Source organism: Tritonibacter multivorans, from assembly GCF_001458415.1.
GTDB lineage: Bacteria > Pseudomonadota > Alphaproteobacteria > Rhodobacterales > Rhodobacteraceae > Epibacterium > Epibacterium multivorans.
Genome location: NZ_CYSD01000020.1, coordinates 1 through 52,501, shown reverse-complemented (window position 1 = coordinate 52,501; position 52,501 = coordinate 1). Strand labels below are relative to the sequence as shown.

Annotated in this window: 68 protein-coding genes and 1 riboswitch (1 of these 69 cut by a window edge); of the genes, 13 read left to right on the top strand and 55 right to left on the bottom strand. The window is 58.9% G+C overall.

The window, feature by feature from the left end:
• On the top strand, window positions 1-1,260 hold the 3' portion of the coding sequence (locus tag TRM7557_RS07030; RefSeq protein WP_058289570.1) for a PepSY-associated TM helix domain-containing protein. Its footprint begins 189 nt before the window's first position; 1,260 of the gene's 1,449 nt are visible here — the last part of the coding sequence; its start codon lies beyond the left edge, outside the window; the stop codon is at window positions 1,258-1,260.
• Between the two features lie 96 nt (window positions 1,261-1,356).
• On the opposite strand, the gene TRM7557_RS07025 is transcribed toward TRM7557_RS07030, so the two are convergent.
• Complete coding sequence (locus tag TRM7557_RS07025) at window positions 1,357-2,190, bottom strand: SDR family NAD(P)-dependent oxidoreductase (RefSeq protein ID WP_235811420.1); 834 nt, start codon at window positions 2,188-2,190, stop codon at window positions 1,357-1,359.
• Between the two features lie 250 nt (window positions 2,191-2,440).
• Here TRM7557_RS07025 and argB point away from each other — a divergent pair, with 250 nt between their 5' ends.
• The 3 genes from argB (at window position 2,441) to TRM7557_RS07010 (ending at window position 4,733) form a co-directional block, all read left to right on the top strand.
• The gene (gene argB, locus TRM7557_RS07020) at window positions 2,441-3,301 is read left to right on the top strand and encodes an acetylglutamate kinase (protein ID WP_058289514.1); all 861 of its coding nucleotides are present in this window, start codon (window positions 2,441-2,443) and stop codon (window positions 3,299-3,301) included.
• A gap of 154 nt (window positions 3,302-3,455) precedes the next feature.
• Window positions 3,456-4,190: a hypothetical protein gene (locus TRM7557_RS07015; RefSeq protein ID WP_058289513.1), complete on the top strand. Its 735-nt coding sequence runs from the start codon at window positions 3,456-3,458 to the stop codon at window positions 4,188-4,190.
• Between the two features lie 33 nt (window positions 4,191-4,223).
• Window positions 4,224-4,733, top strand: a complete 510-nt coding sequence (locus TRM7557_RS07010) for a SixA phosphatase family protein (RefSeq protein WP_058289512.1) — start codon at window positions 4,224-4,226, stop codon at window positions 4,731-4,733.
• A gap of 16 nt (window positions 4,734-4,749) precedes the next feature.
• Here TRM7557_RS07010 and TRM7557_RS07005 read toward each other — a convergent pair whose 3' ends face one another.
• From TRM7557_RS07005 to crcB, 10 genes are all read right to left on the bottom strand, one after another.
• Window positions 4,750-5,241 carry a cupin domain-containing protein gene (locus tag TRM7557_RS07005; protein WP_058289511.1) on the bottom strand — a complete coding sequence of 164 codons (492 nt, stop codon included), beginning with the start codon at window positions 5,239-5,241 and terminating at the stop codon, window positions 4,750-4,752.
• 76 nt (window positions 5,242-5,317) lie between these two features.
• Entirely contained in the window at window positions 5,318-5,752 is a 435-nt protein-coding gene (locus tag TRM7557_RS07000) for a 6,7-dimethyl-8-ribityllumazine synthase (RefSeq protein WP_058289510.1), read from the bottom strand.
• Window positions 5,753-5,843: 91 nt separating this feature from the next.
• Window positions 5,844-5,987: riboswitch (FMN riboswitch) on the bottom strand.
• 116 nt (window positions 5,988-6,103) lie between these two features.
• On the bottom strand, window positions 6,104-6,895 hold the full coding sequence (locus tag TRM7557_RS06995; RefSeq protein ID WP_058289509.1) for an amino acid ABC transporter ATP-binding protein: 792 nt from the start codon (window positions 6,893-6,895) through the stop codon (window positions 6,104-6,106).
• A gap of 12 nt (window positions 6,896-6,907) precedes the next feature.
• On the bottom strand, window positions 6,908-8,203 hold the full coding sequence (locus tag TRM7557_RS06990) for an amino acid ABC transporter permease (protein ID WP_058289508.1): 1,296 nt from the start codon (window positions 8,201-8,203) through the stop codon (window positions 6,908-6,910).
• Between the two features lies 1 nt (window position 8,204).
• Complete coding sequence (locus tag TRM7557_RS06985) at window positions 8,205-9,437, bottom strand: amino acid ABC transporter permease (protein ID WP_058289507.1); 1,233 nt, start codon at window positions 9,435-9,437, stop codon at window positions 8,205-8,207.
• Window positions 9,438-9,560: 123 nt separating this feature from the next.
• On the bottom strand, window positions 9,561-10,577 hold the full coding sequence (locus TRM7557_RS06980; protein WP_058289506.1) for an amino acid ABC transporter substrate-binding protein: 1,017 nt from the start codon (window positions 10,575-10,577) through the stop codon (window positions 9,561-9,563).
• 316 nt (window positions 10,578-10,893) lie between these two features.
• A complete protein-coding gene (locus TRM7557_RS06975; protein WP_058289505.1) occupies window positions 10,894-11,604 on the bottom strand; it encodes an ATP12 family chaperone protein in 711 nt (236 codons plus the stop codon).
• 4 nt (window positions 11,605-11,608) lie between these two features.
• The gene (locus tag TRM7557_RS06970) at window positions 11,609-12,280 is read right to left on the bottom strand and encodes an HAD-IA family hydrolase (RefSeq protein ID WP_058289504.1); all 672 of its coding nucleotides are present in this window, start codon (window positions 12,278-12,280) and stop codon (window positions 11,609-11,611) included.
• A gap of 18 nt (window positions 12,281-12,298) precedes the next feature.
• Window positions 12,299-13,345, bottom strand: coding sequence for an RluA family pseudouridine synthase (locus TRM7557_RS06965; protein WP_058289503.1), 1,047 nt, complete (start codon window positions 13,343-13,345; stop codon window positions 12,299-12,301).
• Window positions 13,342-13,722: a fluoride efflux transporter CrcB gene (gene crcB, locus TRM7557_RS06960; protein WP_058289502.1), complete on the bottom strand. Its 381-nt coding sequence runs from the start codon at window positions 13,720-13,722 to the stop codon at window positions 13,342-13,344. The genes TRM7557_RS06965 and crcB overlap by 4 nt, the downstream gene beginning before the upstream one ends.
• A gap of 162 nt (window positions 13,723-13,884) precedes the next feature.
• On the opposite strand from crcB, the gene TRM7557_RS06955 reads away from it, so the two are divergent.
• A complete protein-coding gene (locus TRM7557_RS06955; protein WP_058289501.1) occupies window positions 13,885-15,267 on the top strand; it encodes a multicopper oxidase family protein in 1,383 nt (460 codons plus the stop codon).
• Between the two features lie 3 nt (window positions 15,268-15,270).
• On the opposite strand, the gene TRM7557_RS06950 is transcribed toward TRM7557_RS06955, so the two are convergent.
• The 3 genes from TRM7557_RS06950 to TRM7557_RS06940 all read right to left on the bottom strand — a co-directional run bounded on the left by TRM7557_RS06950 (window position 15,271) and on the right by TRM7557_RS06940 (window position 19,272).
• Window positions 15,271-16,599, bottom strand: coding sequence for a replication-associated recombination protein A (locus TRM7557_RS06950; protein ID WP_058289500.1), 1,329 nt, complete (start codon window positions 16,597-16,599; stop codon window positions 15,271-15,273).
• Window positions 16,599-17,984, bottom strand: coding sequence for a trypsin-like peptidase domain-containing protein (locus TRM7557_RS06945; protein ID WP_058289499.1), 1,386 nt, complete (start codon window positions 17,982-17,984; stop codon window positions 16,599-16,601). The genes TRM7557_RS06950 and TRM7557_RS06945 overlap by 1 nt, the downstream gene beginning before the upstream one ends.
• A gap of 205 nt (window positions 17,985-18,189) precedes the next feature.
• The gene (locus tag TRM7557_RS06940; RefSeq protein WP_058289498.1) at window positions 18,190-19,272 is read right to left on the bottom strand and encodes a 3-deoxy-7-phosphoheptulonate synthase; all 1,083 of its coding nucleotides are present in this window, start codon (window positions 19,270-19,272) and stop codon (window positions 18,190-18,192) included.
• A 338-nt stretch (window positions 19,273-19,610) separates the two neighbouring features.
• Between TRM7557_RS06940 and TRM7557_RS06935 the strand changes: the two genes are divergently transcribed.
• Entirely contained in the window at window positions 19,611-21,008 is a 1,398-nt protein-coding gene (locus tag TRM7557_RS06935; RefSeq protein WP_058289497.1) for an MATE family efflux transporter, read from the top strand.
• Here TRM7557_RS06935 and TRM7557_RS06930 read toward each other — a convergent pair.
• A complete protein-coding gene (locus TRM7557_RS06930; RefSeq protein ID WP_058289496.1) occupies window positions 21,005-21,646 on the bottom strand; it encodes a YitT family protein in 642 nt (213 codons plus the stop codon). The genes TRM7557_RS06935 and TRM7557_RS06930 overlap by 4 nt on opposite strands.
• A 454-nt stretch (window positions 21,647-22,100) precedes the next feature.
• On the bottom strand, window positions 22,101-22,889 hold the full coding sequence (locus tag TRM7557_RS06925) for a YitT family protein (RefSeq protein WP_074942058.1): 789 nt from the start codon (window positions 22,887-22,889) through the stop codon (window positions 22,101-22,103).
• A 196-nt stretch (window positions 22,890-23,085) separates the two neighbouring features.
• Between TRM7557_RS06925 and TRM7557_RS06920 the strand changes: the two genes are divergently transcribed.
• Window positions 23,086-23,421, top strand: coding sequence for a zinc ribbon domain-containing protein YjdM (locus TRM7557_RS06920; RefSeq protein ID WP_058289495.1), 336 nt, complete (start codon window positions 23,086-23,088; stop codon window positions 23,419-23,421).
• A 516-nt stretch (window positions 23,422-23,937) separates the two neighbouring features.
• Here the strand turns inward: TRM7557_RS06920 and rplQ are convergent.
• From rplQ to rpsM, 4 genes are all read right to left on the bottom strand, one after another.
• Window positions 23,938-24,363 carry a 50S ribosomal protein L17 gene (rplQ, locus tag TRM7557_RS06915; RefSeq protein ID WP_058289494.1) on the bottom strand — a complete coding sequence of 142 codons (426 nt, stop codon included), beginning with the start codon at window positions 24,361-24,363 and terminating at the stop codon, window positions 23,938-23,940.
• A gap of 147 nt (window positions 24,364-24,510) precedes the next feature.
• Entirely contained in the window at window positions 24,511-25,527 is a 1,017-nt protein-coding gene (locus TRM7557_RS06910) for a DNA-directed RNA polymerase subunit alpha (protein ID WP_058289493.1), read from the bottom strand.
• A gap of 114 nt (window positions 25,528-25,641) precedes the next feature.
• Entirely contained in the window at window positions 25,642-26,031 is a 390-nt protein-coding gene (gene rpsK / locus TRM7557_RS06905; RefSeq protein ID WP_058289492.1) for a 30S ribosomal protein S11, read from the bottom strand.
• A 14-nt stretch (window positions 26,032-26,045) separates the two neighbouring features.
• Window positions 26,046-26,414 carry a 30S ribosomal protein S13 gene (gene rpsM, locus TRM7557_RS06900; RefSeq protein ID WP_058289491.1) on the bottom strand — a complete coding sequence of 123 codons (369 nt, stop codon included), beginning with the start codon at window positions 26,412-26,414 and terminating at the stop codon, window positions 26,046-26,048.
• Between rpsM and TRM7557_RS19835 the strand changes: the two genes are divergently transcribed.
• Together TRM7557_RS19835 and TRM7557_RS06895 are read left to right on the top strand one after the other, a co-directional pair.
• Window positions 26,415-26,813: a hypothetical protein gene (locus TRM7557_RS19835; RefSeq protein WP_131727526.1), complete on the top strand. Its 399-nt coding sequence runs from the start codon at window positions 26,415-26,417 to the stop codon at window positions 26,811-26,813.
• A gap of 191 nt (window positions 26,814-27,004) precedes the next feature.
• Entirely contained in the window at window positions 27,005-27,424 is a 420-nt protein-coding gene (locus tag TRM7557_RS06895; RefSeq protein ID WP_058289490.1) for a BLUF domain-containing protein, read from the top strand.
• Window positions 27,425-27,546: 122 nt separating this feature from the next.
• Here the strand turns inward: TRM7557_RS06895 and TRM7557_RS06890 are convergent, their stop codons facing one another.
• The 3 genes from TRM7557_RS06890 to rplO form a co-directional block, all read right to left on the bottom strand.
• Window positions 27,547-28,128 (bottom strand): adenylate kinase, encoded by a 582-nt coding sequence (locus TRM7557_RS06890; RefSeq protein ID WP_058289489.1) that lies wholly within the window; start codon window positions 28,126-28,128, stop codon window positions 27,547-27,549.
• A complete protein-coding gene (gene secY, locus TRM7557_RS06885) occupies window positions 28,125-29,495 on the bottom strand; it encodes a preprotein translocase subunit SecY (RefSeq protein ID WP_058289488.1) in 1,371 nt (456 codons plus the stop codon). The genes TRM7557_RS06890 and secY overlap by 4 nt, the downstream gene beginning before the upstream one ends.
• 110 nt (window positions 29,496-29,605) lie before the next feature.
• Window positions 29,606-30,076: a 50S ribosomal protein L15 gene (rplO, locus tag TRM7557_RS06880; RefSeq protein WP_058289487.1), complete on the bottom strand. Its 471-nt coding sequence runs from the start codon at window positions 30,074-30,076 to the stop codon at window positions 29,606-29,608.
• 219 nt (window positions 30,077-30,295) lie between these two features.
• Between rplO and TRM7557_RS06875 the strand changes: the two genes are divergently transcribed.
• The gene (locus TRM7557_RS06875; RefSeq protein ID WP_058289486.1) at window positions 30,296-30,856 is read left to right on the top strand and encodes an SMI1/KNR4 family protein; all 561 of its coding nucleotides are present in this window, start codon (window positions 30,296-30,298) and stop codon (window positions 30,854-30,856) included.
• Between the two features lie 246 nt (window positions 30,857-31,102).
• Here TRM7557_RS06875 and TRM7557_RS06870 read toward each other — a convergent pair whose 3' ends face one another.
• The gene (locus TRM7557_RS06870; RefSeq protein ID WP_058289485.1) at window positions 31,103-32,089 is read right to left on the bottom strand and encodes a Gfo/Idh/MocA family protein; all 987 of its coding nucleotides are present in this window, start codon (window positions 32,087-32,089) and stop codon (window positions 31,103-31,105) included.
• Window positions 32,090-32,267: 178 nt separating this feature from the next.
• Window positions 32,268-32,480, bottom strand: a complete 213-nt coding sequence (locus tag TRM7557_RS06865; protein ID WP_058289484.1) for a DUF1127 domain-containing protein — start codon at window positions 32,478-32,480, stop codon at window positions 32,268-32,270.
• 402 nt (window positions 32,481-32,882) lie between these two features.
• Between TRM7557_RS06865 and TRM7557_RS06860 the strand changes: the two genes are divergently transcribed.
• Window positions 32,883-33,626, top strand: a complete 744-nt coding sequence (locus TRM7557_RS06860) for a substrate-binding periplasmic protein (RefSeq protein WP_058289483.1) — start codon at window positions 32,883-32,885, stop codon at window positions 33,624-33,626.
• A 72-nt stretch (window positions 33,627-33,698) separates the two neighbouring features.
• Here TRM7557_RS06860 and TRM7557_RS06855 read toward each other — a convergent pair whose 3' ends face one another.
• The 17 genes from TRM7557_RS06855 to TRM7557_RS06770 form a co-directional block, all read right to left on the bottom strand.
• Complete coding sequence (locus TRM7557_RS06855) at window positions 33,699-34,076, bottom strand: COG4315 family predicted lipoprotein (protein WP_058289482.1); 378 nt, start codon at window positions 34,074-34,076, stop codon at window positions 33,699-33,701.
• Window positions 34,077-34,262: 186 nt separating this feature from the next.
• Window positions 34,263-34,451: a 50S ribosomal protein L30 gene (gene rpmD / locus TRM7557_RS06850; protein WP_058289481.1), complete on the bottom strand. Its 189-nt coding sequence runs from the start codon at window positions 34,449-34,451 to the stop codon at window positions 34,263-34,265.
• A gap of 12 nt (window positions 34,452-34,463) precedes the next feature.
• On the bottom strand, window positions 34,464-35,027 hold the full coding sequence (rpsE, locus tag TRM7557_RS06845) for a 30S ribosomal protein S5 (RefSeq protein WP_058289480.1): 564 nt from the start codon (window positions 35,025-35,027) through the stop codon (window positions 34,464-34,466).
• A 148-nt stretch (window positions 35,028-35,175) separates the two neighbouring features.
• A complete protein-coding gene (gene rplR, locus TRM7557_RS06840) occupies window positions 35,176-35,535 on the bottom strand; it encodes a 50S ribosomal protein L18 (RefSeq protein ID WP_058289479.1) in 360 nt (119 codons plus the stop codon).
• An 11-nt stretch (window positions 35,536-35,546) separates the two neighbouring features.
• Window positions 35,547-36,080 (bottom strand): 50S ribosomal protein L6, encoded by a 534-nt coding sequence (rplF, locus tag TRM7557_RS06835; protein ID WP_058289478.1) that lies wholly within the window; start codon window positions 36,078-36,080, stop codon window positions 35,547-35,549.
• Window positions 36,081-36,095: 15 nt separating this feature from the next.
• Complete coding sequence (gene rpsH / locus TRM7557_RS06830; RefSeq protein ID WP_058289477.1) at window positions 36,096-36,488, bottom strand: 30S ribosomal protein S8; 393 nt, start codon at window positions 36,486-36,488, stop codon at window positions 36,096-36,098.
• 12 nt (window positions 36,489-36,500) lie between these two features.
• Window positions 36,501-36,806 carry a 30S ribosomal protein S14 gene (gene rpsN, locus TRM7557_RS06825; RefSeq protein WP_058289476.1) on the bottom strand — a complete coding sequence of 102 codons (306 nt, stop codon included), beginning with the start codon at window positions 36,804-36,806 and terminating at the stop codon, window positions 36,501-36,503.
• Window positions 36,807-36,825: 19 nt separating this feature from the next.
• Window positions 36,826-37,389 carry a 50S ribosomal protein L5 gene (gene rplE / locus TRM7557_RS06820; RefSeq protein ID WP_058289475.1) on the bottom strand — a complete coding sequence of 188 codons (564 nt, stop codon included), beginning with the start codon at window positions 37,387-37,389 and terminating at the stop codon, window positions 36,826-36,828.
• Window positions 37,389-37,694, bottom strand: a complete 306-nt coding sequence (rplX, locus tag TRM7557_RS06815) for a 50S ribosomal protein L24 (RefSeq protein WP_058289474.1) — start codon at window positions 37,692-37,694, stop codon at window positions 37,389-37,391. The genes rplE and rplX overlap by 1 nt, the downstream gene beginning before the upstream one ends.
• Before the next feature lie 2 nt (window positions 37,695-37,696).
• Window positions 37,697-38,065 carry a 50S ribosomal protein L14 gene (gene rplN, locus TRM7557_RS06810; RefSeq protein ID WP_058289473.1) on the bottom strand — a complete coding sequence of 123 codons (369 nt, stop codon included), beginning with the start codon at window positions 38,063-38,065 and terminating at the stop codon, window positions 37,697-37,699.
• A 102-nt stretch (window positions 38,066-38,167) separates the two neighbouring features.
• Entirely contained in the window at window positions 38,168-38,398 is a 231-nt protein-coding gene (rpsQ, locus tag TRM7557_RS06805; protein ID WP_058289472.1) for a 30S ribosomal protein S17, read from the bottom strand.
• Between the two features lie 12 nt (window positions 38,399-38,410).
• Window positions 38,411-38,611, bottom strand: a complete 201-nt coding sequence (rpmC, locus tag TRM7557_RS06800) for a 50S ribosomal protein L29 (protein ID WP_058289471.1) — start codon at window positions 38,609-38,611, stop codon at window positions 38,411-38,413.
• 213 nt (window positions 38,612-38,824) lie between these two features.
• Window positions 38,825-39,643 (bottom strand): type II toxin-antitoxin system death-on-curing family toxin, encoded by an 819-nt coding sequence (locus TRM7557_RS06795; RefSeq protein WP_207382632.1) that lies wholly within the window; start codon window positions 39,641-39,643, stop codon window positions 38,825-38,827.
• Window positions 39,644-39,774: 131 nt separating this feature from the next.
• Window positions 39,775-40,653: an alpha/beta hydrolase family protein gene (locus TRM7557_RS06790; RefSeq protein ID WP_074942053.1), complete on the bottom strand. Its 879-nt coding sequence runs from the start codon at window positions 40,651-40,653 to the stop codon at window positions 39,775-39,777.
• A 256-nt stretch (window positions 40,654-40,909) separates the two neighbouring features.
• Entirely contained in the window at window positions 40,910-41,530 is a 621-nt protein-coding gene (locus TRM7557_RS06780) for a TIGR02466 family protein (RefSeq protein WP_058289467.1), read from the bottom strand.
• A gap of 115 nt (window positions 41,531-41,645) precedes the next feature.
• Window positions 41,646-42,629 carry an NAD(P)H-binding protein gene (locus TRM7557_RS06775; protein ID WP_058289466.1) on the bottom strand — a complete coding sequence of 328 codons (984 nt, stop codon included), beginning with the start codon at window positions 42,627-42,629 and terminating at the stop codon, window positions 41,646-41,648.
• Between the two features lie 184 nt (window positions 42,630-42,813).
• Window positions 42,814-43,539: a substrate-binding periplasmic protein gene (locus TRM7557_RS06770; RefSeq protein WP_058289465.1), complete on the bottom strand. Its 726-nt coding sequence runs from the start codon at window positions 43,537-43,539 to the stop codon at window positions 42,814-42,816.
• Window positions 43,540-43,803: 264 nt separating this feature from the next.
• Here TRM7557_RS06770 and TRM7557_RS06765 point away from each other — a divergent pair, with 264 nt between their 5' ends.
• Complete coding sequence (locus tag TRM7557_RS06765) at window positions 43,804-44,148, top strand: hypothetical protein (protein ID WP_058289464.1); 345 nt, start codon at window positions 43,804-43,806, stop codon at window positions 44,146-44,148.
• Between the two features lie 230 nt (window positions 44,149-44,378).
• Here TRM7557_RS06765 and rplP read toward each other — a convergent pair whose 3' ends face one another.
• The 12 genes from rplP to rpsJ all read right to left on the bottom strand — a co-directional run bounded on the left by rplP (window position 44,379) and on the right by rpsJ (window position 50,925).
• Window positions 44,379-44,792 carry a 50S ribosomal protein L16 gene (gene rplP, locus TRM7557_RS06760; protein ID WP_058289463.1) on the bottom strand — a complete coding sequence of 138 codons (414 nt, stop codon included), beginning with the start codon at window positions 44,790-44,792 and terminating at the stop codon, window positions 44,379-44,381.
• A 12-nt stretch (window positions 44,793-44,804) separates the two neighbouring features.
• Window positions 44,805-45,524, bottom strand: a complete 720-nt coding sequence (rpsC, locus tag TRM7557_RS06755; RefSeq protein WP_058289462.1) for a 30S ribosomal protein S3 — start codon at window positions 45,522-45,524, stop codon at window positions 44,805-44,807.
• The gene (gene rplV, locus TRM7557_RS06750) at window positions 45,524-45,904 is read right to left on the bottom strand and encodes a 50S ribosomal protein L22 (protein WP_058289461.1); all 381 of its coding nucleotides are present in this window, start codon (window positions 45,902-45,904) and stop codon (window positions 45,524-45,526) included. Before rplV ends, rpsC begins: the two co-directional genes overlap by 1 nt.
• 3 nt (window positions 45,905-45,907) lie before the next feature.
• Window positions 45,908-46,186 (bottom strand): 30S ribosomal protein S19, encoded by a 279-nt coding sequence (gene rpsS, locus TRM7557_RS06745; RefSeq protein WP_058289460.1) that lies wholly within the window; start codon window positions 46,184-46,186, stop codon window positions 45,908-45,910.
• Window positions 46,187-46,189: 3 nt separating this feature from the next.
• Window positions 46,190-47,032, bottom strand: coding sequence for a 50S ribosomal protein L2 (rplB, locus tag TRM7557_RS06740; protein WP_058289459.1), 843 nt, complete (start codon window positions 47,030-47,032; stop codon window positions 46,190-46,192).
• A gap of 283 nt (window positions 47,033-47,315) precedes the next feature.
• Complete coding sequence (locus tag TRM7557_RS19830) at window positions 47,316-47,861, bottom strand: hypothetical protein (protein WP_165592424.1); 546 nt, start codon at window positions 47,859-47,861, stop codon at window positions 47,316-47,318.
• A 270-nt stretch (window positions 47,862-48,131) separates the two neighbouring features.
• On the bottom strand, window positions 48,132-48,338 hold the full coding sequence (locus TRM7557_RS06735; RefSeq protein ID WP_058289458.1) for a cold-shock protein: 207 nt from the start codon (window positions 48,336-48,338) through the stop codon (window positions 48,132-48,134).
• 337 nt (window positions 48,339-48,675) lie between these two features.
• Window positions 48,676-48,831: a hypothetical protein gene (locus tag TRM7557_RS20000; protein WP_165592423.1), complete on the bottom strand. Its 156-nt coding sequence runs from the start codon at window positions 48,829-48,831 to the stop codon at window positions 48,676-48,678.
• 149 nt (window positions 48,832-48,980) lie between these two features.
• Window positions 48,981-49,277, bottom strand: coding sequence for a 50S ribosomal protein L23 (locus tag TRM7557_RS06730; protein ID WP_058289457.1), 297 nt, complete (start codon window positions 49,275-49,277; stop codon window positions 48,981-48,983).
• Entirely contained in the window at window positions 49,274-49,891 is a 618-nt protein-coding gene (gene rplD / locus TRM7557_RS06725) for a 50S ribosomal protein L4 (RefSeq protein WP_058289456.1), read from the bottom strand. The genes TRM7557_RS06730 and rplD overlap by 4 nt, the downstream gene beginning before the upstream one ends.
• Window positions 49,888-50,592, bottom strand: a complete 705-nt coding sequence (rplC, locus tag TRM7557_RS06720; RefSeq protein ID WP_058289568.1) for a 50S ribosomal protein L3 — start codon at window positions 50,590-50,592, stop codon at window positions 49,888-49,890. The genes rplD and rplC overlap by 4 nt, the downstream gene beginning before the upstream one ends.
• A gap of 18 nt (window positions 50,593-50,610) precedes the next feature.
• Window positions 50,611-50,925 (bottom strand): 30S ribosomal protein S10, encoded by a 315-nt coding sequence (rpsJ, locus tag TRM7557_RS06715; RefSeq protein ID WP_058289455.1) that lies wholly within the window; start codon window positions 50,923-50,925, stop codon window positions 50,611-50,613.
• Window positions 50,926-51,162: 237 nt separating this feature from the next.
• Between rpsJ and TRM7557_RS06710 the strand changes: the two genes are divergently transcribed.
• Window positions 51,163-52,257: a Fic family protein gene (locus tag TRM7557_RS06710; RefSeq protein WP_058289454.1), complete on the top strand. Its 1,095-nt coding sequence runs from the start codon at window positions 51,163-51,165 to the stop codon at window positions 52,255-52,257.
• A 121-nt stretch (window positions 52,258-52,378) separates the two neighbouring features.
• Here TRM7557_RS06710 and TRM7557_RS19555 read toward each other — a convergent pair.
• Window positions 52,379-52,501, bottom strand: a 123-nt coding sequence (locus tag TRM7557_RS19555) for an EF-Tu C-terminal domain-related protein (RefSeq protein ID WP_459565660.1), incomplete at its 5' end; no start/stop codon positions are given.

The following is a 52,501-nucleotide window of genomic DNA, read 5'->3' as shown; positions in this document are numbered from 1 at the left end:
ATGCTTCTGACCCAGTATCAGGGGCGCGACGGTGAAAAGATCCGCATCGAACAGGGCGAGACCCCGCTGCGGGTTGAGGCCCAGATGGAAGCCGCCCTTGCCGCACAACCTGGCACAATTGTTGAATGGATCGGCCCCAAAGGTGACGATCTGGCCACCGTTTTCCGCATCGCCCCCGAAGAAGGTGGCAACCGCCTTGTGGCGATGAACCCCTACACCGGCGACATCGTGAAGATCTGGGACCGCCGCACCGGCTGGTATGACTGGGCCGACAATATGCATGGATCGCTGTTGATCGGTGACACCGGCGACCGGCTGATCGAAATCGCTGCAGGCCTGTCGATCGTACTGGTCCTGACCGGCCTTTACATCTGGTGGCCCCGTGGCAACTGGACCGCCGCGCTAATCCCCAATCTGCGCGCCAAGGGGCGTGCCCTCTGGAAAAGCCTGCATGCGGTGATCGGCTTCTGGATGTCGGCTCTGCTGATCGTCTTCCTGATCTCTGGCCTCGCCTGGGCTGGGATCTGGGGCGGTAAATTCGTCCAGGCCTGGTCCACCTTCCCGGCGCAGAAATGGGACAATGTGCCCCTGTCTGATGTCACCCACCACGAAGCCCTGAACCATGGCCACACCAATGATGTGCCCTGGGCGCTGGAGCAGACCCTGATGCCAGAAAGCGGCTCTGCTGCGGGTCTGACCGGTGTTCCTGCGCAGACCTCTGTGACCTTGGAGAGTGTCATCATTCTGGGCCGCCACCTCGGCATGGAGGGTCGGTTCCGCGTCGGTTTCCCCCGTGGTGACACAGGCGTCTGGACCATCAACCGCGACAGCATGTCCTCCGACAGCACGGACCCCTTTGTCGATCGGACCATCCATATCGACCAATACAGCGGTCGGATTCTGGCGGATGTGAAATACGAAGACTACTCTTGGGCGGGCAAATCCATGGCCGTGGGCATTCCCTTCCACATGGGCCTGATGGGCACGTGGAATTTCATTTTGAACATGGCCTTCTGCCTCAGCGTGATTTTCCTGTCCGTCTCTGGCGTGGTCATGTGGCTCAAACGCCGCCCCGCACGCGCAGGCCGTCTGGCGGCCCCGCCGGTGCCTGCGGAACTGCCGTTCTGGAAAGGCGCTGTGGTCATTGGCTTGTTCTGTTCGCTGGCCTTCCCGCTGGTCGGGCTGACACTGCTGGCGGTCCTTGCGTTTGACCTGCTGGTCCTTGGGCATATTCCCGCCCTGAAGCGCGCCTTCAGCTAAAAACAAAAGGGAGGCGGCCCGCATTCCGGGCCCCTCCCTTCCTCTGGCCGCCCCCTCTCCGGGCAGCACGCAGGCAGCCGTGCCCCGCACGCCCCCTCAGACGTGCTGCGCCCCATTCACCTCGATCTCAGCGCCCGAGATATAGGAGCTCTGCTCCGAGCACAGGAAATAGATCGCGTCAGCCACCTCGCTTGGCTGTCCCAGCCGTCGCATGGGCAGCTTCTCCACGATCTTCTCGGTGCCGGGTGACAGGATCGCGGTTTCCACCTCTCCCGGCGCGATCGCATTCACCCGCACGCCCAGCGGGCCAAAGTCATGGGCCATCTCGCGCGTCAATGCGGCCAGCGCCGCCTTGGAGGTCGCATAGGCTGCCCCTGCAAATGGATGCACCCGGCTGCCCGCGATCGAGGTCACATTGACGACCGACCCCTTGGCCGCCGCCAGCTCGTCCTTCAGGCCCCGCGCCAGCACGACAGAGGCAAAGAAATTCACATGAAACACCCGCCCCCAGTCGATCAGATCGGTGGTCAGTGTGCTGAGACGTTCGCCCTCGGGGCCTTTGGGCGAAATGCCCGCATTGTTGACCAGCGCGTCCAGCTTGCCGTCCAGACGCTCTTGAATTTCCCCGACCGCATTGATGGTGTCCGCCGGGTCGCCCAGATCCAGCTGCACGTGATCATCCTTGCCGCCGCCCCAGGGGCATTCCTCGGGGAAAGGCTGGCGCGAACAGGTGATCACCCGCCAGCCCTCGGCGTGGAATTTGCGCACGGTGGCATGGCCAATGCCCCGGCTTGCGCCCGTCAGCAGCAGCGTCTTGGGCCGCTCTGTCTTTGGGCGTGCAGCAGTGGCGTCATCGGCGGCAGCGTGATGCGGGCATGTGCCCTCTGTGGTGGTCATATCGGCCTCTTTGACATGGGGTGCAGCAGGCATCCAGCGCTTCCTCAAGGGGATTCGCACGGCCCGTTGCCCGCAACCCTATCAGCCTATTCCGGCGCTGCAATCCGCCCAGATAGCCCCCGTGCAATGCCCCGTGCATTTTGGAAAGCCTGCGCTTTCTTTGCGGCTGCATCTTGGCATATCTGGCCGTTTCGGGTAGGACAGCCGCCAAATTGCACGCGCCCGCCCTTGACCGCCGCCGCAGAAGGTTGCATCAGCGCGCTTCTTCAGGACAAATCGCAGGATGAAAACCCAAGACATGAACCGTGACTGGATCGCCACCGCCGAAACCCTTTCCTCTGCCCTGCCGTATATGCAGCGCTATGATGACGCCGTTGTTGTTATCAAGCTTGGCGGCCATGCCATGGGCAGCGACGCGGCCATGGAAAGCTTTGCCCGCGATGTGGTGCTGCTGCGACAGGTGGGCGTGAACCCGGTGATCGTCCACGGCGGCGGCCCGATGATCAATGCCATGCTCGACAAGCTGGCGATCAAGTCCGAATTTGTGAACGGCAAGCGCGTCACCGATGCGGCCACCATGGAAGTGGTGGAAATGGTTCTGTCCGGTGTCGTCAACAAACGCATTGTGCAGGCGATCAACGCGCAGGGCGGCAAGGCCGTGGGCCTGTCGGGCAAGGATGCAGGGCTGATTACCTGCGACCAGACCAACCCCGACCTCGGGTTCGTGGGCACGCCCGCCAAGATCGACACCAAAGTTTTGGCGACGCTGTTTGAAAACGAAATGATCCCGGTCATTGCCCCCATTGGCGCAGGCCCCAAGGGCGAAACCTTCAACATCAACGGCGACACGGCCGCCGGTGCCATTGCCGGTGCGCTGAAAGCCGACCGCCTGCTGCTGCTGACCGATGTTGCGGGCGTCAAGAACAACGACGGCGAAGTGGTCACCGAGCTGAGCGCCGCAGATGTCGAGGCCATGACCCAAGACGGCGTGATCGCTGGCGGCATGATCCCCAAGACGGAGACCGCGCTCAAGGCCGTGCGCGACGGCGTGCGCGCTGCGATCATTGTGGATGGGCGCGTGGCCAATGCGGTTCTGCTGGAACTGTTCACCGATCACGGTGCGGGCTCCATGATCCGCGACTGACCCGATCCACTCAACACAGCTTAAAGTTGAACCGCCTTTCAGCCCCTTCGGGGGCTGTTTTGCGTTTTAGGGCAGGTTTGCCCGTCCCAAAGGCATGGCACGATCTCGCAATTGTGGATTGATCTTTACCCACCAGCCTCCTTAGACTGACCGCATGGAGGAGCTGTCACGGTACTTTGAGATCGAGCGGCGCGCAGAAGCTCTGGGGCTTTGCGTGATGGGGGCTGTTGTGGCTTCCGATCTTGACCCGCAGCCCCCTCACAACCATGGCGCGATTTCCCAAGATTGTTCCGGCCCGCTGATCCTTTTGGGCACGGCGCCATCGTTTTGGCCGCAGCTGCGAAACAGCCCGGAATTTGCCGACGGTGCCGCCGACCCAATCGATCGCTGGTCCACCCGCGTCTTGACCGCTCTGGCCACCGATCTTGGGGCCCGCGCACGCTTTCCCTTTGGGGGGCCGCCCTATGAACCTTTCATCGCTTGGGCCCATCGTTCGGGGCGGTTTTTCACATCGCCGTCGCAAATGATGGTGCATGATCAACACGGTATGATGATTTCCCTGCGCGGGGCGCTCGAATTTGAAGATGACTTTGCAACCCCAACCCCGGCCCGCACAGCGCCGCCCTGCGACAGCTGTGAAAGCCGCGCCTGCCTGTCGGCCTGCCCGGTCGGGGCCATGCCCGAGGGCGGTCCCTATAATGTCGCGGCCTGTGGCACCCGTCTTGCGCAGCCCGCAGGCGCTCCCTGCCTGTCCGGCGGCTGCTTGGCCCGACGTGCCTGCCCGCTCAGTGCAGGCGCCCAGCGCGACCCCGGCCAGAACGCCCACCACATGCAGGCTTTCTTTGCCAACCTGTGCCCCTCAACGCCAACCATAAAGACCCCCGCCTGAACCAAAACCACATACCATAAGAAGCGAGCGCCCATGTCCTTGACCCTGATCCTGACCCGCCACGCAAAATCTGACTGGAGCACCCAGACCCCTTCAGATCATGCCCGCCCGCTGAATGCCCGTGGCCGCAAATCGGCCGGCGTTCTGGGCGACTGGATCCGCGCCCTGCCCGCAGGCCAGCGCCCGCAGCAGGCGCTGTCCTCCTCGGCGGCCCGGACCCGCGAAACACTGGCGCTGATGGAACTGTCGATTGCCGAGACCTTCACCGAACGGCTTTATCTGGCCACGCCCGAGGTCATGCTGCGCGCCCTACAGGAAGCCGAAGCCGAACGGGTTCTGATGTTGGGTCATAATCCCGGCATTGCCGAATTTGCCCATCAGCTGGTGGATCACACACCAGACCACGCAAGGTTCGAGGACTACCCGACCGGCGCGACCACCCTGATCCAGTTCGAGATCTGCAAATGGTCCGACCTGCGCCTTGGCACAGGCCGGGTTCTGGATTTTGTGGTCCCGCGCGAACTGTTGGCGGAACCCGTCTAACCGCTTTTAGAACCGTTTATTTCTTGCCGACGGTCCCGCCCAATTCTTCCAGCGCATCGTGATTCACAAGGGTCCAGGGCAGCCCCTGATTGCGGAAGATGCGCTTACCTTTATTGGGATAATCCGCCACGTCGTGGTCCAGCCGCTGGCCCACCACAATACAGCGCAGAACGTCACTGCCGGTGTTCTTCATCGTATGCGCCAGCCCGCCCGCCCGGTAGCCAATGAAATCGCCAGGCCCAATGGCATGGGTCTCGTCACCAATCACCACCTCGCCAGAACCAGACAGAACAAAGGTGCATTCGTCCTCGTGGTGGTGCACATGGTATTCGGTGCTCTCGAACCCCGGCTGCACCTCAATAAGATGAAACCCAAGGCCCGTCAGGCCCGTCATATCCCCAAGCGAGATATTGGCGCGCTTGGCACCATCATTCAGAAAATGGGTTTTGGCTGTGCCTTCAGCAGCCGCAATCTCGGCTGCGGTCACAATGTATCGCTCGTCACTCACGGTGAAGCTCCCAGTTGATTTCAACCCAGAGCATAGCAGGAAGCCAGGCGCGAAGCCCAGCTTCCCTGCGCTGACATTATTGCGCGATCAGGCGGCGGGTCTCGGTGATCTTCAGCGCCGCCTGCGCCGCCTCGCGGCCCTTCTGGACGAAATGGTCGCGGTAGATCGCAATGTGATGCGCGGTCTCTTGGAAGTGATGCGGGGTCAGCGACACCGACAGAACCGGCACGTCACTGTCCAGCCCCGCGCGCATCAGGCCATCGACCACGGCTTGGGCCACAAAGTCATGGCGATAGATGCCACCATCCACCACCAGCGCCGCTGCGGCCACAGCTGCATAGCGGCCAGAGCGCGCCAGATCGCGCGCCATCAGCGGCATTTCAAAGGCGCCGGGGACGTCAAAGACATCAATCTGATCGGCCGGGATCAGCTCCTGAAAGCCAACCAGCGCCTGATCGACAATATCGGCATGCCAGCCGGCTTTGATGAATGCGTATCGGGTTTGTGTCATCGGTAATCTCCTGTGCATGTGACACGACACCCAAGGCGATTACACGCGGGCCCATGCGTCCGGTCCAAAGAACCAGTTGCCTGCGCCGCGCGCTGTCTCTCTTCCATCCGGACTGTTACCGTCGGCTCAGGAGTTGCACCTGATCTGCTGACCCCCGGGCAGTGCCCGAGGCGCTCGCGGGCTTACATTGCTGCTTACCGCCGGTGGGGAATTTCGCCCCGCCCTGAGAACGCCTCCTTCTGGCAGCGCTGCGCGGGTGGAACAAGTCTGGATGCGACCAAAAAAGAAAAAGGCCGGACAAAACCGGCCTTTTCGTTGCGTCTTTTTCAGGAGCCTAAATCAGGGACCGCCTTAGTGGCCCAGAATCTGGCTCAGGAACTGCTGGGTGCGTTCGGACTGCGGGTTGTTGAAGAACTCTTCCGGTTCGTTCTGCTCCACAATCTGACCGTCCGCCATGAAGATCACGCGGTTTGCCACCTGACGGGCAAAGCCCATCTCGTGGGTCACGCACAGCATGGTCATGCCCTCTTCCGCCAGTTCGATCATGGTGTCGAGCACCTCTTTGATCATCTCCGGATCCAGCGCCGAGGTCGGTTCATCAAACAGCATAATGCGCGGCATCATGCACAGGGACCGCGCGATCGCCACACGCTGCTGCTGACCACCGGACAGCATGCCCGGATATTTATGCGCCTGATCGGGGATCTTCACCTTCTCAAGGAAATGCATCGCGCGTTCTTCGGCTTCTTTCTTGGGAACCTTACGGACCCAGATCGGCGCCAGCGTGCAGTTTTCCAGAATGGTCAGATGCGGGAACAGGTTGAAGTGCTGAAAGCACATGCCAACCTCGGACCGGATCTTGTCGATGTTTTTCAGGTCCGAGGTCAGCTCGGTCCCATCAACAATGATCTGCCCCTGCTGGTGTTCTTCCAGCGCGTTCAAGCAGCGGATCAGGGTGGATTTACCGGACCCGGACGGGCCCGCAATCACGATCCGCTCGCCGCGATTGACGGTCAGGTTGATATCCCGCAGCACGTGGAACGATCCGTACCACTTGTTCATGCCAGAGATTTGGATCGCGACCTCATCCGAGACCTGCATCTTGGAGCGGTCGATTTCGCGTTCGATTGCCAGTTCAGACATATCTTGAACTCCTTAGTGGTGATCGGTGGCGAGACGACGCTCCAGCCACTGAGAATATTGAGAGATGCCGTAGCAGACGACGAAGAACAGCAAGGCCGCAAAGCCCCAAAGCTCCCAGTAGACGCCATTCCATTCAGCAGACCCGCCCAGGATCGGGCCACGGATCATGCCGACCAGATCAAAGAGCGAGATCACGGAAACCAGCGTGGTGTCTTTGAACAGACCCACAGCAACGTTCACGATGCCCGGAATAGAGATCTTCAGTGCCTGCGGCAGGATGATCAGGCGCATGGCCTGCGGGTAATCCAGACCCAGACTGTCAGCTGCCTCGTACTGCCCCTTTGGCAAAGCGGCCAGACCACCCCGGATCACCTCGGCCACATAGGCCGCAGAGAACAGGGTCATCATGATCACAACGCGCACAAACAGGTCGACGTTTGCATCCGGCGGGAAGAAGTAGCTCAGCATCACGGACGCCACAAACAACAGCGTGATCAGCGGCACGCCCCGGACGAACTCAATGAAGATCACGCACATGCCCTTGATCAGCGGCATGTTCGACTGACGGCCCAGCGCCAGGGCAATGCCCAGCGGGATCGACAGCGACACACAGGTGACGCCCAGCATCATGTTCAGCATAAAGCCACCAAGGTCACGCGACGGGACATGTTCCAGCCATGCGCCCTCATTGGCCCCATCAGGGATCAGCATCGTGCCAATGATCCAGACCGCAAAGGCCGCAACGATGGCGCCGATAAACCCAAGGGCAAAGTTGTTCTTGCCGTAAGCGCCAAACACAAACGCCGCAGCCGCACAGCCCAAAAAGGCCACGATCGGCGCCATAATGGTGCCACCCCAGATCAGCCAGAAGGCGACAAAGGGATAGGCCACGGTGAACGCCAGCATCTTGCGCGGCAGGTCAAAGAACAGCACCGGAGCAATGGCGATCAACATGAACACAAAGGCCAGTGTCGGACGCCAGTATTGGTCGCTGGGATAGTTGAAGCCAAACAGCAGCTGGTTCCAGCGCTCGGTCAGGACCGAGAAACAGGCCCCAAAGCGGCCCTCCAGAACCTCGCGACATTCAGTCAGGCTCGACGTGGTCCAGACCCCGTTCAAAACCCACGGCAGGAAGGTGCTCAGGATCACATAGATCAGATAGAGCGACACCAGCGTCAGGAGGCTGCTCTGCCAGTTGGAGAACAGGTTCTCGCGCAGCCATTTGACCACGCCCGTCTGGTTGGCAGGCGGCGGCGACGGCGGGATGCTTTCGGTGGCGACGAAGGCGACGGAATTTTGTTCGCTCATCTCAGCGCTCCTTCAGCTTCACGGATGCGTTGTAGAAGTTCATCACCAGCGATGTGACCAGTGACACGGTGAGGTAGAACGCCATCAGCAAAAGCACGCACTCAATCGCCCGGCCGGTCTGGTTCAGCGTAATGCCACCCAGGGTCGCGGTAATGTCCGCATAGCCCACAACAATCGCCAGAGAGGAGTTCTTGGTGATGTTCAGGTAATGCGAGATCAGCGGCGGAATGATCACCCGCAGCGCCTGCGGCAGAACCACCAGGTTCATCACGCGGCTTGGGCGCAGACCCAGCGCTGCGGCGGCCTCGGTCTGGCCCTTGGACACAGCCTGAATACCGGCACGGACGTTTTCCGCAATGAAAGCCCCGGTGTAAATCGACAGCGCGAACCACAGTGCGATCAGCGGACCGCCGACCTTGATACCGCCTTTGAAGTTAAACCCCTTGAGCGCAGGCAGTTCCCACGCCAGTCCCAGGACGAACATCAAGACGATCAGCGGCACAAACCAGACCGCCAGGAGCGGCAGCAGGGTTTTCGGACGCTCGCCGGTGGCTTCCTGTTTGGCAGCGGCCCAGCGGTTGATCGCACGCGCACCAAAGAAAGACCCGATCAGCCCCGCAATCACCAACAGCCAATTGCCCTGGGCGCTGGCAAAGAGGCCATGCTCAAAGTACGGCATCGGAATGTAGACGCCGCGGTTGGTGAAGGCGAACATGTCCAACAGCATCGAGGCCGTGGCATCGTCGCCCCGGAACGCGCGCGGTGCGGGCATGACAGCGGTCATGATGGTGAAGATGATGATGATCCAGATCAGCACCGGAATGTTCCGGAAGATCTCGACGTAGACAGCCATCAGCTTGGAAATCAGCCAGTTCTTCGACAGGCGCAGAACACCGGCAACCACCCCGAAGATGGTGGCGGTGATACAGGCCAGGAAGGCGACCAGCAGTGTGTTCAGCGCGCCCACAAGGGCGGCACGGCCGTGGCTGGATTGGCTGCTATATTCAACCAGACGCTGGTTGATATCGTAACCAGCCGGGTTCTGGAAGAACGCAAAAGAGATGTTCAGACCTGCTTCTTCCAAGTTGGTCAGCAGGTTGGACCCCAGATAAAAGATCGACAGCGCAACCAGTATGGCCGCAATGGCCTGGAAGGTCAGTGATCTGTAGCGGGTGTCGTTGAACAGCATGGACAGCCGAAAGTTGTCTTTCGGCGGGTCGGTCAAAGTCGACATATAAGATTATCCCCGTGGTCTGTCGCGCGGATCTTGGTGAGGTTTGCCCCACTCTGCACGGCGCGCAGCACTTACTTGCAGAAAGGGCGCGGTGTGAAACCGCGCCCTTCCCCGAAGGTCAAATTAACGGAACGGCGGAGCGTAGAGCAGACCACCTTCGGTCCACTGTGCGTTCAGGCCGCGTGCCAGACCAACCGGTGTGTCGACACCGATGTTCTTGGCAAAGATCTCACCGTAGTTGCCGGAGACCATGATCGCGCGCTTGGCCCATTCTGCGTCCAGACCCAGCATCTCGCCCAGGGTGCCTTCGGTCCCCAGCAGGCGGTTGATTTCCGGGTTACCGGTGCCCGAAGACAGCTCAGCAACATTTGCAGAGGTCACGCCCAGCTCTTCAGCTGCGATCAGCGCGTTCAGAGTCCAGCGGACAATGTCGCCCCACTCTGCGTCGCCATGACGGACCAGCGGGCCCAGCGGCTCTTTGGAAACGATTTCCGGCAGAACAACATGCGCGCCCGGATCGTCGAAGGTCGCGCGGGTTGCGGCCAGACCAGATGCGTCGGTGGTGTAGGTGTCACATGCACCGGCCAGATACTGCTGCTGCGCCTCAGAATCGGTTTCGATCGGAACCGGCTCGTAAGAGATGTTGTTGGCGCGGAAGAAGTCCGCCAGGTTCAGCTCGGTGGTGGTGCCGGTCTGGATACAAACGGTTGCACCGTCCAGTTCCTTCGCAGAGGACACGCCCAGATCTTTGGGAACCATGAAGCCTTGACCGTCGTAGTAGTTCACGCCGGTGAATTCGAACTTCAGGTCAACATCGCGCGAGAAGGTCCAAGTGGTGTTACGCGCCAGAACGTCGATCTCGCCGGAAGCCAGCGCGGTGAAGCGGGTCTTACCGGTGGTGGAGATGAACTCGACCTTGGAGCTGTCGCCCAGAACCGCAGCTGCGATCGCGCGGCAAACAGCCACGTCAAAGCCTTGCCATTCGCCGTTTGCATCAGGGGATGCAAACCCGACCAGGCCGGTGTTGACGCCGCACTGCAGTTTGTCGCGTGCTTTTACATCGTCCAGGGTGCCAGCCGCAGCTGCACCAGCGGACAGGGTCGCAACGGTCAGCGCGCCCAGAATGTAGGATTTCTTCATTTTTACCTCTTCCTGTGGTCCCACCTGTATCGGTGGTGATTTTCCCCTTCGCCCCTGACTTGCCTGCAATTGCCCGGTGTTGGGGTTTCAGCGAAGCAAGCACATTTGCGACAGGATGCGGCGTGATTGAGCCAAGCCGCGAGGGAAGTCTGAGCGCATTCTCCCGGAAAGGTCAAGGGCAGCATCACTGGAAATGATGCTGCCCTCACAAAGTTTGATCAGATTTTGGGATCCAATCTCATGCCCGATTTTTTTTGCAAGAACCTTCTCCTTTTCAGCGTGTTAGCGCCAAGCATTCGAAGATTCTTGCGCAGGGCTATTCAGAACAGCTGCGGAAGAAGGCCACTGCATGGGCGAAACTCTTTTTCTTTTCACCCTCCATGCTGCGCGCTTCTTCATCAATGCCCCACTGTTCTTCCTGCCAACGTTCGTCCAAACGGGAAGCTTCCCACAGCGCATCAACTTCCAGATGATCAAGTGCCGCTGCAAAACCAAGAATCAGTGATCCGGAAATCCCAACGAGGTCATGAAAGGCCGCCAGTTCAAAGGCGGTGAACCCGTGGACCCGCTTTCGCAAAGCTGCAAGAGCCGCCGCGTCCTGACCTTCGTGCAGAATGCCGGTGCGCGGCTCCAGCCGTGCGCCCAGCGCCTCTGCCCCCCAGTCCAGCAGCGGGTCCCAGACCTCGGCCTGACGGGCCACCAGCCCTTCGGGGCCATCGGCGCGGTAACACAGAAGGTCACTGTCGCCATATTCGGCCAGCATGTCGGCGACCTCGGCAAACTGCACCGTCACCTTGTCGATCGACGCATTGGCCGATCGGGTAAACGGCATGGTCAGCGGGTCCACGCCCTCGTCCTGCGCGTCCCATTCTGCGGCAATGGCCTCGGCCATTTTGCGGGTCGGCACCACCAGTGCGGATTTCGCAGGCGTCTTGACCTTGCGCCCATCCAGCGCCACGGCAAAGCCGCGCGCCTCTTCCACCACAGAGACTTCTTTCCAGAACCGTTTCTGTTTCCACTCGCTCATGTCGTCAGTCTTTCCATATATCGTTCAACAGCGGCAGCAGCGCGCTGTAGTCAGAGATCAGATAGTCGCCGTCCAAACGCCCCGACGGGTGATAGCCCCAGTCGACGCCAATGGTGGTGACACCGGCGGCCCGGCCCATTTGCATGTCAAAGGTGGTGTCGCCAATCATCACGCAGTGTTCGGGCTGCACGCCGGTCTCTGTCAGCGCTGTCAGCACCATGCTGGGATGCGGTTTCGACGGGTGATGATCCGCCACCTGCCGGGTCACAAACATATGCAGCCCATGCCCGTCGATCAGCCCATCAAGCCCGCGCTGGGATTTGCCCGTGGCCACCCCCAGCAGAAATTCCGGCACGCTGTGCAGCGCCTCCAGACAGGCCCGCGCACCGGGATAAAGCGGTGAATGATCCGGCCCCATGCGTTCCCGCGTGGCCTTGTAAGCAATCTTGTAACCTTCGACGATCTGCGCCTGCACGGCCTCGGACTGCGCGGGCGCAAGTTGCGCCAGCGCCTGTGGCAAGGACAGGCCCACAATCGACAGGATCTCCTCCCGTGTGGGCGCTATCACGCCTTCGGCCGCAAACGCCTGCGCCATACAGGCGACAATGGTGCCCTGGCTGTCCACCAGGGTGCCATCGACGTCAAACAGAACCAGCTTCAGCGGCGTGCCCGTCATGCCAAGCCCCCGCGCTGGTTAGAACAGGGTTTCAAACGGGTCGTCGGCGGCCATGCAGGGCTCCCAGCCAAAGGTGTCCCAGCTTTCTTTCATATGGCTCGGCAGCTCGGCCTCCACGGTGATGACCTTCTGTGTCACCGGATGCTGGAACTGCAGACGGCGCGCGTGCAGGTGCAGTTTCTTGGAGATAATCCCGCCAATCTGCGCGCCCCAGCCATCGCCAAGGTTTTCCTGACCCGAGCCACCATATTTGCCGTCGCCAATGATCGGATGACCCAGCCCCGCCATATGCGCCCGCAGCTGGTGGGTGCGGCCGGTGATCGGCTCCATCGCAACCCAGCTGGCGCGGCTCGCCACACGGTAGAGGGTCGCGTAATAGGTATGCGCCCGTTTTGCACCGGGCGTGTCGCGGATCTCATCGGGGTGCACGGCGATCATCTTCTCGCCCTCGCCCGATTTGCCGTGACCACCAGCCTTGACCAGACCGGTCTTGATCTCACCCAGATAGGGCGTCGGCACACCCGCCACCAAGGCCCAGTAGATCTTGCGGGTGTCTTTGTGACGGAAGGCCGCGGTCAGCCCTTGGGCTGCCTTGCGGGTGCGCGCCAGCACCAGAACGCCGGATGTGTCCTTGTCCAGACGGTGCACCAGACGCGGTTTTTCTTCCGCATCAAACTGCAAGGCCGCCGACAGGCCATCGACATGTTTGGTGGTGCCGGATCCGCCCTGCACCGCCAGACCCGCCGGTTTGTTGATCGCGATCACATCGTCATCTTTATAGATCACCGCGTCGCGCATCATCTTTGCATCCGCGTCCGAGATCTTCATCTCGCGCGGCTCTGCCGGTTTCAGATCCGTTGCAGGCAGCGGCGGCACGCGCACGACCTGTCCGGTTTCCACACGGGTGTTGGCCTTCACCCGGCCCCCGTCCACGCGCAGTTCGCCTTTGCGGCACATCTTTTCAACACGCCCCTGATTCACATGGGGAAACAGCCGCCGCAGCCACCGGTCCAGGCGCTGGCCGCCATCGTCTTCGGTGACGGTAATCATTTGCACGCCGCTCATAGCAGGACTCCTCTGGCAGCCATCAACCCCAAGGCCAGCCCACCAACGGACAGGCCCACAGACAGGGCAACATATAGAAGCGCGGGGGCAATGTCACCGCGCTCCATCAAGGTCATGGTCTCAAGCGAAAAGGCCGAAAAGGTGGTGAACCCACCCAGGATCCCGGTCATCACAAAAGGCGACAGATGGGTCAGACCGCGTTGCGCCGCCACCACCACAAAGACGCCCATCAGGAACGAGCCGAGGATATTGCACCCCAGCACCGCCACGGGAAACGGCCCCGCCCCCAGCGCGCGCAGCACGCCAACACCGGCGAGGTATCGCAGGCTTGCGCCAATCGCGCCGCCAAGGGCCACTTGAAGAACAGACATAAACATATGCCGCCCTTCGCCCGCCGGGGGGAAGATGTCAAGCGTGCCGGGCCGTTGGCACCTCTTATGCAGGGCGGCGCTGCAGTTTCTGCAAAGCTTCCAGTGGGTGGACGGGTTGCCCTTTGCCCCGCCGCGCCTAGTGTTTTTGGGAAACCAAAGGAAGCCCACATGCCACAACCGCGCCTCAGCCGCCGCCAGATTCTCGCCGGGATGGCGACCCTGCCCGCCTTTCCGTCCCTGGCGCAGGCCAATGGGACGCCGCAGCTGCTGCGCCTGATGCCCTCAACACAGCAGATCGCGCCCGAGGGCTATCCTGCCACTGATCTTTGGACCATCAATGGCCGCCTGCCCGGTGAGGCCCTGCATGCGGCCCAAGGGGACCGGCTGCGGGTCACGGTCCAGAACGACCTGCCTCAGCCCAGCGCGCTGCACTGGCATGGCATCCGGATCCAGAACACGATGGACGGCGTGCCCGGCATCACGCAGGACCCGATCGCCCCCGGCGCGCGCTTTGACTATGATTTCGCCCTGCCCGACGCGGGCACCTATTGGTATCACTCCCACGCGCAGGCGATCGAGCAGGTCGAACGCGGCCTCCAAGGGCCGCTGATTGTCAATGAGGCCGAAGCCCCGGATGTGGATCAGGACCTGACCCTAATGCTCGACGACATGCGCCTGACCCGCGAGGCCGCGATTTCCGAGGGCTTCGACAATGGCCACGACCTGTCGCACGGCGGGCGCTTGGGCAATGTGCTGCTGACCAATGGCACGATGCAGGCCGCCTATCCGGTCCAACAAGGCAACCGCCTGCGCCTGCGCCTCATCAACAGCGCCAATGCGCGGATTTTCACGCTGGGGCTGCAAGGGCTGCGCGGCTGGATCATGGCGCTGGATGGGATGCCGTTACCTGCGCCGCAGAACCTACCTGACCGCATCACGCTCGCCCCGGCGCAACGCGTTGACCTGTTTGTCGATGTGACCGCCGCCGCAGGCGAAGATGCCTTTCTGATCCATTTCGACCGCGACGGCGGGTTTGAGCAGGCGCGTTTTCTGGTCTCGGGCGCAGGCACAGCGCGCCCCGCGCCGCCCCCTCTGCCGCCAAACCCCGACTTCCCGATTGACCTGACACAGGCTCGCAACGTCGATCTGACCATGGAAGGTGGCGCCATGGCTTGGCTGCAAAAGGCACAGCTGGATGGCGTCGCACTCGACGGGCGGGCCTTGGCGCAAATCGGCAAGTTCTGGGCCTTCAACGGCCATGTGGGCCGCCCCGCCGAGCCGCTGGTCACCGCCAACCTTGGCGAAACCATCCGCGTGACCCTGCGCAACACCACCCGTTGGCCGCATGCGATGCATCTGCACGGCATGCATTTTGCCGAGGTGCTGCCGGATGGCCAGCTTGGCCCCCTGCGCGATACGCTGTTGATGCAACCGGGGGACACCCGCGACATCGCCTTTCAGGCCCATAACCCCGGCGACTGGCTGTTTCACTGCCATATGCTGGGCCACCATATGGCCGGCATGGGCACATGGGTGCGGGTGTTGGGATAGGCCCTAGCCGCCCCGCTGCGCGCGCAGTTTGGCGAAATACTCGACGCGTTTTTTCAAATCCCGCTCAAACCCGCGTTCCACCGGATCATATAGCGTCGGCCGTTCGATCCCATCCGGGAAGTAATTCTGGCCCGAAAACCCATCTTCCGCGTTGTGGTCGTAATCATAGCCCGTGCCATAGCCCTGATCCTCCATCAGCTTGGTCGGCGCATTGAGGATATGTTTGGGCGGCATCAGCGACCCGGTCTGTTTTGCCAACCGCCGCGCCGCCTTATAGGCCATGTAGCCCGCATTGGTTTTCGGCGCGAGCGCCAGATAGATCACCGCCTGCGCCAGCGCGAGTTCCCCTTCGGGGCTGCCAAGGCGTTCATAGGTCTCCCAGGCCTGCAGGCAGATCGCCTGCGCCTGCGGGTCGGCCAGCGCGATGTCTTCCACCGCCATCCGCGTCAAGCGCCGCGCCAGATAGCGGGGGTCTTCGCCGCCCTCCAACATCCGCGCATACCAATACAGCGCTGCATCCGGGTCTGATCCGCGCACGGATTTATGCAGCGCCGAAATCAGGTTATAATGCTCATCCCCGGACTTGTCGTATTTCGCGGCGCGTTTCATCAACCGCGTCGACAGCGCCTCGCGGCCCAGGGGGTCACTGACACGCCACGCCGCAACCTGTTCGATCAGGTTCAAGAGCGCCCGCCCATCGCCATCGGCCATTTCCTGAAGTGCGGATCGCGCATCGGGCGTCAGCGGCAGCGCCCGGCCCAGTTCGGCCTCTGCGCGCGCGGTCAACCGTTCTAGATCATCGTCTGACAGGCGTTCCAGCACCAGCACCTGCGAGCGGGACAGCACCGCGGCGTTCAGTTCAAAACTGGGGTTCTCTGTTGTGGCGCCAACGAGCAAAATCGTGCCGTCTTCCATATGCGGCAGAAACCCGTCCTGCTGCGCTTTGTTGAAACGGTGGATCTCGTCCACAAACAGCAGCGTGCCCTGCCCGGTCTGGCGGCGTACCTTGGCGGCTTCAAAGACCTTTTTCAGATCCGGCACGCCGGTAAAGATGGCAGAGATCTGCACAAAATGCAGGTCCGTTTCCTGCGCCAGCAGCCGCGCAATGGTGGTCTTGCCCACCCCCGGCGGCCCCCAGAAAATCAGCGATGACAGCGACCCCGCGGCCAGCATGACACCCAGCGGCGCCTCTGGCCCCAGCACCTGTTCCTGCCCGATCACCTCGCCCAGGGACTGCGGCCGCAACCGGTCCGCCAGCGGGCGCGGTGCTGCGCGGCCCGGATCCGGCGTGTCGATCCCTTTGGGCGCGCCGCTATCGAAGAGATCCGCCATCAGAGCCGGAACCGCAATTGCACGTGACGCCCACGGCGCTGCACGTCCAGACGGACCCACCGGCCCGCTTCCGCCAGGAAATCCGGCAGATCCTCGGCCCGTTCCAGCGTGGCGCGATTGACCGCCAAAATCACATCGCCGGGCTGCACCCCCACCCGCGCGGCCACAGGGCCGGGGTCGGTGACAACCACGCCTTTGGTGTCCAGCGGCAACTGCATCTGCGACACCAGCTTGGGCGTCAGATCGGCCACGGTCAGCCCCGGCAACGCGGCGCGATCATTCAGCGTTAGCGTGCGCAGCTCATCCCCGCCCGGTGCGACCTGCAGCGGAATGTCATGAGTGCTCACCTTGCCTGCGCGCAGGCGCGTGACCTCAGCCGTATTGCCCAATCCCGCCACCGTCAGGCGAAACACCATTTCCGCCGGAGACGTCACCGACAACCCATCCACGGCCAGCACCACATCCCCGACGCGAAAGCCTGCCTCGGCAAAGGGGCTTTGGTCATGAAGCTCGGAAATCAGCATACCATCGGCGCGCTCTAGCCCCAGGGCTTCCGCCAGATCATAATCCACGCTTTGCCCGCTCATGCCCGCCCAGGGGCGTTGGAATTCCTCGGTGCCCACCTCGGCTTGTCGCAAAAATTCAGAGACCAAATTCGCCGGAATCGCAAAGCCAATGCCATTGGACCCGCCGGATCGGCTGAGGATACGGGTGTTGATCCCGATCAGATCGCCCCGAATATCAATCAGCGCACCGCCCGAATTGCCGGGGTTGATCGGCGCGTCGGTCTGGATGAAATACCCAAACCCCTGCCCGCCGCCGGAGCCAGTGCGCGCCAACCCGGAGATAATCCCCGACGACACGGTCTGCCCCACCCCAAAGGGGTTGCCAATCGCAAGCGCCAGCTCTCCGACCTCGACGCGGTCACTGTCGCGCAGGTGCAGAAACGGCAGGTCTTCGGCCCCTTCCAGCCGCAGCAGCGCCAGATCGCTGTCCTTGTCGGCCAGGATCACCTCGGCCCGGTATTCGCGGCGTTCATTGGTGACCACGCGAATGTCGGTGGCCATGCCAACCACATGGTAATTCGACACCACCAGCCCGTCCGCCGACAGGATCACACCAGAGCCGAGCGAGTTCTGAACCCGCGGCCGTGGCTGGGTCAGGCCGCGGAAAAATTCGTCAAAGAAGGGATCGCCCGCAAAAGGGCTGCGGGTCTGCCCCTGACGCACGATCTTGGCGTAGATGTTCACAACCGCAGGGGCAGATTGTTTGACCACCGGGGCAAACCCCATGGCGATCTCGGCCTGCGACTGCGGCACGCGGGTTTCAGCCAGCGCAAGGGTCGGCAACATCAGTGAAACGGCTAAGAACAGGGCGCGCAGCATCAATTGTGATTCCTCTTTGGTGCAAAGAGGATATGCGAAGCCAAAGCCCCTAATGCAAGCCAAAGCGCACACCAAAAGCAAAGCGCACCCCGCAGGGTGCGCTCCTCGTCTGAGGCCGCACAACGTGAGGAGCGCGCGACCGCCAAGACTTGCGCGCCCCCTCGGGGAGGAATGGGGCGCGCAAAACCTAATGAACCGGGCAGCCTTAACCTGCAAGACGGGCGCTGGCGGTGCGGCGGGTTTCCACCGCTTCGGCCAGTTTGCGCAGCTGCACCACGGTGTCGTCCCAGCCGATGCAGCCATCGGTGACGGACTGGCCGTAGGTCAGTTTCGACAGGTCACCGTCTTTGGGCAGATCCTGACGGCCCGCAACAATGTGGCTCTCGATCATAATGCCGGTGATGCGGCCATCGCCCACGGCGATCTGGCCTGCGACATCTGCCAGCACCTCGGGCTGTTTCTCCGGATCCTTGCCAGAGTTCGCGTGGCTTGCGTCAATCATCACCTGACCGCGGATGCCGTCTTTTTCCGCCGTGCGGCAGGCCTTGTCGACACTGTCCGCGTCAAAGTTGGTGCCGCCACCGCCACGCAGGATAATGTGGCAATCCGGGTTGCCGGAGGTATGGGCAATCGCCGCCAGACCGGATTTCGCCATCGCCATGAAATGATGCGGCGTCGCGGCTGAACGCACCGCATCAATGGCGATCTGCACATTGCCACGGGTGCCGTTCTTGAACCCCACCGGGCAGGACAGGCCCGAGGCCATCTCGCGGTGGATCTGGCTTTCGGTGGTGCGTGCGCCAATCGCCGCCCAGGACACCAGATCATCCAGGTACTGCGGCACAGCGGTGTCGAGGAATTCGGTGCCCACCGGCAGGCCCATTTCATTCACCTGCAGACACAGCTGGCGCGCCTTGGACAGGCCCTTATTGATGCGGAACGACCCATCCAGATCCGGGTCATTGATCAGACCCTTCCAGCCCGCAATGGTGCGCGGTTTTTCAAAGTAGACGCGCATGACGATTTCCAGCCGGTCGCCCAGTTCCGCGCGCAGCGGCGCGAGGCGGCGGGCATAATCCATCGCGGCCTCTGGGTCATGGACCGAACAGGGCCCCACGACCACCACCAGACGGTCGTCGCGGCCGTGCAGAATGTCCTGAATGCGCGCGCGCGCCTCCAGCACGGTTTTGCGCGCCGCATCGGTAAGCGGATGCTTCACCTCGAGCGCTTCGGGGCAGATCAGTTCCTGCATGTCGTTGATCCGGATGTCCTGAGTTTGCTTGGTCATTTTCGGTGTCCTGTCAGTGTTTAATCTGTGTCAGGCCCCGTCTTGATCCTCAGGCGTGAGATACAAAAAAACCGCCCGGGATCCTGGGGCGGTTGGTATCTGGTGTCTGTTGTCGCTCTTTCTTTACAGCGCGACTGACCCTCCGACCGCCTGATGGCTCGGATAATAAAAATACCAGAATGCGGCATAGGATTGAGGGCGGGTCATGTTCATGTGACGGACGCTAACGGAGATTCGGAAAACTGTCGATCCCCTATTTTCACCCCTTGCTTGTGTTTTTTTCTAGGCTCCGGCAGGGGGTGTGCCTACATGGGAAAGACCACCCAACGGAGGCCCCCATGGCGGAACAGGCAAAATTCCTCAGCGGCAATTTATTCCGCCATATCACCGTGATGTCCTTCACCGCCTCGCTTGGTTTGATGGCGGTTTTTGCGGTGGATTTCGTCGATATGATCTTCATCTCCATGTTGGGGAAGGACGAATTGGCCGCGGCTGTCGGCTATGCGGCGGCGATTTTGTTTTTCACCACCTCGTTCAATATTGGCGTGGCCATTGCGGCCGGCGCGCTGGTCGCCCGCGCGCTTGGCGCGGGCAATGCAGCGCAAGCGCAGGCGCGGGCGTCCCATGCGCTGCTGGCGGGCGGTCTTGCCTGCGCAGGCTTTGTGGTGCTCATTTGGCTGTCCTTGGAGACGCTTGTATCACTGGTCGGGGCCTCCGGGCGCCCCCATGACCTGGCGGTGCATTACCTGCAGATCATTGTCCCCAGCCTGCCGTTCCTGCTGATCGGCATGGCGGGGGGGGCGATCCTGCGCGCCCATGGCGATGCCCGACGCGCGATGATGGCCACCATCGCAGGCGGTCTGGTCAATGCGGTGCTGGACCCGATCCTGATTTTTGGACTGGATCTGGAACTGACCGGGGCAGCGCTGGCCTCGGTCGCGGCACGGATCGCGATGGCCTATTTTGCTCTGGCGCCGATCTTTCGCCATCACGGCGGTCTGCGCTGGCCGCGGCCGCTTGCCTTTCTGCGGGATCTGCCCCCGATTGCCGCCATCGCGCTGCCCGCCATTCTGACGCAGCTGGCCACCCCTGTGGGCCAAGCCTATGTCACCCGCGCCATGGCCGAATTCGGCGAAGAGGCGGTCGCCGGCATGGCCATTGTCGGCCGTATGACGCCGCTGGCCTTTGCCACGATTTTCGCGCTCTCTGGGGCGATTGGACCCATTGTCGGGCAGAACTTCGGGGCCGGACAGCTGCCCCGCGTGCGCCAGACCCTGCGGGATTCGCTGATCTTTACCGGGCTGTTTGTTGTCGCCATGGCGCTGCTGCTGTTTTTGCTGCGCGATCATGTCATTGCGCTGTTCAACGCCACAGGCGACGCGCAGACGCTGATCTACCTGTTCTGCGGACCGCTGGCGCTGATGTTCTTTTTCAACGGGGCGCTGTTTGTCGCCAACGCCTGTTTCAACAACCTTGGACGGCCGTTTTATTCCACATGGCTGAACTGGGGCCGACATACGGTGGGGACGATCCCCTTTGTGTGGGTGGGTGCGCAGCTCTGGGGGGCGCCGGGGGCCTTGGTGGGGCAGGCTCTGGGCGGGTTGATCTTTGGGCTTCTGGCGGTCTGGCTGGCCCTGCGCCTGATCGACCAGACCGAAACCACCCCGGTCGTCGCCACCCCCGGTCTGTTCCAGCGACAGGCGCGTCAGGTGGTGCTGTTCTTCAACCGGCGCTAAGTGCGGCTGTCTTCTTCGCCCGAAGGCGTCGCACGCCCATAGCCGGGACGCCCGGTGCCCGACTGCGCCACGTCAAAGTTCCATACGATACAGAAGTTCGTCACCATCGCGCCGAGGAACGACCACAGCAGCTGATCCGCGCTCAGCACCAGCGCCGAGACTGCAAAGACACAGGCGTCAACACAGACCTGAAACCAGCCCGCCTTAAAGCCGGTGCGCTGTTCGATAAGGATGCCCAAGATCGTCATCCCCCCGGCCGAGGCATTGTGCCGGAAAATCGCGATCAGCCCGGCCCCCGAACAGATCCCGCCCAATAGTGCCGCCAACCATGTGTCCAGCCGCGCAAAGGACAGGAATTGCGGCAGCACCTGCGAACAGACCGAAATCCCCAGGACCACCGCCACCGTGCGCAGCGCAAAAACCGCGCCCCGGCGACGCCAGGCGAGGATCAGAAACGGCACGCCAATCACAAAGAAGATCGGGCCAAAGCCAAAAGGCAGCACATAAGACAACAAGAGCGCCAGCCCCGCCGTCTGCCCGGTCACCAGCCCCGCCGCCTTCAGAAACACCACCCCAAGGCTGCACATCAGCACGCCAAAGACGAGCCCCTGAAGATCAAAAAGCGAAAGAGGTTTCATGAGGGTCTGCCCAATAGGATCCGATTTTTGGCCACCATAGACGCTATGGCCACAAGCGCAATTCACTTGACCATTGACCGCGCCTCACGCGCCCCTCACCGCAATGTGACAAAGGGCACGGGCCCGATGCTGTACCACAGACGTTGGGATGGATGTCACGCCCCCAGGAGGGGGGCCGCAAAAGGATAGGTTTATGCTGTTCGACATCTGGCGCAGTTTCCGCGCAATGCCCCTCTGGGTGCAAATCTGGGTCGCTTTTGTGCTGGCGCCCGCCAATATTGCCGCTTTGGCCTTTCTGGATCAGCCCGGCGCGCCCCTTGTCGGCCTCTTGGCCATTGGCGGCATGATCCCCAATTTACCGATCATTTTTTACGAACGCGGGTTTTCCAAGCTGATGGCCCTGCCCCATATTCTGATCTGGACCCCGCTTTGTGTCGTGATCCTGTCGCAGCTCTCAGGCGGAACCAGCGGGGCTTATGCGACTTTCCTGATGGCGCTCTTGGTGATTGATCTGATGTCGCTCGGCTTTGACTACCCGGATTTTGTCAAATGGCTGCGGGGGGATCGCGCCATCGCCGCCTGAGCGCGCCACGCGCTCTTTGCTGCCCGTGCGCGCCACGCGCGCATTGCTTCCCGTGCCGCTTTGACGGATGTCAAAGTTCCACACGAGGATCAGGTTCATGATCCCCGCCGCCAGAAAGGACCACAGCACCTGCATAGGCGCCAGCACCAGACAGGTGCAGGCAAAGATCACCGCATCCACAGCCAGCTGCACCCAACCCGCCTTGATGCCATAGCGCTGCTCGATCACCAGCGACAGGATCGACAGGCTACCGGCCGAGGCATTGTGCCGGAACACCGCCAGCACCCCAATACCGCAGCAGATCCCGCCAAGGATCGCCGCCGCCCAAGGCGCAGGCGTGCGGATGTCCACCAGCCAGTGCAGCGCCTCCACGGTCAGGGAAATGCCAACCACCACCGCCAGCGTGCGCAGGGTAAACGCCGCCCCGCGCTGCCCCCAGGCCAGCACCAGGAAGGGCACTGCGGTGGCAAAAAAGATGCTGCCAAAGTCGAACGGCAGCACATAGGACAACAACAGCGACAGCCCCGCCGCCTGCCCGGTCACCAGACCCGCCGATTGCAGGAACAGAATGCCAAGGCTGATCAGCACCACGCCAATCGCCAGACCCTGCAGGTCAAACAGGCGCACATGCCGCCCAAAGAAGGAGGAGATCACAGACATCGAACAGAGACCTTTTACAAAACGCCGAACGGTGGCGCGTGAGGAGGAGGATAATAGGTCAACAATTATGACCTCTTTTAGGATCCAATTCCTTCAGGCGCAAGGTCTGGCCGCGTAAATTCCGCCAAAGCGGCTGGGCCGTGCTGCTCAATTCAGCAGACTGGCGGCCATAGGTCAGGTCGGCTAAAGAGAAGCCATGAATGATACCCTGCCCCCCTGCCCCGAATGCGGCTCTGTCTATGCCTACGAGATGGACAGCCTGCTGAACTGCCCCGAATGCGGCCACACCTGGTCGGCCGAGGACTCCGCCGCACCGATGATCCGCGATGCAGTAGGAAATGTGCTGGCGGACGGGGATACCGTCACGGTCATTAAGGACCTGAAGGTCAAGGGCACCTCGTCGACGGTCAAGGTTGGCACCAAGGTCCGCGGCATCCGTCTGGTCGAGGGCGATCACGACATCGACTGCAAAGTGCCGGGGATCGGCCCCATGGGCCTCAAGAGCCAGTTTGTGAAGAAAGTGTCGGAGTAAAGACACCGACGGGGGCGCTTCGGCGCCCTTTTTTGTGTCCGACCTGTGTTCTACTAAGGACAGCGCCCGAGCCTGGATGGGGGCGAAGCGCCCTCCCGGGGGGAGGGTCGGGCGCGGTCCGGCCTGTGGCCAGACTAGGGGCTGAAATCGACAAGCCGCTTTGAAAATTTAGTCTAGCACCCTTTTGCAACTCCGGAGTAGCTTGGCTCCGAAACATCCCTCGTTTGTTTTGAGGCCTTTGATGGACTTCCTAAAGAGATTTTGGATTTGGTTTCTAATAACAGCCGTTATCGCCGCTTTTTCTTTCGGCATCGGACTTTTTGTGGGCACTGGATTGGGCGACCTAAATGCCGAAATCGACTTTTGCTCGGATTCCACATCGTCCCGCTTCATTGCTAACTATGAAGCGCGAAAACAGGCCTGCCGCTAAAGCGCGCTGAGCTTCCCCCCAAAGAAAAACCCCCGCCCTGTTGCCAGAGCGGGGGTCAGTCTCAACCCAGTTCAGGGCTGAAAATATTATTCTTCGCCAGCAACTTCGATTTCTGCTGCAACGCGTGCTTTGTCAGCTGCGCCTTTTGCGGCAGTGTCGCGGTCGACGAATTCGATGATCGCCATCGGCGCCATGTCACCATAACGGAAACCGGCTTTCAGGATGCGAACGTAGCCGCCCTGACGGTCCTTGTAGCGCGGGCCCAGAACGTCGAACAGTTTCGCAACATACTGGTCCTGCTTCAGCTTGGACGCTGCTTGACGACGGGCGTGCAGATCGCCGCGTTTCGCCAGGGTGATCATCTTTTCGATGATCGGGCGCAGTTCTTTTGCCTTGGGCAGGGTGGTTTTGATCTGTTCGTGTTCGATCAGGGAGCCGGCCATGTTGGAGAACAGGGCTTTACGGTGCTCGTGAGTACGGTTCAGGCGGCGATAGCCACGTGCGTGACGCATGATTTCAGTCCTTCATATTGCGTTTTTGCTTTGTCAGGTCGGCAATGCGTGTTGCCAACTCACCTTGGGGCGGAAAGCCCAGACGTTCCCCGGCCAAACCCGGGAATTGTTTGGGGAGGGCCTTGGCCCTCCCCTTCAAAGATCAACTCAGAAGCTGTCTTCGAATTTCTTGGCCAGATCTTCGATGTTCTCTGGCGGCCAGTCTTCGACATCCATGCCGAGGTGCAGGCCCATGCCGGAGAGCACTTCTTTGATCTCGTTCAGCGACTTGCGGCCGAAGTTCGGGGTGCGCAGCATCTCGGCTTCGGTTTTCTGGATCAGATCGCCAATATACACGATATTGTCGTTCTTCAGGCAGTTTGCAGAACGCACGGACAGTTCCAGTTCGTCCACTTTCTTCAAGAGAAGCGGGTTGAACTCCAGACCGTCGTCTTCATCCGCACGGCCAGCCGATTCCGGCTCGTCGAAGTTCACGAAGATGGACAGCTGGTCCTGCAGGATGCGTGCGGCAAAGGCCAGCGCGTCCTCGGGGGTCACGGAACCGTCGGTCTCTACTTTCAGGGTCAGTTTGTCATAGTCCAGAACCTGGCCCTCACGGGTGGGCTGAACGTCGTAAGACACTTTTTTGACCGGCGAGTAGATCGCGTCGATCGGAATGAGGCCGATGGGGGCATCTTCCGGTTTGTTCTTGTCGGCGGACACATAGCCCTTGCCGGTGTTCACGGTCAGTTCCATGAACAGGTCTGCACCATCGTCGAGGTGGCAGATCACGTGCTCGCGGTTCAGAACCTCGATGCCAGCGGTTTCGGAGATGTCGCCTGCGGTGACAACTGCCGGGCCTTTTGCATTGATCGAAAGACGCTTGGGGCCTTCGACTTCCATGCGCAGGGCAACCTGCTTCAGGTTCAGGATGATGTCGGTGACATCTTCACGTACGCCTGCAACAGAGGAGAACTCGTGCAGGACGTTGTCGATCTGCACGGAGGTGATTGCGGCACCTTGCAGAGAGCTCATCAGGATGCGGCGCAGGGCGTTGCCCAGCGTCAGACCAAAACCGCGCTCCAGCGGTTCTGCAACCAAAGTCGCCTGACGTGCCGGGTCGTTGCCCGGTTTGACCTCAAGCTGTGTGGGCTTGATAAGTTCTGCCCAATTCTTGTGGATCATGCCTTCCCTCCATTCCTGTCTGTACCCCATGTCCAAAAGGTGCAGACTCCCGAGGTTTCAAATGACGCATTAGGGCCCTGCACATGGCAAGGCCCCAAAAGTTTTTCAAATCGCTTAGACGCGACGACGCTTCGGCGGGCGGCAGCCGTTGTGTGCGATCGGGGTCACATCACGGATCTGAGTGATGTTGAAGCCGATTGCGGCCAGCGCGCGCAGTGCGGATTCACGGCCGGAACCGGGACCTTGCACTTCGACCTCAAGGGTCTTAACGCCGTGTTCTTGCGCTTTTTTACCAGCATCTTCCGCAGCCATCTGTGCAGCATAGGGCGTGGACTTACGAGAGCCCTTGAAGCCCATGGTGCCAGCAGAGGACCATGCGATAGCATTACCCTGAACGTCAGAGATCAGGATTTTGGTGTTGTTGAACGAAGAGTTCACGTGGGCAACGCCCGATGCGATATTCTTACGCTCTTTTTTCTTAGTACGAGTCTTATCACGTGCCATCTGTCAGGACCCCCTTACTTCTTCTTACCAGCGATAGGTTTCGCCGGGCCCTTGCGGGTACGAGCATTGGTGTGGGTACGCTGACCGCGAACCGGCAGGTTGCGACGGTGGCGCAGGCCACGGTAGCAGCCCAGGTCCATCAGGCGCTTGATGTTCATCTGCACTTCACGACGCAGGTCACCTTCAACGGTGTAGGTTGCGTCGATGTGCTCGCGGATGGCCAGAACTTCAGCATCGGACAGTTCGTTCACACGACGGGTTTCGTCGATGTTCACTGCTGCGCAGATTTCTTTTGCGGAAGCCGGACCAATACCGGTGATATATGTGAGGGCGATAGGTACCCGCTTTGCAGTCGGGATGTTTACGCCGGCAATACGTGCCACGTGTCACTTTCCTTTTCGTTGCGGTTCCGTAATACCAGAACCTTTTTTCACAACGCCGGGCTTCTGCAAAAGCATCAGGCCGACATCATCGAGGTGTTCAGATCAGGCAAACGAATCTGCCCGTCTGGAATCATTCCCAGCAGGGATGTTGGTTCCTATGGGCTGACCGGCTGTCAGTCAAGCCCTCTTGATGCAGATGTCAAGGTGCTTTGTCCAGACCGCATGGCTGCCGCCCGGAAAAGATTCGGTTTCACTGCAACTGTGCCATTGGAACATGCGATTTTCTGGTCTCATTGTTTACAGACTGCTCAAGGAATGAGCATCTCCTTCAAAAAACAAATTAAATCACAAGCCGTGGATTACAGGCCGTTTTTTGCCGATGCTGAGAAATATTATTGAATAATCACCCGTTACCGGCGCAATCTTATGCCATGCGGGACTTATCCCCAAGATATTACGTGCGCTTACTAGCAGCTTTAACGGGAAAATTACTCGCCCTAAGCGTGAACATGGGTAGTCTGACCGACATAACAACAAACAAAACCGACTTTGGCTGACGCCAGCTACCCAACACGGAAATGAAACGCGCTATGCTCATTCGATATATGTTCAAGGCTCGGGCGACGCATCCCGCCTTTACCTACCATGACCTCGACATTCTCCGCGCGGGATTGGCCCGCAATGCAGAACGTCAGATTTCCAGCCTGCTGCTGCGCAGCAACCGCGAGTATTTTCAGGTCCTCGAAGGCCCAGAAAGCGAAGTGCGGGATCTGGTGGCCAAGATCGCCCGGGATCCGCGCGTCTTTGCCTTTGAAGAGCTGCTGAGCCACCCGATCCGCCAGCGCCAGTTTGATCACGCGCCGATGGACATTCATATGCTGGGCCAGGACGACCACGCACTGCATAGGCGTCTCAGCCAGCTTGACGCCAACGCACCGGACGCGCTGAAGCTGTCTGTCCTGCGCGAGGTGGCAACCCTGCTGCATGGAAAAATGGCCGCCGTCGCCTGAGCCAGCCCCCTCCCCGGAAACCGTCAAACAACCGGTCCCCGAAACCGAAACGGGGCTGCCCGTAAAAAGGCAGCCCCGTTTGAATTCTGTCAAGACGGCAGGGTATCCCCTGCCCGCTGTCCTTAATCGCCCAAGATCCAGGCAATAGAGCTGCGCACCTCTTCGATGGCCGCCAGACCATCCAGACGCTGCAGGTTGCCCTTGGCATAGTAGTAGCCGATCAGCGGCGAGGTCTTTTTGTAGTATTCGCCAAGACGGATACGCACGCTGTCCTCGTTGTCGTCGGCGCGCACGGGCTTGCCCGCAGCGGCGGCCTCGGCGGCGCGGTTGACGATACGCTTCACCAGCGTTTCGTCATCCACCTGCATCTCGATCACATAGTCGAGCTTCAGGTCCATTTCTTTCAGCAGCTTCTCCAGCGCGTCCGCCTGCGGCAGGGTGCGGGGGAAGCCGTCAAAGATGAACCCACCCTCAGAGCCCTGCTGGAGCTTTTCGCGGATCAGACCAATCACGATCTGGTCGGTGACCAGCTTGCCCTCTGCCATAATGGCGGCGACCTTTTTGCCCATCTCAGTGCCAGAGGCCTGAGCTTCGCGCAGCATGTCACCCGTGGACAGTTGGGTCATATTGCGGGACTCGACCAGATGGCTGGCCTGCGTCCCCTTACCCGCACCGGGCGGGCCGAGAAGAATAATGTTGGTCATCGACGAGAAGGTCCCCGTTTCGCACGTTTCTTGTTACGGCCACGCAGCTGGCTCTTTTCAATGAGGCCCTCATACTGATGCGCAAGCAGGTGGCTTTGCACTTGCTGGATCGTATCCATGGTCACAGAGACCACGATGAGGACAGAAGTACCGCCAAAATAGACCGGGAATGCAAATTGGCCACGCAAAATCTCCGGAAGGAGACAAACTGCCGCAAGGTAGGCAGAGCCAAGCACCAGCACGCGGTTCACCACATACTCGATATATTCCTCGGTTTTCTTACCAGGGCGGATACCGGGCACAAAGCCGTTCTGGTTCTTCAGGTTCTTCGCCACGTCCTCGGGCTTGAAGGCCACGTTGAAGGTGTAGAAGTAGGCAAAGAACACAATCATCGCGATGAAGAACAAGAGGTACAGCGGCTGACCGGGACCAAAGTTCGCCAGAATCCAGCTCATCACCGGGTTGGCAGCAGAGCCTGTGGAGAAGGTCGAAATGGTGGTCGGCAGCAGCAGCAGGGACGATGCAAAGATCGCCGGGATGACGCCTGCGGGGTTCACTTTCACCGGCAGGTGAGAGGAGCCACCGTCATACATCTTCATGCCCACCTGACGGCGGGGATATTGGATATGGATCTTGCGCAGCGCGCGTTCCATGAACACGACGAACATGATGGTGCCAACCACCATGGCGATCACGAACAGGATCACCGGAATGCTGATCGCGCCAGAGCGGCCAGAGGCCAGGAACTGCGCCATGGCAGCCGGAACCTCGGCAATAATGCCGACGAAGATGATCAGAGAGATACCATTGCCGATGCCGCGCTGGGTGATCTGTTCGCCCAGCCACATCAGGAACATGGTGCCCCCCACCAGGGTGATCATGCAGGAGGCAATAAAGAACCAGCCCGCCTGATCGACAGCGACCATATCGCCGTTCACAAGGCCCACGGCCAGACCATAGGACTGGACGGTTGCCAGCGCCACGGTGCCATAGCGGGTGTACTGGTTGATCTTCTTACGGCCCTGCTCGCCCTCTTTTTTGAGCTGTTCGAGCGCCGGGACCATAGAGGTCAGCAGCTGGATGATAATGGAGGCCGAGATATAGGGCATAATACCCAGGGCAAAAATGCCCATACGACCAAGGGCGCCGCCGGTAAACATCGACACCATGCCGCCAATGCCCTGACCTGCGCTCTCCATGAATTCGCGCAACGCTGATGCATCAATGCCCGGCACGGGGATAAACGTGCCCAGCCGGTAAACAATCAAAAGCATGATTGTAAAGAGGATGCGGTTGCGCAGATCGGTGGCCTTGCCGAGCGCCGCCCAGCTGGTGTTGGCCGCCATCTGTTCTGCTGCTGATACCATAAATTCCGTCTCTTTTAGCGAAAACGCCGCCCGAAGCCGTTTTCCGGCTTGGGCGGCGTCATTGGAAAACTGAGTTCTATGTAAGCGGGATTGTTCCCGCTCACAAGCTGTTACTCAGCTGCGGCCTCTACGGCCACAGTCAGCGCGCCGCCTGCTTTGGCAACGGCTTCGACTGCGGATTTAGAAGCACCGGTTACTGCGATGGTCGCTTTGGCGGTGAATTCGCCTTTTGCCAGAACGCGGATGCCGTCCAGCTTGCGACGTACCAGACCGGAAGCAACCAGGCTGTCTTCGGTGATGGAGCTTGCGTCCAGTTTGCCGGCGTCGATGAACTTCTGGATCAGGCCCAGGTTCACAACTGCAAATTTCTTTGCGTTCGGCTTGTTGAAGCCGCGCTTCGGCAGACGTTGGTACAGGGGCATTTGGCCGCCCTCGTAACCATTGATGGCTACACCGGAACGGGACTTCTGACCTTTGATACCACGGCCACCCATTTTACCTTTGCCGGAACCCGGACCACGGCCAACGCGGGTACGTTTCGGTGCGGCGCCGGGATTGTCGCGCAGTTCATTGAGTTTCATATCGCTTCTCCTTAGCCGGAAGTGACCCCATGAAGCGAAGAGGGTCAGACACGGCATTTCTTGGTTTTGACTACCGATCACAAGATGTGATTCTGGCGGCAGGCGGACTGCCACCGGGGGCGTATACGCCTGTTGGGAGTTTGGATCAAGGCTATTGACTTTCCAAAAGAACAGAACGCATTCTCGCCCGAATTATAACTATGAATTTTTGAAAAAATTATGGGCAGTCTACAAACCTTTCACGAGATATGGGGCCACGAAGACGACAAGCCGGCACCAATCACAGCAGAGAACCTACAAGCTGTCGAAACACGGCTGGGGATCGCACTGCCGCAGGATTACCGAACTCAAATCCTTGGCTTCGGGATACCGAACACCACATCCAAACTTTGGGAATGGCTCGACAACAACAAGGGCATTGGGGAGACATGGTCACTCGCGCGGCCGCGGCCCCATCTGATGGAGTTCTATACCCCCGAAAAAATGTTAAATACGCTGAACTTACGGCTGGTGCGAATGCCCGCAAGCCTCCTGCCCTTTGCCCGCGACAGTCAAGGCAATCAGATCTGCTTTGATCTCGGTGATCTTACCCCTCCTTCCAGCAGAAACGCCGGGGTGTATGTTTGGGACCATGCCACAAATCACACTTGGAAGCTGTCGCGATCTTTTGATGCATTTGTGCGTTTGTACTTGCCTAAAAAGAACACTTTTCGGCCAGCCAAGGCCCTTGCCCTGCCGGTTGCTGATCGTGCAATGCTGATACCCAAGTCGAGCCAATAAAAAGGCGGCGCCGCCATGTGCGGGGGGCCGGGGGTTTTACGCCCCGGTGGTCAGATCTCTGATTCCTTGCCTGAGGGCGTCACCCGTCAGGCCCAAGTCGCAGCCGCAGGCGTCACCCCGCAGGCTTTGGTCATGTGGGTCGGGGTGCCAGACCCGGCCCGGTGATTGCAATCGCAGACCACCTTAGGGGGCCGGGTTTGAGATTGTCTGAGGCGGGCGGTCGCGGGGGGCGCAACGCCCTGCGCGTCAGCCCTTGAGGCAGAGCGCCTCCCACTGGGTCAGAAACGCCATAATCTCGAGCGAATCCTGAATGCGCGGGCTGGGGCGGCTGGCCTCGCGGTTGCCTGCGGCGACATTGGCTTCGACCATGGCGACCTGATGATAGAAATCATCCTGACCGGTGTTGACCACGATCTCTTCACCTTCGCCTTTATAGGGCTGCCAGAGGATGCGATTGTCGCCCGCATTGGGGCGCCAGGGGTTGGTCAGGAACTTGAGCGTGCCGCATTCCCCGGCAATCACAAACTCATGCGCCATACCATAGCTGTCGGTGGAGTGCAGGTTGACCAGCACATCGCCAATCTTTGCGGTCACTGCGGCATCGACCAAGGTGCCGTGATCCGGTTCGGTCACACCAAAACCGCCGAGGCGCGCGGAGGCAAAGGCCCCCTCGCCCTCCATCACCTGCACCACCAGATGCGCCAGCGATGCGGGGTAGCAGCCAAGATTATAGATGGTGCCCCGCCCAAGCGGATTGGTGACATTGGAAATTGCTGCCGAATAAAACCCGTGGATCGACCGCAGTTTGCCCAGTCGTCCATCCGTCAGCACCTCGGTCAGACGCTGATAGAGCGGATGGGCCAGATACATGAAGCCTTCGACAAAGAACGTGTCATGCGCACGCACCGCCGCGACCAGTTCGGCGGCCTGATCCATTGTTGTGGTCAGGGATTTTTCGCTTAGCACCGGCTTGCCTGCGGCGGCGGCCTGTGCGGTCAGGGTGTGATGCACGTGGTTGGGCAGACCGATATAGACAATGTCGACCTCAGGATCGGCCAGCGCGTCCTCATAGCCGATCGAGGTCTTGGGAATGTCGAATTTCGCCTGAAAGTCCGCCACCCGGTCCGCATTGCGGCCGGCAATGGTCAACAGCTCTGATCTCGGATGGGCCTGAATGGCCTGCGCCACCGTTTGAGAGATAAACCCGGTGCCCAAAATTGCCCAGCGTGCCATGCGTTGCGTTCCTTCAGAAATGTCAGGACGCAAAGGTCTAGCGCAGGGATCTGCAGGGGGCCAGACAAAAGAAAACGCCCCGCCCAGGGAGGAGGAGGGGCGAGGCGTTCTCTGGTTCGGGTTGCGACCCTCAGGGAGGAGAAAAAGGTCGCGGAACCCAAAGGGTGTATTCTTGTTATTACGCGCCGTAGACGTGGGCGCGGGCAATGTCGGCTATGTCCGCACGGGCGATGCCGATGTCGGAGAGGTCGCGATCAGACAGCGCGTCCAGTTCACCGAAAGTCTTGCGGTAGTCGTTGTACAGAGCCCAGTTTTCCTGTGCGGTTGCAACCACGGCACGCAGGCGTGCGATCAGGGAAGCGTTCTGGGCGGTATAGGCGATGTTTGCCATGGGTGTTTTCCTTATCTTTCAGCCGGGACAGATTTCCGCGGCTCTCTGTTGTTGTCTCTTGTTCTGACACTTCCGAAGATAAGGCAGCGTGATGGCGCTAACAACGCACAGTTCGGAACAGCCGTTATGCATCAAATGCATGGGGCCTTGCCCAAAGGTTAATCAGCCCTCCCGCCGTACGCTGGGGCGGATTGGCAGGCCCCAGATGGGACGAGGATCACGGGTTTTCCCGGCGGCATTGCGCCATTTTCGACATGTCTTGCCCCGAAACCTCGGGTCGCACGCAATTCTAATAAGACGCCGCGCGCGCAGGGCGCTCGGTTAACTTCTGGGAAAGGGGGCGGATGGATGTTGGCGCTGCAATATTTCAGTCCTTCCTCCCTAATTTCCAGGAGACCTCCTATGAAAAAACTGGCCCTTGCGCTGTCGCTCGCTGTGTCCACCCTGCTCCCCCTTGCTCAGACCGCCCATGCCGCAGGTACGGTGCGGATCAGTTCAATGGAAGGGTTTGCCCCCTTTAACTACACCAATGAGGCAGGCACCTACGTCGGTCTGGATACCGCCGTTGTGGATGCCGTGTTTGAGGCGCTTGGCGTGTCCGTAGAACACGCGCCGCGCCCGTGGAAGCGCGCACTGGCGGAATTTGAACATGGCGACACCGATGTTCTGTTCCAGTTCAAACACAACGACACACGCGACGCCAAATGGCATATTGTGCGCCTTCGCTCCAACAACCAGGCCTATTTTGTCACCGCCGGTTCGGACGTTCAGGACATCACATCGCTCGAGGATCTGAGCGGGCTGACTGTCGGTGTGATGGCGGGCTTCAGCTACAATGACGCCTTTGATGCGGCCAGCAATTTCAAAAAGGCCGCCGCCCCCTCGCTGGAGGCCAATATCAAAAAGCTGAAGGCAGGCCGCGTGGATGTGGTGATCGCCAATGAGGCCGTGTTTGACCATACCGCTCGCACGCTGGGCCTGTCGGACGCTTTCCGCACAATGCCCACCCCGGCGACCAAGGGCGCACGCTACATCGGGTTCCAGAAAACCCCTGAAGGCATCGCGCTGGGGGACAAATTCAAAGCCAAGCTGGAAGAGATGCAATCCAGCGGCGCCGTGGACGATATTGTCGCAAACGCCTCCTGATCTGCCCCCGTGATCCAAACAAAAACGCCCCGGACCTGTCCGGGGCGTTTCAGTATCGGTTGGGACACCGGATTACGGTTTGGCGATGTGCCACACGCCTTTGACGCCATCGCCCGAGGTTTCTCCCGGCGCAGTGTCCTTGAACCACAGGTACAGCGGCTGGCCTTTATAGGCGATCTGCTCGGTGCCGTCGGTGCGTTTGATCAGGTCAAAGCCCTCGGGCAGCTTTGCCCCCTCTTCTAATGCCAGCGGCGGCCAGGCGACGGCGCATTTGTCATAGCAGGCGGATTGACCGGCGCTGTCCTTGTCGAAGGTGTAAAGCGTCATGTCGTGGCCGTCGGTCAGGTAGCCGTCAGCGGAGGTTTTCACCGGCGCATGGGCGTGGCCTGCGGCCTGAGCGGCAACAGCGGCGGTGGCAATGGCGGCAGAGAGGGCAAGAATGCGGATCATGTCTGTTTCCTTTGGTTTAAATCTGAGTGCCGCACCCGAAGCTTTGCGTGGTGCAGTCAAATAGGAAACACGGGGCGCGCGAGGTTTATTCGCGCTTAGGGTGATTTTTTTTGCAAATATATGCGCCAAACGAAAACGCCCCGCAGTGTCCTGCGGGGCGTTTCCGAATAGTCGGTCAAAAGAGGCTTAGTCGCGCTCTTCGACGATCTCTACCAGATGCGGGATCTTGCGGATCATGCCGCGAACGGAAGGGGTGTCTTCCAGCTCACGGGTTTTGTGCATCTTGTTCAGGCCCAGGCCAACGAGGGTTGCGCGCTGGTCTGCGGGACGGCGGATCGGGGAGCCGATCTGCTTGACGACGATGGTTTTAGCCATGGATCAGGTTCCTTACGCTTCTGCTTCCGCAGCTGCTTCGTCCCGCTTGGGCAGGATGTCAGCAACTTTTTTACCACGACGCTGAGCAACAGCGCGGGGGCTCTGCTCTTTTTTCAGACCGTCGATGGTTGCGCGGATCATGTTGTAGGGGTTCTGGGTCCCGATGGACTTGGAAACAACGTCTTTCACGCCCAGCATTTCGAACACGGCACGCATCGGACCACCGGCGATGATACCAGTACCTTCCGGTGCGGTGCGCATCACAACTTTGCCGGCACCGTGGTGGCCGTGCATGTCGTGGTGCAGGGTGCGGCCTTCTTTCAGCTGCACGCGGATCATCTGACGCTTTGCTTGCTCGGTGGCTTTGCGGATGGCCTCGGGGACCTCTTTCGCTTTACCTTTACCGAAGCCAACGCGGCCTTTTTGGTCGCCTACGACAACCAGGGCTGCGAAACCAAAGCGCTTACCGCCTTTAACGGTTTTGGAGACGCGGTTGATCGCGACCAGACGGTCTGCGAATTCCGGGGTCTCTTCCTCGCGACGGCCTTTGCCGCGACGGTTTTCACGTTCTGCCATTTGGCTTTCCTTTCAGAACGATAGGGGCTTTTGGCCCCCATATATCCAATCCTGGTGAGGGTTTGCCCCCTCCCGGATCATCGGGCCTATGTTGCCATAGACCACATTATCAAGGGTGGGCGCCCCAAGGCTGGGACGCCCAAGATCCTTAGATCTTCAGACCACCTTCACGCGCAGCGTCGGCCAGAGCCTTCACTTTGCCGTGGAAGAGGAAGCCGCCGCGATCGAAGTATGCTGCTTCGACGCCAGCTGCCTTGGCACGTTCGGCAATCACCGCGCCGACCTTGGTCGCCGCTTCGATGTTGTTTTTGCCGACAAAGCCCAGATCCTTCTCGAGGGTCGAGGCCGCTGCCAGAGTCACGCCACGCACGTCGTCGATCAACTGAACAGAGATGTTCTTGTTCGAGCGGTGAACGGACAGACGCGGACGGCCTGCGTTCACTTTGCGGAGCTTGTTCCGGACGCGCAGGCGGCGCTTCAGAAACAGGGTACGTTTGCTGTTTGCCATTGTGTTCGTCCTTACTTCTTCTTGCCTTCTTTGCGGAAGATGAATTCGCCTTTGTAGCGGATCCCTTTGCCCTTGTAGGGCTCGGGACGGCGCCAATCGCGGATTTTCGCCGCAACTTCGCCAACCGCTTGAGCGTCTGCACCTTCCACAATGATTTCGGTCGGCTTCGGAGCGGTGATGGTGACACCTTCCGGAGCAGTGAAATCAACGTCGTGGCTGTAGCCGAGGTTCAGCTTCAGGGTGTTGCCCTGCATCTGAGCACGGTAACCAACACCTTGGATTTCAAGTTCTTTCTTGAAACCACCGGTGACACCTTGAACCATGTTCGCAACCATGGTGCGGGACATGCCCCACTGCTGGCGCGCGCGCTTGGATTTGCCGCGCGGCTCAACTTTTACCAGGTTGTCTTCAACGGTCAGAGTGACGTCGTCAGTTGCGGTGAAGGTCTGGGCGCCTTTCGGGCCCTTTACTTCGATGGACTGGCCGGAAACCGCAGCGGTAACACCGCTGGGCAGTTCGACCGGTTTTTTACCAATACGAGACATAGTGCGTAGGCCTCCTTAGAAGACGGTGCAGAGCACTTCGCCGCCAACGTTGGCAGCACGTGCTTTTGCGTCCGACATCACACCCTTGGGGGTGGAGACAATCGACACGCCCAGGCCCTGACGGACGGAGGGGATGTCATTTACGCCCATGTAAACGCGACGACCGGGTTTGGAAACCCGCTTCACTTCGCGGATAACCGGCTCGCCTTCGTAGTACTTCAGCGAGATTTCAATCGCCGGGTGGCCATTGGCGTCGGTGGATTTTTCGTAGCCGCGGATGTAGCCCTCGTCCTCGAGCACGTCCAGAACCCAGGCACGCAGCTTGGAAGCCGGTGTGGATACGGTGGACTTGCCGCGCATCTGAGAGTTGCGGATACGGGTGAGCATATCGCCGATAGGATCGTTCATATCAGTCTCTCCTTACCAGCTCGATTTCACCATACCGGGGATCTGGCCGTTGGAGCCCAGTTCCCGCAGCGCGATACGGCTGATCTTCAGCTTACGGTAGTAAGCGTGAGGACGGCCGGTCAGCTGGCAACGGTTGTGCAGACGGGTTGCCGACGAGTTACGCGGCAGTTTCGCCAGTTTCAGACGCGCTTTGAAGCGCTCTTCCATCGGGCGAGATTCGTCGTTTGCGATTTCTTTCAGCTCGGCGCGCTTGGCAGCGTATTTTGCAACCAGACGCTCGCGCTTCTTCTCGCGTTCGATCATGCTTTTCTTAGCCATGGTCTCTTCCTTCCCGCGATCAGCTGTTGAAGGGCATGTTGAAAGCTTTCAACAGTGCCTTAGCTTCAGCGTCGGTGTTTGCGTTGGTGGCAATTACGATGTCCATGCCCCAGGCTTCGTCGATCTTGTCGAAGTCGATTTCCGGGAACACCATGTGCTCTTTCAGACCCATGGCATAGTTGCCACGACCGTCGAAAGAAGTGCCAGAGACGCCACGGAAGTCGCGGATGCGGGGCATCGCGATGGTGATCAGACGATCGAGGAATTCGAACATCCGGTCGCCGCGCAGGGTCACTTTTGCACCCATCGGCATGCCTTCACGAACGCGGAAGCCAGCGATGGAGTTCTTTGCAACGGTGGTCAGAGCTTTCTGGCCCGCGATTGCGGTCAGGTCAGCCTGAGCAGACTTCGCTTTTTTGCTGTCTTTGACAGCCGCGCGGCCACAACCGATGTTGAGAACGATTTTCTCCAGCTTGGGGATCATCATCTCGTTTTTGTAGCCGAATTCCTCTTTCAGAGCACCACGGATGGTGTCTTTGTAGAGGGTCTTCAGACGCGGGGTGTAGGTTGCGTTATCCAGCATCAGACAGTCTCCCCGGTGGTCTTAGCGAAGCGCACTTTCTTGCCGTCTTCCTCGCGGAAGCCAACGCGGGTGGCTTTGCCTTTGGAGTCCAGCAGTGCCAGGTTCGACAGGTCGATCGGCAGAGCTTTGGGCAGACGGCCACCTTGGGCAGTCTGGGACTGACGGGTGTGGCGGATCGCCATGTTCACACCATCAACAACGGCTTTACCGGCTTTGGGGTCAACGGAGGCAATGGTGCCTTCTTTGCCCTTATCGCGGCCGGACAGAACTACAACTTTGTCGCCTTTACGGAGTTTAGCAGCCATAATTACAGCACCTCCGGAGCCAGAGAGATGATCTTCATGAAGTTTTTCGCGCGCAGTTCGCGAACAACCGGGCCGAAGATACGGGTGCCGACCGGCTCGCCGCTGTTGTTCAGGATAACAGCTGCGTTGCGGTCAAAACGGATTGCGGTGCCGTCTTCACGACGGACCTCTTTGGCGGTGCGCACGACGACGGCCTTACGGACGTCACCCTTTTTAACGCGACCGCGCGGGATGGCTTCTTTAACCGAGACAACGATAACGTCGCCTACGGAAGCGTATTTACGCTTGGAGCCACCCAGAACCTTGATGCACTGAACTCGGCGAGCGCCGGAGTTGTCAGCAACATCCAGATTTGTTTGCATCTGGATCATGTGGTTTCTCCCGACCTATGGGGCAGCGATGCGTTGCTGTGATCCCCCAGGGTTTCGACTGTGCTAAAAAGCCTAGTCGCCAGGAGCCTGAAAATCAGGCTCTTAGGCTTCCAGAACTTCCCAGCGTTTCGTTTTCGATTTCGGCGCGCATTCGATGATGCGTACAGAGTCGCCGACCTTGAAAGCGTTCTTTTCATCGTGAGCCCGGTATTTTTTGGACTTACGGATGGTTTTCTTCAGAACCGGGTGCGTGAAGCGACGTTCAACGGACACGGTTACGGTCTGTGCGTTTGCGTCGGAGGTCACGACGCCAGACAGGATACGTTTGGGCATTCGAGTAGCTCCTTATTCAGCCGCTGCTGCGGCTTTTTCGTTCAGGATGGTGTTCACACGGGCTGCGTTACGGCGCGCGTTGCGCACAGCAGCAGTGTTTTCCAGCTGACCGGTTGCCTGCTGAAAACGCAGGTTGAAGCTCTCTTTTTTCATGGAAGCAAGCAGCTCGCGGAGTTCATCCACGGTCTTCTCGCGAAGATCATTGGCGTTCATCGCCTTTGTTCCTTTTCCTTGGCACCAGAAGGCCCCTTATGACGGGTCACCTTGTGATCTGGTGGGTTATGTAACACGTGATCCCGAACAAGTCGGAAGCACGAAAAAAAATCATCGCCCAAAGGGATTCGCATGGCGAGTCCCAAGAGCGATGGGTTCCTTTAAGGGAAATTGCAAGCGGGGGCAAGGGAAAGTTGGCGTTGCGGAGAGGGGTCAAGTTTTTGCAAGTCGCCGCAAGACTCGCTTATACTTCTGAATAAAATCATCAGGTTTAGCTTCCACGCCATAGAAAAGTGTCGAATCCACCCCATCGTCATGTGACAAGCCCGCCTGCATTCTAACAGAACGAACTAGCTTCTTGCCAACAGTCCTTGAAGGAAAGTAGGGAATGTTGGCCACCTTTTTGGCCTCTCGGGCCGACACTTCTTTTAAACCAAACCACCCCTTCTTCGTCACAACTGTTTCGTACTTCACGACATCAACAGTATTGTTTTTATGGTTTTCGAAGTAGACATCGTGCGCCCGAAGAACCCTTTCAAATTCAGGGTACGACAGCGACCTTTCGCTCTTTTCGATGCGCCGAGTACGTCTTCGAATCCACGAGGCCATCTCTGATACTTCAGCATCAGAGTTATCATGATAAAGCGCCTTCTTTTTCTTCGGCAAAATGGAATGGTTAGCAACTCGGATCATGAAGGAATACAACACATCTTGGCTTGCACGATCGGTAAAAGTGTACCCATTTCGATCCAAGTGGCACATGAGCGCAACCAATGCCGTTCGCTTGTTGCCGTTGTGAAACGCGTGATTACAGCATACGCCGTAGCAAAGAGTAGCCGCGTTTTCGATAGGGTCGGCATACTTTAATGTGTCCCCCATACCGACTAGTTGTCGAGACAACGCTGAGTTCAAAAGGCCTTCATTTTTCACTCCCGGCGGAGAAATTGGGTCTTCCGACTCAATTGCGTCGTCTACCAAGCGTTCGTGGATTTCCATCACGTCCAACAATTCAAGCGTCTTAAGTTGTGACAAAAGTTCTCCTAGCCAACGGCAATAGTTCAATCAATGCTGCAAGCTATCGTACAAAGTCACAAAAAATTCAATCACATAAGATGGGATACCTCTTATTGCAGAACAGCGGTCTCCCACCCTTCTCCTGTTCTTCAATGCACCCCGTCAAAGAAGGCAATCGTCTCGCCGATCAGCGCGTCGAGCGTGGTGGACTCGCCAAAGATATTGAACACATGGTCCATATCCGCGGCCCACAGGCGTTCGGTGCCAGTGTGGGCCTCGATGTATTTCGGCCCGTTTTCCGGCAGCACGGCGGTGTCTTTGTCGCCTTGGGCCACCAACAGCGGGCCGGGATAGGCGGCGATCTCGGCCATGGGGTCAAAGGTGGCGACCTGATCGAAGAACGCGCCCTTCAGGTCCAGCTCTGCCCCCCACGGCAGGGTGAAGCCCAGGGTGGCATCTGCCTCGGCGGCGATGGCAGCTTCTACCGCCTCGGTTCCCAGAAGGTCGCTGAAGGTCTGCATCGGCGTGCCCACCGCGTTCCACAGCGCCACCGCGCGCGGGGTGCCAGAACGGCCCGCCACGGCTGAGGCCACCAGCCCGCCCTGGCTCCAGCCGATCACATAGATTTTTTCGCCCTGCACAGCCGCTGAGGTCGCCAGATACTCCAGCGCGGCAAGGCCATCGGCGATCTGGCCTTCGAACGTTGTGTCGGCAAAGGTCAGATCCGCAAGGCTTTCGCCCGATCCACGGAAATCAATCCGAAGCGAGGCATAGCCCGCATCGGCCAGTTTCGCGGCCGTATGGCCAAAGACGCCTGCGGGCACATGGTCGCTGGCCAATTCGTCACGCGCGCCGGTGAAGCCATGCAGCATCAGGACCACAGGCGCCGGGGCACCATCTGGGCGCATGAGCGTGCCCACGACCTCTTGCCCGCCGGACATAAGCGTGACGACCTCTTGCCGCCCGTCTGCGCATGCCACCGATGCTGTTCCCAGACCCAACACGGCCAATACTCCTGCAATTCGCATCTCTAAGACCCCCATTCCAAAGACCCGCCAGAATGCTGCGCGGTTTTGGACAAGCGATCAAGAGGGGCGTCAGATGGGGCGGAATGCAGCCGATCGCTACTAAGCGGGGCAAGGTCAATGGCGGTGCGGGGTCGCTTGGGCTCCGCCCGTTCGCCCCTCAATCGCTCCCCCGGAGCGATTGCCGCTTCGCGGCGCTGCTGGGGCTCCGCCCGTTCGCGAGCGAAACGCTCCCCCGGAGCGTTTCCGGGAAGCTCGCTCACTCCCACCGATAATTGAACGAAACAGAAATACGTTCTTCTTCGGCCATATTGAGCGGCACCTCGTGGCGGATGAAGCTTTCCCACAAGAGGACATCACCGACCTTGGGCGATTGATAAACAAAGGTCCGCAGTTCTTGGCGGCAGTCAGAATTGCGCGGCGGATGCGCCATCATCATCGCGTGGCGCGGATCTTCCAGCTTCAGCGCGGATGCGCCTTCCGGCATGGAGACATAGGTGGTGCCGGAAATCACCGAATGCGGGTGAATATGGCTGGCGTGGGTGCCGCCTTCGGGCAGGATATTGATCCACAGATCCTCGAGCACCAGCTTGCGGCCATCGAGGTTCAGTTCCAGATCCTCGGCAAAGGCGGCAACATGGGCGTCCAGACTGTCGACCAGATCCTTGAAGATCGGAAACCGCCACGGCAGATCGGTGAGCGAGGCATAGGACGTATAGCCGGGATAGCCGTGCTCCTCGCACCAGTCCTGGCCTGCCTCGTCATCCTCGGCAATGGCAATGCAGGAGTTCTCCATCTCCTGCGCATCGATTTTAGGGCCGTGCTCTGACAGGGAGGCACGATAAAGGCGGGTCACGAAGAGGGAATCAATCTGGGCCATAAAGGCGTTCTAGCGCAGGGCTGCCCCATAAGCGATCCCTCTTGCCGCCCCGCTCAGCCCCAGCAAAACGGGGGCCATCTTCCGACAGCCCCCGCTGATGTTTCAGGTCAACGGATCAGTCCGCAGCCGCAGACACCGCTTCCTTCATCGCATCCTCGCCCTTTTTCCAAAGGTTGCCCTGCCACAGCTCCTCAAGGCCGGTTTCACCCGAGGCCCCTTTGGTGGTCAGATAGTCAAAATAGGACGTCGGCTTGTGACCGGTGATATTATAGAAATCCGGGCTGCTGCGGGTGTAGAAGCCATTGGTCAGATACTCAAAGAATTCGGCGCGTGTGGCGCCAAAGTCGGCTTCGAACTGGGTCATGGATTGGGGGCGGTATTCAATGTCCTGCCCCATCGCGCGGCCCAGATCGGCCGCGATTTCCGCCATCGACTGCGGCACCGGGCCGGTGATGTCGTAGAATTTGTTGCCGTGACGCACGGGCCCTTCGGTCAGGACCACGGCGGCTGCTTCGGCGATGTCGCGGGTGGCCACAAAGGAATTGCGGATATTGCCCAGTGGATTGCTGAACCAGCCCTCGTCGCGGATGGTGTCGCAATCAGTTTTCAGCAGGTGGTTCATAAAGAAGTTATTGCGCAGCGCGGTCACCGTGAGGCCCGCATCAATCAGCGCCTTTTCGCCCCACCAGTAGTGCTGCAGCATCAGCGGGATCGCCGCCCCCTCGCGCGAGGCATGGGTGTCCGCCTCATAGGACGCAGTATTGGTATCCGCCCCCATGCAGCTGACGCGCACCACATGTTTGATCTGCGCAGTGCGATTGCCCAGTTCCTTGCAGAAAGCCAGATGCCCTTCCAGCATCGGATCGAGAGAGGCCGAATAGATTGCACTGACCCCGTCCAGCGCTGCATCCCATGTCGTGGCATCCGAGAGGTCAAATTTCACCACCTCATCCGCCCCAAGCGCCTTGAGGAGGTCCACTTTGCTGTCGCTGAAGTAACAGGCGCGCACGGTGAAGGTGCCGGCCTGCGACAGGCGCGCGACCAGTTCCCGGCCAATACGGCCAGTGGCGGATGTCACCAGAACGGTTTCTTTGGTCATTGTCGAAATCCTCTCCTCAGAGCTCAGTCTTGGCCCTGCCCTAACAGCCAAGCGGCCCCTCTTCCCAAACCATTTGCGACAGAAAACCGAGGGAAATGCCCGCAAGACCAAAAAACCCCCGCCGGTTGCCGGGCGGGGGCTTTGTGGCACCTCGGAAAACCGGGATGCGGATCAAAGGCGCGGATCAGTTGTATTTGGCCTGGATGTCCGCCTGAGTGCCATCGTCGATCATCGACTGCAGCGCCGCCTGCAGGCTGGCGACCACGGCCGAATCGGTGGATTTGCTGCAGGCCACCGACATAATGGTCTCTGACAGGACCAGCACCTCTTCAATCTCGACACCCGCCGCGATCGAGGCCTCAAAGAAAGACTGCGAGGTGACCATCAGATCAATACGACCCGCGAGCAGCTTCTTGATCGTGGTTTCCGGGGTCGGCGACAGGTCCACTTTGCCAAAGCCGTTTTCTTCCAGAACACCGACGGTGTAGTCGCCGGTCTGTGTACCAGTGCGCAGTGCCGCAGCTGCGGCCACATCCGCCACAGCCACATCGCTGCCCTTGGCTTTGACCAGCACAGTGCGATCCGCAGCAAGCGGTTCGACCCATTGGAAGTTCGGATCGCGTTCGGCCGTGTGGGTGGTGGAGAACACGCAGGTGTCGGGCTTCTTTTCCGCCAGATTGATCGCACGGGACCACTGGGTCAGCTCCATATCGTAAGCCACGCCCGCACGGGACATCATTTCAACCACCTGATCGGCGCCAAGGCCAACGATCTGGCCGCCCTGTTCAAAGTTCAGCGGCGCGTAGTCTTCGGTCAAGAGCTTCAGCTCCACGGCAGAAGCAGAAGTGGCCAGTGCGATCACACAGGCGGCAGAGGCAACACAGGATTTCAGAGCTGCAAAGGTCTTCATTGTTTTGAACTTCCCTAAGGTCATTGATGGCCCGGAGATTGGATCCGAAACCCTAAGGGAAGGTTGCGAATTCCGAAAAATCAAAACGGGATCGTTAAACTTGGAAGCTTTGCGCCCTGAACTGCCGGCCACGTTTCCAACAGTTGCTTTCAATACTGACGCAGCTCGATAGAGGGCCCAAGAAATGTTTAAAGCTCATTATAATGTCTCGTGCGGGAACGCAGGAACCAACTGCAACGCAGAATTCACTGTTCAGAGGATGGAATGAAAAAAGAATACACTGACAATATTATTGAACATGCTTTCTACGGGATCGAGGAGAATATACCTGCTGATCGAACGGTTGTTGTGACCTTGCGGGACCTGATGAAGGTTCATGCAGCCCTTCAGGAATTGAACCAATTCTTCCATCAACCCAGCCACATGCAAACACTCGAAGACGTTGAGACCTATTTGGGCTCTCTTGAGACCAATGGCGCCTTCAAACTTATAACTATGGCGCGTTGCGACATCATGGGGAATATGTTGCCAGATGACTTGGACGCTTTGGTTGATCAGGGCGTTTTCGATCCACCGAACGCCCCCTACTATTTTGAAGACAAGGGCTGATTTCAGCTAGTCTCGAAGGCCGCGTTTAATCTCAGGCCACATCGTGAAATCGCAAAGTATAGTGAACGTGTAAGCTGTGCGACAGGCTCACGCCCCCCCGCGACCCTCACTTCATCTTTTCCAAAATATCCCGGGGGTTTGGGGGCTGGCCCCCAACCACGACGCCCTCACAAAAGAAAACCCCCGCCAGTTGCCTGACGGGGGTCTTTATTTTTTCCGAAAAGCTGGGATTACCAGTCTTCGCGCACCACAACGCGGGTTTTCACCGGCAGTTTCATGGCAGCGAGACGCAGCGCTTCACGGGCGATATCTTCGGCAACGCCGTCGATTTCGAACATGACGCGGCCCGGCTTCACTTTGCAGGCCCAAAAGTCCACGGAACCTTTACCTTTACCCATACGAACTTCGACGGGCTTGGAGGTTACGGGAACGTCAGGGAAGATACGGATCCATACGCGGCCCTGACGCTTCATGTGACGCGTCATTGCACGACGTGCAGCTTCGATCTGACGGGCAGTCACACGCTCGGGTGTGGTTGCCTTGAGGCCGTAGGTGCCAAAGTTCAGATCAGAGCCACCTTTGGCTTCGCCCTTGATCCGGCCTTTGAACATCTTACGGAATTTAGTGCGCTTTGGCTGAAGCATGTCGCGTTCTCCTTAGCGGTCGCCACGACGGTTGCCGCCTGCACCGCGAGGTGCCGGGCCGTCTTGGACTTCCTGGGATTTGCGGTCACGCGCTTGCGGATCATTTTCCATGATCTCGCCTTTGAAGATCCATGTCTTGATCCCGATGATACCATAGGGGGTCATGGCTTCAGAGTGCGCGTAGTCGATGTCGGCGCGCAGGGTGTGCAGGGGCACACGACCTTCGCGGTACCATTCGGTACGAGCGATTTCAGCGCCACCCAGACGGCCTGCGATGTTCACCCGGATACCCTGGGCGCCCATGCGCATTGCGTTCTGAACGGCACGCTTCATCGCACGACGGAAGGAAACACGGCGTTCCAGCTGCTGAGCAATGGACTCACCAACCAGCTGTGCGTCCAGTTCCGGCTTGCGGACTTCGACGATGTTCAGGTGCAGCTCGGAGGTGGTCATCGCAGCGACTTTCTTGCGCAGAACTTCAATGTCTGCACCTTTCTTGCCGATGATGACGCCCGGACGCGCGGTGTGAATGGTCACACGGCACTTCTTGTGGGGGCGTTCGATGATCACACGGGCGATGCCCGCTTGCTTGCACTCGTCCTTGATGAACTCGCGGATCTTGATGTCCTCAAGCAGCAGGTCACCATAGTCTTTGGTGTCTGCGTACCAGCGGCTGTCCCAAGTGCGGTTGATCTGCAGGCGCATGCCAACCGGATTGACCTTATGTCCCATTAGGCTTGCTCCTCGACTTGACGCACCGTGATGGTGAGCTCAGAGAACGGTTTCAGGATCTTGCCGAAACGGCCACGTGCCCGCGGACGACCGCGTTTCATGACCATGTTCTTGCCAACCCATGCCTCGGCGACGATCAGAGAATCGACGTCCAGGTTGTGGTTGTTTTCGGCGTTCGCGATGGCGGACTGAAGGCACTTCTTCACGTCCTGAGCAATCCGCTTGTTGGAGAAAGTCAGGTCGGTCAGAGCCTTCTCAACTTTCTTGCCACGGATCATCTGAGCCACCAGGTTCAGTTTCTGCGGGGAGGTCCGGAGCATGCGCACTTTGGCCATTGCTTCGTTGTCTGCCACGCGGCGGGGATTCTTTTCCTTACCCATGACTTACTTCCGCTTCGCTTTTTTGTCTGCTGCGTGACCGTAATAGGTCCGAGTCGGTGCATACTCACCGAACTTCTGACCGATCATGTCCTCAGAGACGTTGACGGGAATGTGCTTCTGGCCGTTGTACACACCAAAGGTCAGACCCACGAACTGGGGCAGAATGGTGGAACGACGGGACCAGATTTTGATCACTTCGTTTTTGCCAGATTCGCGAACAGCTTCGGCTTTTTTCAGCACGTAAGCGTCAACGAAAGGGCCTTTCCATACAGAGCGAGACATAGATTAACGCCCTTTCTTCTTGGCGTGACGCGAGCGGATGATGAGCTTTTGCGACGCTTTGTTGGTATTGCGGGTGCGCTTACCTTTGGTCGGTTTACCCCAGGGGGTTACCGGGTGACGACCACCAGAGGTACGACCTTCACCACCACCGTGCGGGTGATCGATCGGGTTCATAACCACACCACGAACGGACGGACGCTTGCCTTTGTGGCGCATACGACCGGCTTTACCGTAGTTCTGGTTGGAGTTGTCCGGGTTGGAAACCGCACCAACGGTGGCGATGCATTCCTGACGGACCATGCGCAGTTCGCCCGAGGACAGGCGGATCTGAGCGTAGCCACCGTCACGACCAACGAACTGAGCATAAGTACCAGCGGCACGAGCGATCTGGCCGCCTTTGCCCGGTTTCAGTTCGATGTTGTGTACGATGGTACCGATCGGCATGCCCGAGAACGGCATTGCGTTGCCCGGTTTGATGTCGGCCTTTGCGGAGGCGATGACCTGATCACCAACTGCCAGACGCTGCGGAGCGAGGATGTAAGCCTGCTCGCCATCGTCATACTTTACCAGTGCGATAAAGGCAGTACGGTTGGGGTCATATTCAATGCGCTCGACGGTCGCGGCGACATCAAATTTGTTCCGTTTGAAGTCAACGATCCGGTAAAGACGCTTTGCGCCACCACCACGGCGGCGAGAAGTGATCCGTCCGGTGTTGTTCCGGCCGCCCGATTTGGTCAGACCCTCAGTGAGAGACTTGACCGGACGCCCTTTCCAAAGCTCCGAACGGTCGATCAGAACCAGCCCACGCTGGCCCGGCGTAGTCGGCTTATACGACTTAAGTGCCATGCTTTCTGTCTTCCGTTTAGCGTGCGAGCCCTTAGGTTTTTGTCTTTGGACCCGCTATGTGAAAGCCCCCTGCCCCGCGCCATCCCGGTGTTCTGGGTGTTGACGTAGTCGGTTCAGGTGACCGATTTGATAGGGCCCCGAAGGTCCCTCATTTCCAAAAATCATGAGCCCCGGAACGAATCCGAGGCTGCAAGATGCGCGGGACATATCAGAGTCGCGGGGGGGAGGCAATGGAGTGTTTGAAACCACCAAGACAAATCGGCTTGTTATGCCAGAAAAATATCTAAGGCTCTCCTACTAGAAAATTCTCGGCATCCGCAAAGTAGCAAGTTTTACTTGAGAACTTCGGAAGCGCCAGAACACCCTGTTTGCTTTTTAATTTCATGGATTCTGCGTTGACACCAACTGGACAGGGCGGAATGGAAACGGCTCTGTATCCCTTTCTTGCCACACACTGCGCACGCGCCTTCGCTCTCAAGCTACTATTGACATCGATCGTATAAGTGTCGCCACCAATTGTCTGGCCGCCATAGGAATTGCAGGAAACGTAGTATCCTGAACCGCTGCAGTAAGTATTCACAGGAGTAGTGTAAGCAGGTGTTGTTCGGACTTGCAGATTCTGAGGCACTCGCTGCGAAGCCTCGATCTGGCAATCAAGAACGTCTCTGTCAATTTCGTCGGATGTGGCGCCATTCTTGTAATGGTCAAAGACCAATGGCTTTCGAGCTTCGTACAGTTGAGCAGGCGATCGCTGCACATCACATGCACTCAACATGCCTGCAGCAAGACAAACTAAAAAAATCGAAAGCTTCAATTTAGCTTCTCCCAAATACTAAAAATATTAGTTTCCAACAACATGGTCACAAAAAACCACTGGCATGCAACCCTTAGCGGATCTGTAAACGAATTTCCACATTTGACATCAACTTCAGGCAAAGGCGCGTCGCCCCCCCCAGACTCAGCTTCTCTGCCCTCTGTGGCTTACGTTTCGCGTGGCTAAACGCCGAAATAAACACGCAAAAGCCCCCCGCAGTTGGCGAGGGGCTTTCTCAATTCTCAAGCACCACCAGACGTGCCGGTGGCCATCACCTAGGGATCCTTAGATCAGTTCCAGGTTGATCGCGCTTTCGCGGCCGTCACGGCCCGCTTGCAGCTCGTAGTTTACTTTCTGATTGTCCGCCAGGCCGGTCAGGCCGGAACGCTCAACCGCAGAGATGTGAACAAAGACGTCTTTGCCGCCATCTTCGGGAGCAATAAAGCCAAAACCTTTGGTAGAGTTGAACCATTTCACGGTGCCAGTAGCCATTCCGCAATTCCTTTTGTTGAGAGCTGTCCGCAGGATGCGACAGCTGGGGCCGCGTCGTGGCAACATCGAGATCCGTTGACGTGAAGGCCAGAAAAGAATCGAGAAACGGTAACGTAGCATCCATGACATGAAGCTATTCCCCCGCCGGGTCAATGACATTCCCATCAACAATTGAAAAGGACGCCAAAATGGTCGCCTCTGCCACACTGACGTGGCGACCGCAGCCGCCCGCGTACTGTCCAGAGGCGGGCCAGACGCGGCCCATAGATCGGCCAGGGATCGGCCAGAGACGGGCCAAGAGTAGGCAGGCGCAGGTCACGCGGGAGAAACCCCGTGCCTACTGTGACGCGGTCGCTGACGCCTCCGTATAGGCGCCTGCCAGCGGGTCCATGGTCTGCGGCCCCTCACGGACCGAATTCTGAACCCGGCCACAGCCCAGCAAGGCCGTCGAGACCACAACCACCAAAATCACCGAAGACGCCGTTTTCCACATAAGCCCACCCCATCGTTAACAAACCTTAACACAGCCCAAAGCCGGGCCCTCGTGACTATAGCATAAAGCGGCGGGTACAGTGGCACGGACATGAAAAAAGCCCCCCGCGAAGTGCGAGGGGCTTTCTTAAATTGTCAGAGAGGCAAATCTCAGAGACCGGTGGTCACGTCGATTGTGTTGCCTTCTTCCAGGGTCACATAGGCTTTTTTCACGTCGCGGCGCTTACCCAGCGTGCCGCGGAAACGCTTCACTTTACCTTTGGTGACGGTGGTGTTGACCGCTTTGACCTTCACACCAAAGAGCGCTTCAACAGCTTCTTTGATCTGGGGTTTGTTGGAGTCGATCGCAACTTCGAAAACCACGGCGCCATTTTCAGATGCCATTGTGGATTTCTCGGTGATGATCGGCTTGCGGATCACGTCGTAGTGTTCTGCCTTCGCGCTCATTTCAGGCGAGCCTCCAGTGCTTCGACACCTGCTTTGGTGATCACCAGGGTGTCACGCTTCAGGATGTCATAGACGTTTGCGCCCATTGTCGGCAGGATATCCAGACCTTCAATATTTTTGGACGCTTTGAGGAAGTCAGCGTTCACGGATGCACCGTCGATGATCAGCGCGCGTTTCCAGCCCAGGTTTTTCACCTGTTTGGCCAGAGCAGCGGTTTTGCCTTCGGCAGCTGCGTCTTCGATGATGACCAGTTCACCCGCTTTAGCTTTTGCGGACAGCGCGTGGCGCAGGCCCAGCTTGCGGAACTTCTTCGGCAGGTCGTGGCCGTGCGAACGCGGGGTCGGACCTTTGTAGATACCACCTTTACGGAAGATCGGCGCGTTACGGTCACCGTGACGTGCGCCACCGGTGCCTTTTTGGCGATAAATCTTCTTGGTCGAGTAGGAGGTCTCGGAGCGGGTCAGAACCTTGTGGGTGCCGGCTTGTGCGTTGTTACGCTGCCAACGGACCACACGGTGCAGGATGTCCGCACGCGGCTCCAGGCCGAACAGCTCTTCAGAGAGTTCGATGTCGCCTGCAACGCCGCCGTCCAGTTTGATCACGTCAAGTTTCATGCTTCACCACCTTCCGCGGCTACTTCCGCAGTTTTCACGGCAGCCGGGAACGGCAGACCTTCGGGAGCTTTCTTCTTCACGGCGTCTTTGACGGTAACCCAGCCGGATTTCGGACCAGGTACGGCGCCTTTGATGAAGACCAGACCGCGTTCGGCGTCGGTTTTCACGACTTCCAGGTTCTGGGTGGTTACACGGGCTGCACCCATGTGACCGGCCATCTTCTTACCTTTGAAGACGCGACCCGGATCCTGACACTGACCGGTGGAACCGTGGGAGCGGTGAGAGATCGACACACCGTGGGTAGCGCGCAGACCACCGAAGTTGTGACGCTTCATTGCACCCGCGAAACCTTTACCAATGGAGGTACCGGTGACGTCCACTTTCTGACCTGCCAGGAAGTGTTCGGCAGAGATTTCTGCACCAACTTCGATCAGGCCTTCAGCGGGAACGCGGAATTCGACCAGCTTACGCTTGGGCTCAACTTTTGCGGCTGCAAAGTGACCGCGCAGTGCCTGAGACACGCGCTTTACTTTTGCGGAACCGGCGCCGAGCTGAACAGCGGTGTAGCCGTCCTTTTCCTCGGTGCGCTGAGCGACAACCTGCAGGCCGTCCAGCGAAAGAACGGTCACAGGGATCTGCTTGCCGTCTTCCAGGAACAAGCGGGTCATGCCCACTTTTTTTGCGATAATACCAGAGCGCATTTTCATTACCCTCCGATCTTACGACTGCAGCTTGATTTCGACGTCAACACCAGCGGCCAGGTCGAGCTTCATCAGCGCATCCACGGTCTGGGGTGTCGGGTCGACGATGTCGAGCATACGCTTGTGCGTACGGATCTCGAACTGATCGCGAGATTTCTTGTCAACGTGGGGGCCACGCAGAACGGTGAATTTTTCGATCTTGTTCGGAAGCGGGATCGGGCCACGAACCTGCGCGCCGGTGCGCTTTGCAGTGTTCACGATTTCCTGAGTGCTTGCGTCCAGCACACGGTAATCGAAAGCCTTCAGCCGAATGCGAATGTTTTGACTTTGCATTTCGTCAGCCTTTTATCGGCGTTAAGGTTGAGAGGAAGGCACCGTGACCACCACGAACCCTCATCGAACCCAAAAGGCGGGAATCACCCCGCCTTCGTCCCGCATCGCGGGATGGCGCTATCTACGCCTTATTCGGGGGTCTGGCAAGGGGGAAAGGCGGAACCAAGCCATGCAAAAAAAAAGCTTGTTTCTTTGCAGGCCCCCGTCGACACTTAAAGAAAACAGGATTTTCTTTGCATGTCGGAACGTTCATTAAAACAAACTTACAATATCCCTTCGCTTCCACCCAACTACAACTTCGACACCCTGCCAATTTTGAAGGCGCTGAACGCTGCGACGCGAGCGCTAGCGGAAGTCAAAGGGCGAGCCCCTGTCATACCCAATCAAGGCATTCTAATCGATACTCTGTCACTGCAAGAAGCAAAAGAGAGCTCGGAAATCGAAAACATCGTGACCACCAACGACGAGTTGTTCCGTGGCAGTGCGGATCGCGACACAGCCCTTAGCGGTCCCTCCAAAGAAGTGGCCGTATATCGGGACGCGCTTCGGCTCGGTTTCGAACATCTTTGTGAGAACGGTTTACTGACGAACAGGACGTTAATTGAGATGTTTCGCCTTTTGAAGAACCGCAGCGACGGCTTTCGGAAGTTGCCTGGCACCGGTCTTCAGAATAACTCTGGGGAAATTGTATACGTGCCGACGCAGGAAGCCGATCTTATAGACGCTCAAATGGCTGAACTAGAGATCTTCATCAATTCACCTTCTGAGCTCGACCCGCTAATAAGCATGGCAATCATTCACCATCAATTTGAAAGCATCCACCCGTTCCCGGACGGAAACGGGCGATTGGGGAGAATGCTCAACGTGCTCTACCTCACAAAGGAAGGGCTACTAGGGATACCAATCCTCTATATGAGCCGTGGTATAAACGAAACAAAATCAGACTATTATCGCCTCTTACAAGAAGTACGCGACACCGGGAATTGGGAAGACTGGGTCGTTTACATGCTCAATATTGTTACTCGCACGGCAAAACTGACTTTGGATCTGATAGAAGGCATCAGAATCGAGATGGCATTTTTCAAGGATCACATCCGAAGCGAACATCGAAAAATCTATTCTCAAGATCTTATCAACAACTTATTCCGCCATCCCTACACACGAATAGAATTCGTAATGGATGAGCTGGGCGTTTCAAGGCCCACAGCGACGAGTTACCTGGAAAAGCTCAGTGCCGACGAAAAGCTTCCACTGATGAAAATCGTAGAGGGCAGAAATAATTACTATGTGAACGTCGCCCTAGTCGAGCTACTTTCTGGAGAAAGCGATTAAACACGCAAAAAGGGCGCCCCGCGGGACGCCCTTTCTTTACTTGCCAGCGTGTTGCTGTCGGGACATTCGCGCCTGCCCTGAACCGGACTGTGGCGCAAATACCCTGTCGCAACCTCTAAGATCACTCGGTGATCTTGGAGACAACGCCCGCGCCAACGGTGCGGCCGCCTTCGCGGATCGCGAAGCGCAGACCGTCTTCCATTGCGATCGGTGCGATCAGTTCAACGTCGAACTTCAGGTTGTC

Coding starts and splice junctions, on each gene's coding strand:
- TRM7557_RS07025 (WP_235811420.1), bottom strand. CDS start 2,190: ATGCCTGCTGCACCCCATGTCAAAGAGGCCGATATGACCACCACAGAG.
- argB (WP_058289514.1), top strand. CDS start 2,441: ATGAAAACCCAAGACATGAACCGTGACTGGATCGCCACCGCCGAAACC.
- TRM7557_RS07015 (WP_058289513.1), top strand. CDS start 3,456: ATGGAGGAGCTGTCACGGTACTTTGAGATCGAGCGGCGCGCAGAAGCT.
- TRM7557_RS07010 (WP_058289512.1), top strand. CDS start 4,224: ATGTCCTTGACCCTGATCCTGACCCGCCACGCAAAATCTGACTGGAGC.
- TRM7557_RS07000 (WP_058289510.1), bottom strand. CDS start 5,752: ATGACACAAACCCGATACGCATTCATCAAAGCCGGCTGGCATGCCGAT.
- TRM7557_RS06995 (WP_058289509.1), bottom strand. CDS start 6,895: ATGTCTGAACTGGCAATCGAACGCGAAATCGACCGCTCCAAGATGCAG.
- TRM7557_RS06990 (WP_058289508.1), bottom strand. CDS start 8,203: ATGAGCGAACAAAATTCCGTCGCCTTCGTCGCCACCGAAAGCATCCCG.
- TRM7557_RS06985 (WP_058289507.1), bottom strand. CDS start 9,437: ATGTCGACTTTGACCGACCCGCCGAAAGACAACTTTCGGCTGTCCATG.
- TRM7557_RS06980 (WP_058289506.1), bottom strand. CDS start 10,577: ATGAAGAAATCCTACATTCTGGGCGCGCTGACCGTTGCGACCCTGTCC.
- TRM7557_RS06975 (WP_058289505.1), bottom strand. CDS start 11,604: ATGAGCGAGTGGAAACAGAAACGGTTCTGGAAAGAAGTCTCTGTGGTG.
- TRM7557_RS06970 (WP_058289504.1), bottom strand. CDS start 12,280: ATGACGGGCACGCCGCTGAAGCTGGTTCTGTTTGACGTCGATGGCACC.
- TRM7557_RS06965 (WP_058289503.1), bottom strand. CDS start 13,345: ATGAGCGGCGTGCAAATGATTACCGTCACCGAAGACGATGGCGGCCAG.
- crcB (WP_058289502.1), bottom strand. CDS start 13,722: ATGTTTATGTCTGTTCTTCAAGTGGCCCTTGGCGGCGCGATTGGCGCA.
- TRM7557_RS06955 (WP_058289501.1), top strand. CDS start 13,885: ATGCCACAACCGCGCCTCAGCCGCCGCCAGATTCTCGCCGGGATGGCG.
- TRM7557_RS06950 (WP_058289500.1), bottom strand. CDS start 16,599: ATGGCGGATCTCTTCGATAGCGGCGCGCCCAAAGGGATCGACACGCCG.
- TRM7557_RS06945 (WP_058289499.1), bottom strand. CDS start 17,984: ATGCTGCGCGCCCTGTTCTTAGCCGTTTCACTGATGTTGCCGACCCTT.
- TRM7557_RS06940 (WP_058289498.1), bottom strand. CDS start 19,272: ATGACCAAGCAAACTCAGGACATCCGGATCAACGACATGCAGGAACTG.
- TRM7557_RS06935 (WP_058289497.1), top strand. CDS start 19,611: ATGGCGGAACAGGCAAAATTCCTCAGCGGCAATTTATTCCGCCATATC.
- TRM7557_RS06930 (WP_058289496.1), bottom strand. CDS start 21,646: ATGAAACCTCTTTCGCTTTTTGATCTTCAGGGGCTCGTCTTTGGCGTG.
- TRM7557_RS06925 (WP_074942058.1), bottom strand. CDS start 22,889: ATGTCTGTGATCTCCTCCTTCTTTGGGCGGCATGTGCGCCTGTTTGAC.
- TRM7557_RS06920 (WP_058289495.1), top strand. CDS start 23,086: ATGAATGATACCCTGCCCCCCTGCCCCGAATGCGGCTCTGTCTATGCC.
- rplQ (WP_058289494.1), bottom strand. CDS start 24,363: ATGCGTCACGCACGTGGCTATCGCCGCCTGAACCGTACTCACGAGCAC.
- TRM7557_RS06910 (WP_058289493.1), bottom strand. CDS start 25,527: ATGATCCACAAGAATTGGGCAGAACTTATCAAGCCCACACAGCTTGAG.
- rpsK (WP_058289492.1), bottom strand. CDS start 26,031: ATGGCACGTGATAAGACTCGTACTAAGAAAAAAGAGCGTAAGAATATC.
- TRM7557_RS06895 (WP_058289490.1), top strand. CDS start 27,005: ATGCTCATTCGATATATGTTCAAGGCTCGGGCGACGCATCCCGCCTTT.
- TRM7557_RS06890 (WP_058289489.1), bottom strand. CDS start 28,128: ATGACCAACATTATTCTTCTCGGCCCGCCCGGTGCGGGTAAGGGGACG.
- secY (WP_058289488.1), bottom strand. CDS start 29,495: ATGGTATCAGCAGCAGAACAGATGGCGGCCAACACCAGCTGGGCGGCG.
- rplO (WP_058289487.1), bottom strand. CDS start 30,076: ATGAAACTCAATGAACTGCGCGACAATCCCGGCGCCGCACCGAAACGT.
- TRM7557_RS06875 (WP_058289486.1), top strand. CDS start 30,296: ATGGGCAGTCTACAAACCTTTCACGAGATATGGGGCCACGAAGACGAC.
- TRM7557_RS06870 (WP_058289485.1), bottom strand. CDS start 32,089: ATGGCACGCTGGGCAATTTTGGGCACCGGGTTTATCTCTCAAACGGTG.
- TRM7557_RS06865 (WP_058289484.1), bottom strand. CDS start 32,480: ATGGCAAACATCGCCTATACCGCCCAGAACGCTTCCCTGATCGCACGC.
- TRM7557_RS06860 (WP_058289483.1), top strand. CDS start 32,883: ATGAAAAAACTGGCCCTTGCGCTGTCGCTCGCTGTGTCCACCCTGCTC.
- TRM7557_RS06855 (WP_058289482.1), bottom strand. CDS start 34,076: ATGATCCGCATTCTTGCCCTCTCTGCCGCCATTGCCACCGCCGCTGTT.
- rpmD (WP_058289481.1), bottom strand. CDS start 34,451: ATGGCTAAAACCATCGTCGTCAAGCAGATCGGCTCCCCGATCCGCCGT.
- rpsE (WP_058289480.1), bottom strand. CDS start 35,027: ATGGCAGAACGTGAAAACCGTCGCGGCAAAGGCCGTCGCGAGGAAGAG.
- rplR (WP_058289479.1), bottom strand. CDS start 35,535: ATGGCAAACAGCAAACGTACCCTGTTTCTGAAGCGCCGCCTGCGCGTC.
- rplF (WP_058289478.1), bottom strand. CDS start 36,080: ATGTCTCGTATTGGTAAAAAACCGGTCGAACTGCCCAGCGGTGTTACC.
- rpsH (WP_058289477.1), bottom strand. CDS start 36,488: ATGAACGATCCTATCGGCGATATGCTCACCCGTATCCGCAACTCTCAG.
- rpsN (WP_058289476.1), bottom strand. CDS start 36,806: ATGGCTAAGAAAAGCATGATCGAACGCGAGAAGAAGCGCGAGCGTCTG.
- rplE (WP_058289475.1), bottom strand. CDS start 37,389: ATGCTGGATAACGCAACCTACACCCCGCGTCTGAAGACCCTCTACAAA.
- rplX (WP_058289474.1), bottom strand. CDS start 37,694: ATGGCTGCTAAACTCCGTAAAGGCGACAAAGTTGTAGTTCTGTCCGGC.
- rplN (WP_058289473.1), bottom strand. CDS start 38,065: ATGATCCAGATGCAAACAAATCTGGATGTTGCTGACAACTCCGGCGCT.
- rpsQ (WP_058289472.1), bottom strand. CDS start 38,398: ATGCCCAAACGTATCCTGTCTGGCGTCGTGACCTCCGACGCAAACGCA.
- rpmC (WP_058289471.1), bottom strand. CDS start 38,611: ATGAACGCCAATGATCTTCGCGAGAAGACCGTGGATGAACTCCGCGAG.
- TRM7557_RS06790 (WP_074942053.1), bottom strand. CDS start 40,653: ATGCGAATTGCAGGAGTATTGGCCGTGTTGGGTCTGGGAACAGCATCG.
- TRM7557_RS06780 (WP_058289467.1), bottom strand. CDS start 41,530: ATGGCCCAGATTGATTCCCTCTTCGTGACCCGCCTTTATCGTGCCTCC.
- TRM7557_RS06775 (WP_058289466.1), bottom strand. CDS start 42,629: ATGACCAAAGAAACCGTTCTGGTGACATCCGCCACTGGCCGTATTGGC.
- TRM7557_RS06770 (WP_058289465.1), bottom strand. CDS start 43,539: ATGAAGACCTTTGCAGCTCTGAAATCCTGTGTTGCCTCTGCCGCCTGT.
- TRM7557_RS06765 (WP_058289464.1), top strand. CDS start 43,804: ATGAAAAAAGAATACACTGACAATATTATTGAACATGCTTTCTACGGG.
- rplP (WP_058289463.1), bottom strand. CDS start 44,792: ATGCTTCAGCCAAAGCGCACTAAATTCCGTAAGATGTTCAAAGGCCGG.
- rpsC (WP_058289462.1), bottom strand. CDS start 45,524: ATGGGACATAAGGTCAATCCGGTTGGCATGCGCCTGCAGATCAACCGC.
- rplV (WP_058289461.1), bottom strand. CDS start 45,904: ATGGGTAAGGAAAAGAATCCCCGCCGCGTGGCAGACAACGAAGCAATG.
- rpsS (WP_058289460.1), bottom strand. CDS start 46,186: ATGTCTCGCTCTGTATGGAAAGGCCCTTTCGTTGACGCTTACGTGCTG.
- rplB (WP_058289459.1), bottom strand. CDS start 47,032: ATGGCACTTAAGTCGTATAAGCCGACTACGCCGGGCCAGCGTGGGCTG.
- TRM7557_RS06735 (WP_058289458.1), bottom strand. CDS start 48,338: ATGGCTACTGGCACCGTGAAATGGTTCAACTCTACCAAAGGTTTTGGC.
- TRM7557_RS20000 (WP_165592423.1), bottom strand. CDS start 48,831: ATGTGGAAAACGGCGTCTTCGGTGATTTTGGTGGTTGTGGTCTCGACG.
- TRM7557_RS06730 (WP_058289457.1), bottom strand. CDS start 49,277: ATGAGCGCGAAGGCAGAACACTACGACGTGATCCGCAAGCCGATCATC.
- rplD (WP_058289456.1), bottom strand. CDS start 49,891: ATGAAACTTGACGTGATCAAACTGGACGGCGGCGTTGCAGGCGACATC.
- rplC (WP_058289568.1), bottom strand. CDS start 50,592: ATGCGCTCTGGTATTATCGCAAAAAAAGTGGGCATGACCCGCTTGTTC.
- rpsJ (WP_058289455.1), bottom strand. CDS start 50,925: ATGCAAAGTCAAAACATTCGCATTCGGCTGAAGGCTTTCGATTACCGT.
- TRM7557_RS06710 (WP_058289454.1), top strand. CDS start 51,163: ATGTCGGAACGTTCATTAAAACAAACTTACAATATCCCTTCGCTTCCA.